Here is a 55408-nt window from a genome sequence, read left to right on the forward strand (position 1 = left end):
GCCTCGGACGGTACGTCCTGGTGGCCACCTTTGCGGCCGGTGGCCACGGTCTTGATGCGGTCAACCACGTCCTGGCCTTGTACCACCTGGCCGAATACGCAGTAACCCCAGCCTTGCATGGTTTCGCTGCGGAAATCCAGGAAGTCGTTATCGGACACGTTGATGAAGAACTGGGCGCTGGCCGAATGCGGGTCCGGGGTGCGGGCCATGGCAATGGTGTAGGTCTTGTTGGACAGGCCGTTGTTGGCTTCGTTTTCGATGGTGTCGCGGGTGTCTTTTTGCTGCATGTCGGCAGTGAAGCCGCCACCCTGGATCATGAAACCGTTGATGACGCGGTGAAAGATGGTGCCATCGTAGTGGCCGTCGATCACGTACTGCTCGAAGTTGGCCGCAGTTTTCGGGGCCTTGTCGGCAAACAGTTCCAGAACGATGTCGCCGTGGTTGGTAGTCAGCTTGATCATGTTGTTTATCCTTGCTATCAGGGTTTATAGGTGGCTTTGGTAATAACGACAGGCTCGATAGGCACATCCTGCATGCCACCTATCATGGCGGTGCGGGCTTTGGAAATGCGGTTTACCACATCCATGCCGGCCGTTACTTTGCCAAATACGGCATAACCCCAGCCCTGCGGGGTTTTGCTGCGGTAATCGAGAAAATCGTTGTTCACCAGGTTGATGAAAAACTGTGCCGTGGCAGAATTCGGGTCATTGGTACGCGCCATGGCAATGCTGCCGATCACGTTTTTCAGGCCATTGTCGGCTTCGTTGGCGATAGGGCTGCGGGTAGGCTTCTGGGCCAGCTCGCCGTCCTTGATGGCAAAACCGCCACCCTGGATCATGAAGCCGTCAATCACACGGTGAAACAGGGTGCCGTTGTAGTGGCCGGCTTTGACGTAGGCGACAAAGTTCTCTACTGATTTGGGCGCACGTGCGGCGTCCAGCTCGATGGTAATCAGGCCTTTATTGGTAGCCAGTTCGACGGTAGGGGCAGCCAGTGCCGACAGCGGCAGTAGCATCAACAGGGAGCACAGCAGTTTTTTCATGATGAACTAGAGTCCTAGAGTGCGGGCGGCTGGCAGTTTATCACGCCGGCCAGCATGCGGTAGATTGCGCAAGGTCAGGGCGGCTTTCTAAATTAAAAGTGTAAGCTGGCTCAAGATTTTTATTTGATGTCCGATAAGACGATGTAGCTACAAAATGATTTGGATACTCGGCGGAGCGAAATAATGAAGAATATCACCCGAATGATTCCCGGCTTGCTGGCCATGACCGTGCTGTCGGCCTGCGCCTCTGCGCCTGCGGCCAACACTGCGGGTGAGGGCTGGTCTGTGGTGGCGGTGGCCCCTGCAGCTGCCGACGCGCATGGCGCAGTGACGACCGCGCCGGCAGTGGGCGGTAGCCACGAGCAGCCAGGTATTTCGCGCCAGCCTGTCATGTCCCCGGGCGGGATAATGATGGGCGGGGCCTATGTCGGCCCTTTGGCAGACCCGCCGGTAGAGCATAAGCAAGAGGCATTCAATGCCTTGCGCATCCGCGTGGTGGGCTACGGTGCGCCGCCAAACAGCAAAGAGCTGTCGCCGGTGCAGCGCCGTCTGCTAGCCATGCGGGCTTCGCAGCTGGACGCCTATCGTGCCGTGGCCGAGCAGGTGCAGGGCTTTAAACTGTCCGGTAGCAGCTCGGTGGGTAATCTGGTAACGGTCAACGATACTTTCCGCGTATACGTGGATGCCTATCTGCGCGGCGTGCGTTTGCTGTCTACCGAGTTCAAAGCCGATGGCAGCAGCGAAACCATTGCCGAAGTGGTACTGGATGAAGGCTTCTTCAAAGCGTATCGTACCGCTTTGGTCAGCGCGGGCAATGTCGCCGCTGCGTCGCGGGTGATGCCTGCCGCAGACGGTAGCAAGCTGGGCTGCACCGATAGTGGCTGTGTATACGGCGGGGATTTCTACGTTTCGCACTAGGACATGATGCGACTATCCATTCTGTTACGCGCCGCCTGTTGGGCGGCGTTTGTTTTCGCGCTACCGGGCGCGCAGGCCGAGGTATACCAGGCAGAGGGCGTAGCTTCGCTGGAAGCTGGCCGTGTGGCTGCGCGCGAGGCGGCCATTGATGATGCCTTGCGCCAGATTGCCATTACCCACCGCGGCGGCATGCTGGCGTCCAGCCAGGTGGTGGCTGGCTTGCAAACGGCAGAAAGCATGATGCTGGGGCCTTTGAGCTTGCCGGGTAAAACGCGCGTCTTGTCCGAGACCCTGCGCGATGGCCTGTTGCTGGTGCGGATAGAGCACGATACCGATGCCGGTGACGGCGACGGCGAGCAGAAAGCCGATGCCTGCCAGCGTGCTGCCATGCCGCCTGGGCGCTTTCTGGCGCGCCGTATCGTTACCAGCTATTTCCAGCTGGAGCGGCCGGCTGATGCCAGCGATCTGGGCAGCATTGCCGTATGGTTTCCGGGCGAGCTGGTAAGGCTGTTCAACCTGCGCCGTGAAACGCAGGCGCTCTACGCCGGTACCATGTCGATCTTCCCTGGCGGGCGCATGCTGGAAGCGACGGCTGCCGCCGACACGGTGCGCGAAATCGGCCGCCGAGAGGGTGCGCAGTTTGTGCTGGCCGGGCGCATTATCGACACCGCCGTCACCCGCCGCGAGCCCCGTGTGGGTGTGTTCGGTGCTGGTACGCCAAGCGGGCAGGGTACGTATTACACCGGGCCACTGGCTGGTTTGCTGGGTATGTCGGTGCGCAATGTGCCGGTAGAGCGCCGTTTCGAGATCGAATACTGGCTGTACGACACCCTGAGTGGCGGGGTCTTGCTACGCGACAACCTGCGCCGCGTGGCGCGCGGGGATGTGCACGCGCAGTCTAGCCGCGTGTTTAACGTTGATGCCATGGTGGAGTCCGAGTACGGGCAGGCGATGGGTCAGGTGCTGGAAGAGGTCGCTGCCAAGGTGTCCGGTGCCGTGCAGTGCCTGCCATTTGCCACGCGCGTTGCCCGAGTAGAGGGCGACAAGGTGTATCTGTCAGCCGGTGCGCTGGATGGCCTGGCCGTGCGCGACCGCCTGGTGGTGTACAAACCGCGCCCGGCTACCGAGATCCGCCGTATCGATGGCGAGGTGCTGGGTGTGCCCGAACTGCAGCTGGGCGATGTGGAAATCGAGCAGGTACAGCCCCGCTTTGCGGTGGCCCGTTTGCGTAACGGAAAACTGAAAATAGACGTAGGTGATTGGGTAAGGTTCCCGGTTTTGCCTAAATAATTCTGAAATACGAAATGGTGTTGATAATGGTTCTCTTCACTGTTTATACTCGGCCCCCATGTTGATACACCTTGCCCTTGCCGGGCAATGAACAAGGAGCGGGTCATGAAGAAACAAGTAATGTTGGCTGCGGTACTGGCAGCGTTGAGTGGTGTGGCCATGGCAGAAGAAGTCACGCTGTACACCGCGCGTGCCGAGCAGCTGATCAAGCCGATTCTGGAAGCCTACGAGAAAGAAACCGGCGTGAAGGTGAATGTGGTCAGCGGCGGCGAAGGCCCACTGATGGAACGCCTGAAAGCGGAAGGCACCAACACCCCTGCTGACATCTTCATGACGGTAGATGCTGGCAACCTGTGGCAAGCCAGCAATATGGGCCTGTTCCAGCCTGTTAAATCAGCAGCGCTGGCGGCCAACATTCCGGCCAACCTGCGTGACCCGGCGGGTAACTGGTTCGGCCTGTCCGTACGTGCCCGTACCATTTTCTTCAACAAGAAAACCGTGAAGCCGGAGCAGCTGTCCAGCTACGAAGACCTGGCCGACGCCAAGTGGAAAGGCCGCCTGTGCCTGCGTACTTCCAAGAAAGTGTATAACCAGTCGCTGGTAGGCACCATGATCGCCGACAAGGGCGTGGCTGCTACTGAAAAAGTGGTAAAAGGCTGGGTAGACAACCTGGCTGCGCCGGTATTTGCGGATGATACCAAGATGCTGGAAGCGATCGATGCTGGCCAGTGTGACGTGGGCATCGCCAACACCTATTACTACGGCCGCCTGCTGAAGAAGAGCCCGAACCTGCAAGTTGGCATCTTCTGGGCTAACCAGAAACAGAACGGCGTGCACGTTAACGTGTCTGGCGCCGGTGTGACCAAGCACGCCAAGAACCCGAAAGGTGCCGTAAAGCTGCTGGAATGGCTGTCGTCCGAAAAAGCGCAGAAGCTGTACGCCGATATCGACATGGAGTTCTCGGCCAACCCGAAAGTGAAAGCCAATGCTACCGTGGCATCGTGGGGCAGCTTCAAGTCTGACCTGATCAACGTATCCGAAGCCGGCGCCAAGCAGGCTGAGGCGGTGAAACTGATGGACCGCATGGGCTACAAGTAAGCCTGAACCTGCCGGTAGATGGCAGGTAAGCGGGGGCGCTGCGGCGCCCCTGTTTTCTTGCGGTTCCCTTTTTCTGCTGCGCTGTCTTTTCTTCATGGCGCAGCTGCAACGATAATGCTTCCTTTTCTTGCCCTTTTATTGCCATGAGCCGCCTGCACACGCTTGTGATCCCTTGGCTACTGGCCTGCCTGATTGCCCTGTGCACCATCGTGCCGCTGGGCGTGGTGATGTTGTCTGCCCTGACGCCAGACCCGGCCATCTGGTCGCACCTGATCGAATTCACGCTGCCCGAGCTGTTCAAGAACACCGCCGTCATGCTGTTGGGTGTCAGTGCGGGTGTGCTGTTGCTGGGCGTCAGCCTGGCCTGGCTGGTGGCGGTGTACGATTTTCCCGGCCGCCGTATCTTCAACTGGGCGCTGATGCTGCCGCTGGCGATGCCAGCCTACGTGATGGCTTTTGCCCAGGTGGGGTTGCTGGAATTTACCGGCCCGGTGCAGACCTGGCTGCGGCCGCATTTCGACGATATGCGCTGGTTTCCCGAGATACGCAGTAGCTGGGGTCTGGTGCTGGTGATGTCGCTGGCGTTTTACCCTTATGTATACCTGCTTAGCCGCAATGCTTTTGCCACCATGGGCCGCCGTGCGCTGGAAGTGGGGCAGAGCCTGGGCTTGTCGCGCAGCCAGGGCTTCTGGCGCATTGCCCTGCCCATGGCGCGGCCGTGGGTTGCCGGCGGGCTGATTCTGGTGGTGATGGAAAGCCTGGCCGACTTTGGTACCGTGGCGGTGTTCAATTACGACACCTTTACCAGTGCCATCTACAAAGCCTGGTTTGCGCTGTTTTCGCTGGATACCGCCAAGCAGATCGCCTCGTTGCTGGTGATGCTGGTGTTTGTGGTGCTGGTGCTGGAGCAGCGCAGCCGTGGCCGCCGTGCTTACGCTCAGGCGGGGCGTGCCGCACCGCAGCCGCGCTTGCCGCTGGCGGGCTGGCGTGGCTGGGCGGCCACGTTGGCCGCAGGCAGCGTGCTGCTGCTGGCTTTTGTCATTCCGATGTTGCAGCTGCTGTACTGGGCTTCGCTGGATTTTGCCAACCAGTTCAGCAGCGATTTTCTGGGCTACGCCTGGCGCTCGGTCAGCCTGTCGCTGATCGCGGCTGTGCTGGTAACGGCTATCGCGCTGGTGCTGGCCTACCTGGTGCGCCGTCAGGGCAGCCGGGCCATGCGCAACCTGGCGCGGGTGGCCACCATGGGCTACGCCATCCCCGGTACCGTGCTGGCAGTGGGGGTGTTTGTGCCGGTGGCGTGGCTGGATAACCAGATCATTGCCGCTATGGGCTGGCAGGGCGAAGTGACGGCGGTGCTGAAAGGTACGCTACTGGCCATGCTGCTGGCTTTTGTCGCGCGCTTTCTGGCGGTGGCGTACTCGTCGGTAGACACCGCCATGAACCGCATTACCCGCAGCCACGACGAGGCCGCGCGCAATCTGGGCTATTCGGGCTGGGCGCTGCTGCGCAGGGTCTATCTGCCGCTGTTGTCTGGCGGCCTGTTTACTGGCGTACTGATGGTGTTTGTCGATGTGATGAAAGAGATGCCCATCACCCTGATGACCCGGCCCTTCGGCTGGGACACCTTGTCGGTACGTGTTTACAACATGACAGCCGAGGGCATGTGGGACCAGGCAGCGCTGCCGGCCATCGCCATCGTGCTGGTGGGGCTGATTCCCACCATCCTGCTGTCGCGCCAACGGGATGTTGCCTGATGAGTGCATTGCTAGAGTTACAGTCGGTGTCGCAACGCTACGGTGACAAGGCCGTGGTCAATGACATGAGCTTTACCCTGCAGCAGGGCGAGATCGCCTGCCTGCTGGGTAGCTCCGGTTGTGGCAAGACCACGGTGCTGCGCTGTATTGCCGGTTTCGAGCCTTTGGCCGGTGGCGAGATCCAGCTGGCGGGCCGCCGTATTGCCAGTGTGGCCAGCAGCGTGCCGGCGCATTTGCGCCAGATTGGCATGGTGTTTCAGGATTACGCGCTGTTTCCGCACCTGAATGTGCAGGAAAACGTGGGCTTTGGCCTGGGCAAGCTGAGCCGCAGCGAGCGCGAGGCCCGCGTGATGGCGGTGCTGGAGGTAGTAGGGTTGGCCGCGTACGCACAGGCCTTCCCGCACGAGCTGTCCGGTGGCCAGCAGCAGCGTGTGGCGCTGGCGCGGGCGCTGGCCCCCAAGCCCCAGCTGCTACTGCTGGACGAGCCGTTTTCCAATCTGGATGTCGACCTGCGCGAACGCTTGTCGCGCGAAGTGCGCGAGATCCTGAAATCGCAGGGCACCACCGCCATTCTGGTCACGCACGACCAGCACGAAGCGTTTGCCATGGCCGATAAGGTGGGGGTGATGCACCAGGGCCAGCTGCAGCAGTGGGCGCCGCCGTACGAGCTGTACCACGAGCCGGCCAGCCGTTACGTGGCCGACTTTATTGGCCAGGGTGCCTTTGTGCCGGGCAAGGTAACCGGCCCGCGCTGCGTGACGCTGGAGCTGGGCGAGTACTGCAGCGCCGTGCCGCGCCAGTTTGCCGAAGGCGACGAGGTAGACGTACTGCTGCGCCCGGACGACGTGGTGCACGACGATGCCAGCCCGGTAACGGCCAAGGTACTGGGAAAGGTATTTCGCGGCTCGGAGTTTCTGTACACGCTGCAGCTGGCCTCCGGGCAGCAGGTGCTGGCGCAGGTGCCCAGCCATCACAACCACGCCATCGGCGAGCCTATCGGTATCCGCCTGGAGCTGGACCACCTGATCGCATTCCGGCGCGAAGCGGCCTGATGCACCGTGCGGCCAATCTTGTCGTGTGAAAGGTTGGCCGCAGCATAAATAACAAGGCCCCGCGCAACTGCGCGGGGCCTTGTACTGTGTGGCAGAGCCTGGCTTGAATCAGCCCGATAGCCAGCTGTTAGGGTGTGCCTCCAGCCAGGTCTTGATGGACTTGGCGTCGTTCACGCGCGCCGCCGAGCCGTTGGCCGCCAGCAGCACCACGATCAGGCGCTGGCTGCCCATGGTGGTTTCCATCACCAGGCAGCGGCCGGCTTCTTCGATGTAGCCGGTTTTGGACAGGCCGATATCCCACTCGCCTTCACGTACCAGCGGGTTGCTGTTTTTGTAATGCAGTACACGGGTGGCGCTGGGGTGGGCCATGTATTCGTGGGTGGTAGAAAACTGGCGGATCAGCGGGTACTGGTAGGCCGCTTTTACCATGCGTACCAGGTCCATGGCGGTGGCGCTATTGCGCATGTCCAGGCCGGTAGCGTCGTGGAACACCGCATTGCGCATGCCGATGCTGCGTGCCTTCTGGTTCATTCTGGCAATGAAAGCCGCCTTGCCACCGGGGTAGGTGCGTGCCAGCGAGGCCGAGGCGCGGTTTTCCGACGACATCAGCGCCAGCAGCAGCATTTCGCGGCGGGTGAGGGTGGAGCCTACACTCAGGCGCGAGCTGGTGTTTTTCAGGCGGTCGACTTCGTCCTCGGTGATGGTGATGGGCTCATCCAGCGACAGGCCGGCATCCAGCAGCACCATGGCGGTCATCAGCTTGGTGATGGATGCAATCGGCTGGGTTTGCAGCGGGTTTTTTTCGTAAACCAGCTTGCCGGTTTGTGCGTCTACTACCGCTACCGACTGGGAATTCAGCCGCGGGCTACTGGTTAGTGCCTGTGTTTGCAGGTTTACAGGCTGGGCGGCATAGGCCACCATGCTGCTGGCTGCCAGGCAGCCCAGCAGGGCAAAAGTTCTGAGCATCATTCATGACTCCGATGCAATGTTCATGCGGCAGGTAAGACGCTGGCAGGGCTGTATCACACCCGGTGATGCGCAAATGCGCCGTGTCTTGGCACGGCCTGTCAGGCTTACCCTGTTATTGGTTTGTCGAGCACTTTTATTTTAAATTGATTCCTTTGCTTTGTCCGGCTTTACTTTTAGTGAAAACACATCAGTTATGCGTTAGATGCCGGCATGAAGCGTGACAAATGAGTGAAATTCCATGGTAGTCAGCTATCCAGGTAGTGCGTTCAAGCTCCATCAGCCCTTTGCCCCTGCGGGCGATCAGCCAGCGGCCATTGCCAGCCTGGTAGAAGGCCTGTCCGACGGGCTGAGCTACCAGACCTTGCTGGGGGTGACGGGGTCGGGCAAGACCTACACCATGGCCAATGTGATTGCGCAAACCGGGCGGCCGGCCATCATCATGGCGCACAACAAGACGCTGGCGGCGCAGCTGTACAGCGAGATGCGCGAGTTTTTCCCCGAAAATGCGGTGGAATACTTCGTGTCCTACTACGACTACTACCAGCCCGAAGCCTACGTGCCCAGCCGTGACTTGTTTATCGAAAAAGATTCCAGCATCAACGAGCACATCGAGCAGATGCGTTTGTCGGCGACCAAGAGCATTCTGGAGCGGCCGGATTGCGTGATCGTGGCCACCGTATCGGCTATTTACGGTATCGGTGACCCGTCCGACTACCATCAGATGATCCTGCACCTGAAAGAAGGCGAAACCACGCCGCAGAAGGATATCGTTAGCCGCCTGGTGGCCATGCAGTACGACCGTAACGATACCGACTTTGCGCGTGGCACCTTCCGCGTGCGCGGCGACGTGATTGACGTGTTCCCGGCGGAAAGCAACGACACCGCCGTGCGTATCAGCCTGTTTGACGACGAAGTGGAAACGCTCACGCTGTTCGACCCGCTGACCGGCACCACCAAACAACGGGTTGGCCGCTTTACCGTGTTTCCGTCCAGCCACTACGTGACACCACGCGACACCGTGCTGCGCGCCTGCGAGAAGATCAAGCTGGAGCTGGCCGACCGTGTGGCCTGGTACCTGAAAGAAGGCAAGCTGGTGGAGGCGCAGCGCATCGAGCAGCGCACGCGCTTTGACCTGGAAATGCTGTACGAAATGGGCTTCTGCAAGGGCATCGAAAACTACTCGCGCCACTTTTCCGGCCGCGAGCCCGGTGGTGCGCCACCGACGCTGATCGACTACCTGCCCAAGAACGCGCTGATGTTTATCGACGAAAGCCACGTGACCGTGCCGCAAGTGGGCGCCATGTACAAGGGCGACGCGGCGCGCAAGCAAAACCTGGTGGATTACGGCTTCCGCCTGCCGTCGGCGGTGGACAACCGCCCGCTGAAGTTTCACGAGTTCGAGCAGCTGATGCCGCAAACCATTTTTGTTTCGGCCACGCCGGCCGATTACGAAAAAGAGCACGCCGGCCAGGTGGTCGAGCAGGTGGTGCGGCCAACCGGCCTGGTTGACCCGGTGATTGAAATCCGCCCGGTAGCTACGCAAGTGGACGACCTGCTATCGGAAATCCACTTGCGCATCGAGCGCGGCGAGCGCGTGCTGGTGACCACGCTCACCAAGCGCATGGCCGAGCAGTTGGCCGACTACTACACCGAGCACGGCATCAAGGTGCGCTACCTGCATAGCGATATCGATACGGTAGAGCGGGTGGAGATCATCCGCGACTTGCGCTTGGGCATGTTCGACGTACTGATCGGCATCAACCTGCTGCGCGAAGGCCTGGATATCCCGGAAGTCAGCCTGGTGGCCATTCTGGATGCCGATAAAGAGGGCTTTCTGCGTAGCGAGCGCAGCCTCATCCAGACCATAGGCCGCGCCGCGCGTAACCTGCACGGTAAAGCACTGCTGTACGCCGACCGTATTACCAACAGCATGCAGCGCGCCATGGATGAAACCGAGCGTCGCCGTAACAAACAGATGGCCTTTAATGCCGAGCACGGCATCGTGCCGCAAGGGGTAAACAAGAAGATCAAGGACATCATTGACGGTGTGTACCAGAACGAGCCTACCGACAGGAAGGCGCTGGCCGAAAGTGCCCGCATCGCCATGCTGGATGAAAAGGCCCTGGCCAAAGAAATCAAGCGCCTGGAAAAAGACATGATGGAAGCGGCGCGCAATCTGGAGTTTGAAAAGGCGGCCAAGCTGCGCGACGAACTGAAGGCCTTCAAAGAAAAGGCATGGATGAATGGCTTGTAAGCAGCCTGCCTGCCAAGGTCGGCCGCAAAAGGAAAGACATGATGAAAAAGCGCATTCTGATGGTGTGCATGGGGAATATCTGCCGCTCGCCTACGGCGGAGGGAGTGATGCGCAGCATGCTGTTAAAACATGGCTTGCAAGACCAGCTTGAAGTAGACTCCGCCGGCACGCATGCCTATCACATAGGCGAGGCACCAGACTTACGCAGTACGCAAGCAGCTTTGGCGCGTGGCTACGACTTGCGCCAGCAGCGTGCCCGCCAGGTGTGTGCCGACGATTTCGAACGCTTTGACTACATGCTGGCGGCAGACCGCGCCAACCTGGCAAGCTTGCAGGCATTGCGCCAAAAAGGCGTGACACCGCAATTGTTGTTGTCGATATTGGGTACAGAGGCCGATGTGCCCGACCCTTACTACGGCGGGCCGCAAGGCTTTGAGCAGGTGCTGGATCTGATAGAGCAGGCATGCGAGGCGTGGTGTCTGGCGTTTTGCCGCCAGGCAGGGTCGGTGTAGAGTTTGTTTGCCGCAAAATGACTAAGGGAAAGTATGGCCCTCGATAAAAAAACAGCCGCTACCAAACCAATAGAAGTGGCCCCCAGCCATAGTGCCGACATGATTTTGCCGCGCCAGCCGGGTAAGCTCTCGCTGGGTAGGCAAACCGTCATCGTGATTGGTTCGTCTACTGGTGGTACCGAGGCGCTGCGGGTGCTGCTGACTGCTTTGCCGGCCAACATGCCGCCGATTGTCATTACTCAGCACATGCCGGAAATGTTCACCAAGTCGTTTGCCGTGCGGCTGGATGCCCTGTGCAAGCTGACAGTAAAAGAAGCCGAAGACGGCGAGCGCCTGCAGCCGGGCCATGTGTATATCGCCCCAGGGCACTCCCATTTGCTGGTCAAGCCGGCCAGTACCATAGGCTACGCCACCAGCCTGCACCACGGCGTGCCGGTGAATCGCCACAAGCCGTCGGTGGATGTGCTGTTCCGCTCTGCGGCCAACGTCATCGGCAAAAACTGTATTGGCGTGATTCTTACCGGTATGGGGCGTGATGGTGCGGCAGGCATGGCCGAGCTGAAAGAAGCTGGCGCGCACAATATCGCGCAGGATGAAGCTTCTTGCGTGGTGTTCGGCATGCCCAAGGAGGCCATTGCCTGTGGTGGTGTGCACGAAATTCTGCCCCTGTCGGCGATTGCTGGCCGTCTGGTGGCGCTGTGCGCGGGGCGTACGCACGCTGACTAAGTTTTACGGATGTAGAAACACATGAAACGATTGCCGGTACTGGTAGTAGAAGATGATGCAGACCTGCGCGAGGCGCTGGTGGATACGCTGGAGCTATCGGGCTTCAGCGTGGTAGAGGCCAGCGATGGCGAAACCGCACTGGAAGTGTTGCGCCGCGAGCCAGTAGGTTTGGTGGTGTCCGACGCGCAGATGCAGCCGATGGACGGCTACACGCTGTTCTCCCACGTAAAAGATCGCTACCCTGGCTTGCCCTTCGTATTGATGACCGCCTACGGCGTTATCGAGCGTGCCATCGAGCTACTGCGTGCGGGTGCCAGCCATTACCTGCTCAAGCCGTTCGAGCCGCAGCGCCTGATCGATGAGGTCGAGCGTTTCTTGCTGGATGCGCCCGAGGTGGCTGCCGAGTCCATGGTGGCCGAATCGCCAGCCATGAAGCAGATTGTGTCGGTAGCCAGCCGCGTGGCACCCAGCGACGCCAGTGTGCTGATTACCGGCCCCAGTGGCGCAGGCAAGGAAGTGCTGGCCCGTTTCATGCACCAGCATTCGCGCCGCAAGGACGGCCCGTTTGTCGCCGTAAACTGCGCAGCCATACCGGACAACCTGCTGGAATCCACCCTGTTTGGCCATGAGAAAGGCGCGTTTACCGGTGCGGCAACCGCGTTGCCGGGCAAGTTCGAGCAGGCGCAGGGGGGGACTATCCTGCTGGATGAGGTCACCGAAATGCCTTTGCCTCTGCAGGCCAAGCTGTTGCGCGTGCTGCAGGAGCGCGAAGTGGAGCGCGTTGGTGGCCTGAAAACCATCAAGTTGAATATCCGTGTGTTGGCTACCAGTAACCGTGATATCCAGGCCGAAGTGGCGGCAGGGCGATTCCGCGAAGATCTGTACTTCCGCCTGAATGTCTTCCCGCTGAATTTGCCGGGGTTGGCCGCGCGACCAGAGGATATCCTGCCTTTGGCACGAAAATTGCTGCGTAAGCACGGTGATGCAATGGATAAGCCAAGATTGGCGCTGGGTAGCGATGCCGAGCGAGAATTGACGGCCTATAGTTGGGAAGGTAACATCCGCGAGCTGGACAATGTAATGCAAAGAGCGGCAATTCTTGCCGTTGGTACGGAAGTTTCTGCCGCCGACCTGATGCTGAACGTTGGCCTGTTTGCCAAAACTGTTACCGCGCCAGAAGCAGTACAAGAGGCGCCGCAAGAAACCGATATGCGTTCGGTGGAAAAACGGCATATTCTGGAGGCGCTGGCAGCAACCGGTGGTGCAAAAAAGCTCGCGGCCGAAAGGCTGGGTATCAGCGAGCGCACCTTGCGGTACAAGCTGCAGCGCTACCGCGAAGAAGATGGAGAATCTGTCTAGGCAGGTTCTTTAACGGGTAGAGGTCAACATGTCTACGCAAGGCATCAATCAGTTGCTGGGTGAGCTTCGAGCCATGTCCGCGCTTGCCGCGGGCAAGCAGGCACCTGCGGCCGACGAAACACCGGAAGTTGATTTCTCTAATGTGTTGAAGTCCACGCTGGAGCAAGTCAACCAGGTGCAGCAAACATCTCAAGAGCTGCAAAAGCGTTTTGAGCTGGGTGAAGAGGGGGTCGACATCCAGGATGTGATGGTAACGATGCAGAAAGCCAGTCTGAGCTTCCAGACCATGGTGCAGGCCAGGAACAAGCTGGTTTCGGCTTATCAGGAAATCATGAATACGCAAGTGTAGCGCTGCGCTGCCCCGGTTTGGCTTGCAGCGGAAGATCAATAACGAAACAACCACTGTATGGCTGATCTGGTAGACAACGCTGCGCCTGCCTGGAAAGTGCGCCTGAATGAAGTGCTGGAGCGCTTCAAGGCCCTTCCCAACAATAAAAAAATTCTCTTCTTCACCGCTGTCGCAGCGGTGTTGTCTATTGCTATTGCCCTTTTCGCATTCAATCGCGAACCTGCTTACAAAGTACTGTTTACCGGCCTGGCCGACCGCGATGGTGGCCAGATCACGGCATCGCTGCAACAGATGAACGTGCCTTACCAGATCAGCGATGGCGGTGTGATTTCTGTACCCAGCGACAAGGTCTACGACGTACGCCTCAAGCTGGCAAGCCAAGGCTTGCCCAAGGCGGGTGGGGTGGGTTTTGAGCTGATGGACAAGCAGAAATTCGGCATCAGCCAGTTTGCCGAGCAGGTGAACTACCAACGTTCCATCGAGGGCGAACTGGCTCGAACTATTGAGTCCGTCGGTGTGGTGGAAACCGCCCGCGTACATCTGGCCATGCCCAAGCAAAGCGTGTTTGTACGTGAGCAGCAGTTGCCTACCGCCTCAGTGATGCTGAGCATGCGTGGCGGGCGCATTCTGGATGCCGGCCAGATTGCCGGTATCCTGCATCTGGTTTCCAGCTCGGTACCCAATTTGCCGGTGCGCAATGTGTCCATTGTCGACCAGGATGGCAACCTGTTGTCCAGTCTGCCTGACCTCAATAACGCCTCTGGTCTGGATCGACGCCAGCTGGATTACGTGCGTCAGATCGAAGCCGACTACGCCAAGCGCGTCGAGGCGATTCTGGAGCCCATCTTTGGCAAGGGTAATGCCCGGGCGCAGGTCACTGCCGCAGTAGACTTTGCCGAGGTGGAGCAGACTTCGGAAACCTACCGCCCCAATTCCACGCCCAACCCGTCTGCCACGCGCAGCCAGCAGATTGTCGAATCGCTGGGTAAGGACGCCAGCCTGCCTTCTGGCGTGCCGGGTGCCTTGACGAACCAGCCGCCGTCAGCGGCCTCCGCCCCGCTTACCTTGCCGCCAGGCGCAGCCCCGGGAACGGCGACACTCTCCGGCCTGCCCATGGGTACGGCATCGGGTACCACACATCGGGAAATTACTACCAACTACGAAGTCGACAAGACTATCCAGCACACCAAGATGCCGAAGGGGAATATCAAGCGTCTGACGGCTGCCGTGGTGGTGAACTACAAGATGGTGCCTGACGCCAATGGCGAAGCCAAGCCGACACCGCTGACAGATAAAGAGTCCGCCCAAATCCAGAGCTTGGTACAAGAGGCCATCGGCTATAATAAAGACCGGGGTGATTCGGTTAACGTGGTAAACGCCAGCTTTGCCGATGCCGTGCCGGTAAGTACGGCGAAGGATCGTGCACTGGATTACCTCAGTGCCAATGCGGGTGAGCTCATCAAGTATGGTTTGTTTGCTCTTGCCGTGTTGTATCTGCTGTTTGGTGTAGTGCGCCCCATTATGCGCGATGTGGCCAAGCCACCTGCGCCGGATACGCCCGAGGCCGCAGAAGAAGCCGCAGCTGCAGCAGGTGGTCGTCTGCTGGCTGTGGCGGGTGAAGAAGGTGAAGAGGGCGGCCAGGCTGGCGGCGAAGGGGGTGGTGCCGGTGGTGGCGATGGTGGCGATCCGAAAGAGCAGGCTCGTCGTCAGTACGAGGCGCATTTGCAAGCCGCGCGTGATCTGGTGAAAGCCGACCCGCGCATGGCCGCGCAGATCATTAAAGAATGGATAACGTCAGATGAGTGATGCCGGTATTCGTCGCAGCTCGGTGCTGCTGTTCAGTCTGGGTCAGGCTGAGGCTATCGAGGTATTCAAGTACCTGGGGCCGAAAGAAGTGCAAAAGCTCAGCCTGGCCATGGCCGGCTTGAGCAACCTTAGCCACGATGAAGTGGAAAAGGTCGTCGGCCAGTTCCGCGAAGAATGTGCAGCACGTGCGAACTTTGGCGCTACCGACGAGTACCTGCGCAATGTGCTGGTAGAGGCACTGGGCCCGGATAAAGCGGCCAACCTGCTGGACAAGATTTTGCAGGGCAACGATCACAGCGGTATCGAAAGCCTGAAGTGGATGGACCCATCCTCTGCGGCAGACCTGATCCGCAACGAGCACCCGCAGATTATTGCCACCATCATGGTGCACCTGGACCCCGACCTGTCCAGTGCCATTCTGGCCTATTTCCCGGAGCGCATGCGTAACGAGGTGCTGATTCGTACTGCTACCCTGGAGGGCGTACAGCCACAGGCGCTGCGCGAACTGAACGATGTGCTGACCCAATTGCTGTCCGGCTCCGACCGTGTCAAGAAGAGCGCTGCCGGTGGCGTGGGCATGACGGCCGAGATCCTGAACTTTTTGGGTTCCAACGTGGAAGCCTCTGCGCTATCGTATATCCGCGAGTATGACCCCGAGCTGGCGCAGCGCATCCAGGACAAGATGTTTGTATTCGACAACATCCTGGAAATCGACGATCGTTCCATCCAGACCATCCTGCGCGAAGTGCAGTCCGACTCTCTGGTGGTGGCGCTCAAAGGTACCAGCCAGGAGCTCAAGGACAAAATCTTCCGCAATATGTCGTCGCGTGCTGCCGAGATGCTGCGCGACGATCTGGAGTCCAAAGGCCCGGTCAAGTTGTCCGAAGTGGAAGCCGAGCAGAAAGAGATTCTCAAAATTGTGCGCAAGCTAGCCGACGAAGGCCAGATTGTGATTGCAAGCAAAGGTGGAGACGAAGGCCTTGTCGAGTAACAACATCATCCCGGCGGAGTCGCTGGGTCAGTGGCAGTCCTGGCGTTTCGGCGAGATCGGGGCGCAGCCCGCCCCGCAGCCGGAAGCCATTATTGCCGCGAATGAAGCCCCCGCAGAGGGGGTTTCTGCTTTGGAGATGCCGGCAGAAGAGGTCGTGGAAGCCGCAGAGACGGTGCAAGAAGAGGCCTTGCCTGCTCCGGCCTACCCGACAGCCGCCGAGTTGGAGGCTATCCACCAGGAGGCCTGGCAGGCCGGGTTTGAAGCAGGCAAAGAAGAAGGCATGCAGCAAGGCCAGGCCGAAGGTGCACAGCAGGCTTTGGCGGATGCTGCCCAGCAGTTCGAGAGCTACTGGGCACCGCTGGCCCAGCTGCAGCAAGCCATGGAAACCCAGCTGCAGCAGCTGGGCGTAGCCTTGTCTGCCGAGGTGCTGCAGTTGGCCGTTGGTTTTGCCGAGCAGATTGTTGCCAGCAAGATTGCGCTGGATCGCAATGCCGTGCTGCCTGTGCTGCAGGCGGCGCTGGATGAGTTGGGGCAGGGCCTGCTGCAGGCACGTGTGCGAGCGCATCCGGAAGACCTGGCCGTGATACAGGCTTTTGCACAAGAGCGTTTTGCCGGGGTGAGTTGGCAGTGGGTGGCAGATGAGGCGGTAGAGCGCGGTGGCTGCGTGGTGGATACCGGCAGCGTCAAGCTGGACCTGACGCTGCCGCCAAGGTTGGCCGCATTGCGTCAGGCATTGGGGTTGCCCGCGCATGATTGACTTGCTGCAAAGCCAGCGTAGCTACCTGGCGGCGTGCCAGCAGACCATCGCCAATACGCCGGCCTGGTTGCCAGAGGGGCAGCTTACCCGCGTTACCGGCCTGGTGATGGAGGCGGTTGGCCTGCGTTTGCCGGTGGGCAGTGCGTGTGAAGTACACATTGCCCAGGGCCACATGGTAGAAGCCGAGGTAGTCGGTTTTGCCGGTGACAAGCTGTTTTTGATGCCGGTGGCCAATATTCAGGGTTTGTTGCCGGGTACGCCGGTGCGACCATCGCGCAGCATCCAGCCTCCAGCCTACGGGCAGCAGCAGGTAAGGGCCGAGGTGAATGGTCCGCTGGGTCGCCAGGTGCCGGTGGGTTTGAGTCTGCTGGGGCGTGTGCTGGACTCGCTGGGCCGCCCGCTGGATGGCAAAGGGCAGATTTTTCCCGAGGCTTACTTCCCCTTGTACAGCCAGCCGTTGAATCCCTTGCAACGTACGCCGGTGCGCCACGTGTTGGACGTTGGTGTGAAGGCCATCAACGGCCTGCTGACGGTTGGCCGCGGCCAACGTCTGGGCCTGTTTGCCGGCTCGGGTGTGGGTAAGTCGGTGCTGCTGGGCATGATGGCCCGTTATACCCGTGCCGATGTCGTGGTGGTGGGCTTGATCGGCGAGCGGGGGCGCGAGGTGAAGGACTTCATCGAGCACATCCTGGGTGAAGAGGGTTTGGCGCGTTCGGTCGTGGTGGCGGCGCCGGCCGACATGCCGCCGCTGATGCGCTTGCACGGTGCCGCCTACGCTACGGCGCTGGCCGAGTACTACCGTGCACAGGGGCTGGATGTGCTGTTGTTGATGGATTCGGTTACCCGTTACGCCATGGCGCAGCGTGAAATTGCGCTGGCCATTGGCGAGCCGCCGGTCAGCAAAGGCTACCCGCCGTCGGTATTCGCCAAGCTGCCACAGCTGATCGAGCGTGCCGGTAATGGCGAAGCAGGGGGCGGCTCCATTACGGCCTTCTATACCGTGCTGTCCGAGGGTGACGACCAGCAAGACCCGATTGCAGACTCCGCACGTGCCATTCTGGATGGCCACTTTGTGCTATCGCGCGAGCTGGCCGAATCCGGCCACTATCCGGCTATCGATATCGAGCAATCCATCTCGCGCGTGATGGTGGATGTGGTGCCGCGCGAGCATATGGACAGCGCCCGCCGCTTCAAGCAGCTGTTCTCCCGCTACCAGCGCAGCCGTGACCTGATTAGCGTGGGCGCCTATGTGCCCGGCTCGGACCCGATGCTGGATGAAGCCATACGCTTGCATACCCGGCTCACCGGCTTTCTGACCCAGGCGCAGCACGAAAACGTGGATGCCGGCATGACCACGCTGTTGCTGAACGACGTGCTGGCTGGCTAAGGGCTGAGCTATGAGCAAATTTGCCTTGTTGGTACGCCTGGCAACCGACCGTATGGATGCGGCGGCGGAGCGCATGCGCAAGGCGCAATTGGCGCACGCCCAGGCTGAAAACACGCTGGAGCAGATCAAAGGCTATATCAGCGACTACCAGCAACGCATGCTGGCGCTGGGGCAGACCGGTACCAGCGTGGCGCAATGGGCAGACTACCGACTGTTTTTGCAAAAGCTGGACGATGCGCGTGAGCAGCAAAGCCGGGAGGTAGATCGTAGCATGCAGCGTTTTCTGATGGAAAAGCAGGCTTGGCTGCAGCAGCGTAAACAGCTGAAATCCTATGAGGTGCTGCAAGAGCGCGAAAAAGCCCGTCTTGCATTACGCCAGCGGCGGCAAGAACAAAAAGCGCTAGACGAATTTGCCGCCAGGCCCAAGCCGCAATAATGCTGGCTATAGCCCGGTGATGTAGTCCTTGTTTTTATTGGCATGCTTCCTGCTTTAAACGCCTCATTCCGTACATGGGGTGCCTGCCATGAGCTTCTCCTTGAAACCCGTATCACACAGTGCCGCTGCTGCGGTTGCCAGCCCGGCTGCGGCCATGCCCGCTGCGGCAGGCTCGGCGGCTGCGGCCGGCGATAGCCTGTTTGCCAGCTTGTTTGCCGGGCAGCTTGGGGAGGGCGGGCAGGGCATGCAGGCTGACTTGAGCAGTATGCTGGGTTTGCCAGCGGCAGCCCCGGCATCGCTGCTGCCGGCCACCCCTGCGGCACCGGCAGACGCGGCCGAGCAAACGTTGGCCGCACCGCCTGCTGCGACAGACGCTGCGATGATGATGCAGATGTCCGGCTTGTTGCAGCCGCCTGCGGCATTGCCCCCGCCGGTGCAGGAAAAGCAGGTTTTACCGGCGCTGGCCGATACCGCGCGGGAGCAACAGCAAGACCAGCCGGAACCGGCCGACCAGGCTTTGCTGGCCGCGCAGGCTGGCATGGCTGCGCTACCGGTAGCGGCGCAGCAAGTTGTGCCAGCCAGCCCGCTTGCTAGCCAGTCTGACCCGGCTGCCGCTGCGCCGGTGGCCGCCCAGGAAATTGTCCGTACCGCCATGCCATCGCTCGCGCCGGCTCTGCTCAAGCCCGACACCGTTGCGCCCCGGCGTGATGCGGCAAGCTTGCCCCCTGCAGCAGCATCAGAAGTGACCAAGTTGCTAGCGGAGAAGGGGGGGCAGGCAACTGTGCTGCCGCCAGCACAAACGGTAGCTGCACTGGCACAGCAAACTGGTCAGCAAAGTGGCTTTGCTGCCCGTGACGACTCGCCGCTGCAGACTGTCGCCGTACCGGCACAGGGTAAGGCCGATATTCTTCCTGCAGATGTCCGCCTGATGTTCCGCAAGGAAATGCAGCAGGCTGGCTTGGCTCAGCAGGCTGCCAGCACCTCGGCACTCGAGGCGGCAGATATGGTGGCCGGCCAGCGGCAAATCTTGCCGCCTGTGCTGACAAGCGCCGTGCCTGCCATGGCCACTCAAGAATGGCGTATTGACCCCCCCATGGCGCGCACGGCCGAGTGGCAAACTGCCTTTGGTGAAAAAGTGGGTAGTATGGTGAGCATGAAGCTGGATAGTGCTTCGATTCAGGTTTCGCCAGAAAACCTGGGGCCGCTGGATATTTCGATTCGCTTCGATGGCCAGGAACAAGCCACCATTTCTGTGGTAGCTGCCACGCCCGAGGCCAAGTCGATTGTAGAGAGCAGCCTGCCACAGCTGTCGCGCATGCTGGAACAAAGTGGTATCCAGCTGGGTAGCACCCAGGTGTCGACCCAGCAGCAAGCCCATCAACAAGCTCAGCAGCAGGCGCAGGAACAGGCCCGACAGCAAGAGGGCAGGCAAGGGCACCGGCAGGGTCATCAGGTCGGCCGTGAGCCGGTATTGCCCGAGGCCGAGCTGGCACGCACTGGCACCACTACACGCCAAAACGGCCTGAGTATTCACGCTTGATGCTTTAATCTGTGGAAACGCTGTTCAATTGGCCCGGAAATGAGGAAAATACGCTTTAACAATTTCCTCATGACGAGTTAAACCCAAATGGCTGAAAAAGAGAAAAAAGAAGACCCGAAAGCAGCAGCTGCAGGGGCACCGGCACCTGCCGGTGGCAATAAAAAGCTGATGATTATCGTGATTGTTCTTTTGGTTCTGGTGCTGGCTGCCGTTGGTGGTTTGGGTGCCTACTTGTTCCTGGGCCAGAAACATGCAGCCGAAGCGGCCGCAGCTGGCGGTGCGCATGGCGCAGCAGCGGCCGAGCAAGAAGCTCCCAAGAAAAAAGAGAAAAAAGAAGGCCCGCCGATTTTCGAGAAAGTTGAACCCTTCGTGGTCAACCTGTCTGGCGGCCCTACTGCGCCAATGTTGCAGCTGGAAATGCAGGCCGAGTTGCTGGACGAACACGCCAAGACCAACTTCAAGGCATACATGCCCAAGATTCGTAGCGCCGTGATTCTGCTGCTCTCCTCCAAAACCGAAGAAGACGTCGCCTCCGCCGAGGGTAAGGTGAAGCTGCGCGCGCAGATCAAACGCATCATGAACGAGTCCATGGATGCGGCCGAAGAAGAGCCGGTGGACAGCGTCCTGTTTACTTCTTTCATTATCCAGCAGCAGTAATACCGTATGGCTGATGAAATCCTGTCCCAGGAAGAGGTAGACGCGCTATTACGAGGCGTTACCGGGGAAGAGGACGACGAAAGTGGTGGTGCGGACAGTGGCGCGGTCCGGTCGTATGATATCGGCCGGCAAGAGCGTATTGTCCGTGGCCGCATGCCAACGCTCGAGATCATCAACGAGCGTTTTGCGCGTAACCTGCGCATCGGTTTCTTCAACTTTATCCGCCGTAATGCCGAGATTTCGGTCGGCCCGGTCCGGGTGCAGAAGTACAGCGAATTCATACGTAACCTGGTGGTGCCTACCAACCTGAACCTGGTTCACATCAAGCCGCTGCGCGGTACCGGCTTGCTGATTTTTGACCCGGATCTGGTGTTTCTGGTGGTAGATAACCTGTTTGGTAGTGACGGCCGCTTCCACGTGCGGGTAGAGGGGCGTGACTTTACGCCTACCGAGCAACGCATCATCCAGAAAATGCTGGAAGTGGTGTTTACCGAATACCAGAAAGCCTGGGAGCCGGTATACCCGATCGAGTTTTCCTATCTGCGTTCCGAGATGAACACCCAGTTCGCCAACATCGCCACGCCGACCGAGGTGGTGGTCGCGGTGACGTTCCATATCGAGCTGGGTGCGGGTGGCGGCGATTTTCACGTTTGCCTGCCATACTCGATGGTAGAGCCGCTGCGTGACATCCTGGCCAGTACCATGCAGGCTGACCGAACCGAGGTGGATAACCGCTGGGTCAACCTGATGCAGCGCCAGGTGCAGGCTGCCGAGGTCGAGCTGGTGGCTACACTGGCAACCGCCAAGATCAGCCTGGGCCAGATCCTGAACCTGAAAGAAGGGGATGTGGTCATGGTGGATATACCGGAAAAAATTGTCGCAGACGTGTCGGGTATCCCTGTGCTGGAGTGCAGCTATGGCACGGTTACCGGTAACTACGCACTGAAAGTAGATGCAATCCTGGCCGGCGCGCACGATCTGGCCGACCTGCCAAATGGAGAGAACGAAGATGGCTGAAGAACAAGCCTTTGACCCGGATTCTATTGCTGGTGCTGTAGACGATAGCAGTGACGCAGGTGTCATGGACGACTGGGCGGCCGCTATGGCCGAGCAGGAAGTGGCGGAAAGTGCAGCTGCTGCCGAGGTAAAGACCGCCAGCTCGCTGTTCCAGGATTTCTCCGGCGCCACCGGTGCGCAGTCGGTACCGCAGAATCTGGACATGATTCTGGATATTCCGGTACAGCTTACGGTCGAGCTGGGGCGTACCAAGATTGCGATCCGCAACCTGCTGCAACTGGCGCAAGGCTCGGTGGTGGAGCTGGACGGCCTGGCCGGTGAGCCCATGGACGTGCTGGTAAACGGTTGCCTGATTGCACAGGGCGAGGTGGTGGTGGTGAACGACCGCTTCGGTATCCGCCTCACCGATATCATTACGCCTGCCGAGCGTATTCGCCGCCTGCAAAAATGAAACTGAAATCTACGCTGTGCGTTTTGCTAGCCAGCCCGGCCTGGGCGGCCCCTCCGGTAGAGGGGCCTTCGCCTTTCTGGAGCATGGTGCAGATGGTGTTTGGCCTGCTGCTGGTGCTGGGGCTAATTTTTGCTGCGGCCTGGCTGTTCCGCCGCTTTACCATGGGCAGCATGCTGGGGCGCTTTCAGCCCGCTCGCGTGGTGAGCGGGGTCATGGTGGGCCCGCATGAACGCGTGGTGATTGTCGAGCTGGGGGGCGAGTGGCTGGTATTGGGCGTTACTTCCCGCAGTGTCAACCTGCTGAAAACCATGGATAAACCGCCGCAGGCCGATGCGGCCAACGTGGCGGCTGTTACGCCGCCATTTGCACAATGGTTGGCCGCAGCCATAGAAAAAAGCCGTAAGCGCCAAGGGGGCGAGGGCGAATGAAAAGAAAGTTCTGGCTGGCGATGCTGCTGTCGCTGGTATTGCCGGTAAGCGCGTGGGCAGCAGGCCTGCCCATGATGAACAGCACCCCAGCGCCGGGCGGTGGGCAAAACTATTCGCTCAGCCTGCAGATGCTGTTGTTCATGACGGGCTTGGGCTTTATCCCCGCCATGACGCTGATGATGACGGCGTTCACGCGCATCGTGATCGTGCTGTCGCTGCTGCGCCAGGCTCTGGGTACCATGCAGTCGCCACCGAACCAGGTACTGATCGGCCTGGCATTGTTCCTGACCATCTTCGTGATGACCCCCACGCTGGACCAGGTTTATAACAAAGCCTGGGTGCCGCTGTCGGAAGACCGCATCAGCTTCCAGCAGGCAGCCGAAGAGGCCGCCACCCCGATGAAGGCGTTCATGCTGTCGCAGACGCGCGAGAAAGATTTGCAGTTCTTTATCGAGATATCGCAGTCACCCGCGCCGGCCAGCAAGGCTGATGTGTCACTGAAAACCCTGGTGCCGGCTTTTGTGGTCAGCGAGCTGAAAACGGCTTTCCAGATCGGCTTTATGGTCTTTATCCCGTTTCTGATTATCGACCTGGTGGTGGCCAGCATCCTGATGGCCATGGGTATGATGATGGTGTCGCCGGTCATTATTTCCCTGCCGTTCAAGATGATGCTGTTCGTGCTGGTAGACGGCTGGGCACTGGTAATGGGCTCGCTGGTACAGAGCTTTGCCGCCAAGTAGGAGCTGACATGACCCCTGAAACCGTCATTAACCTGGTGCAAAACGCGCTGTTTGTGCTGATTCTGGTATCGGCGCCGCCGCTTGCGGTGTCGCTGCTGGTGGGTTTGCTGGTCAGCATCCTGCAAGCGGCTACCCAGATCAACGAAATGACGCTGACTTTCATCCCCAAGCTACTGGCCATGTTTCTGGTGCTGGTGCTGGCCGGGCCGTGGATGATGACTACCCTGCTGGACTACATGACACGCCTGTTCCAGAGCATTCCCAGCGTTATCGGCTAAGGCATGATCAGTTTCAGCGATGCCCAGATCAATGCGCTGCTGGCGTATTTCCTGTGGCCATTTGCCCGCATTGTGGGCCTGATGCTGGCCGACCCGCTGCTATCGTCCAAAAGCATACCGCGCCGCTACAAGGCCGGTTTTGCCATGTTTCTCACCATCTTGCTGGCGCCGGTGCTGCCGCCCATGCCCGAGGTGTCGGTGGTGTCGGCCCAGGGTACGCTGATCGTGATCCAGCAGCTACTGATTGGCGTTAGCATCGGGCTGGTGATGCGTATCGTGCTGACCGGTGTGGAAATGGCCGGTTTTCTGATGGGTAGCCAGATGGGGCTGGGCTTTGCCATGTTTTTTGACCCGCAGCATTCTGCCCAGGTGCCGGCAGTATCCCGCGTGCTCAGCGTGTTTGCTACCCTGATATTCCTGACTTTTGACGGCCATCAGGTCTTGATTGCCACCCTGGCGGAAAGCTTCCGTCTGATGCCGGTGGGCGCGCCATTTCCGGCGACTTCGCTGTATAGCCTGGCGGTATGGGGGGGCAAGCTGTTCGAGTGGGGGCTGTGGCTGTCACTGCCTGTGGTCGGCACGCTCTTGGTGGTGAACCTGGCCATCGGGGTGATGACGCGCGCGGCGCCGCAGTTCAACGTGTTCTCTTTTGGCTTTCCCGTGACACTGTTTATCGGCTTTGTGGCGCTATACCTGTCGCTGCCACTGATGGAGCCGGCTTTGTCGCAGCTTTACCGCGAGTCATTCGACTTTATTGCAGCGTTGCTGAAGGCGCGCTAGCTTTTTGCTAGAATCCCGCACTGAAAATTTTTGCGGCTTGCCGGTGGCAGGCTGCCAACACACTGAAACCGAGGCTTTTATGGCTGGCCACAGTAAATGGGCGAATATCAAGCACAAGAAGGAACGCGCTGACGCCAAGCGCGGCAAAATCTTTACCCGTCTGATCAAGGAAATCACCGTTGCCGCCAAAATGGGCGGTGCCGATATTGATTCCAACCCGCGCCTGCGTCTGGCGGTGGACAAGGCCTGGGATGCCAACATGCCCAAGGACAACATCCAGCGCGCCATCGACCGTGGTGCCGGCACGCTGGAAGGCGTGGATTACCTGGAATGCCGTTACGAAGGGTACGGTATCGGCGGCGCTGCCGTGATGGTGGACTGCCTGACCGACAACAAAACCCGTACCGTGGCCGACGTGCGCCATGCTTTCTCCAAGTACGGCGGCAATATGGGTACGGATGGCTGCGTGGCTTTCCAGTTTACCCACTGCGGTTACCTGGTGTTTGCACCGGGTACTGACGAAGACGCGTTGATGGAAAAAGCACTGGAGGTCGGTGCCGACGACGTAGTCAGCAACGACGACGGCTCGCTGGAGGTAATTACCCCGCCGTACGAGTTCACCCGTATCAAGGGCGAGCTGGAAGCCGCAGGCTTCAAGTCCGAAATGGGCGAAGTGACCATGCGCCCGCAAAACGAAAGCGTGCTGGCCGGTGACGACGCTGTGCGTATGCAGAAGCTGCTGGACGCGCTGGAAGACCTGGACGACGTGCAAGAGGTGTATACCTCCGCCGTACTGGAAGATTGATGCCGTTAGTGCGTCTGGCCAAGGCCTGCTTCATAGCAGGCTTTTTCTTTTTGCTTGCCCACGCCGGCTTGGCCGCTGCCGAGCCGCTGCGCATGTATTGCAGCGAGCACACCGTACCCAAGCACTTTGCCGAGCATGGCCGCCCCGCTGGTTATGGCGTGGCCTTGGGCCTGGCGATCCTGAAACAGGCAGGCATTGAGGCCGAAGCGCATTGCATGCCGTGGGCGCGCGCCATCCAGGAGGTGGCAGCTGGCAAGGGCATCATGGCACCGGTGTTTTCCAAAACACCGGAACGCGAGCAGCAGCTGCTGTTCTCGCAGAAAGTCATGGATGACCCGGTGGTACTGGTACAGGCTGCGGCACGGCCGTTTGCCTTTCGCCACCCCACTGATCTGGCCGGGCGCAGGGTGGGGACCACCCGTGCTTCGCGCTTTACCGATGCGTTTAACGCAGCCATGCCATCCATGCAAATCAACGAGGATGGTGGCCCACAGCAGCGTTTGCAGATGCTGGTTGTCGGCCGTCTGGACGTCGCGGTGATCGCCGGCGGGGTGCACGCAGTACGCTATAACGCGCGCCAGGCGGGTATTGCTATCGAACAGCTGCGTATTGTCAGCTTGCCCGTCATGCTGGACCCGAACTTTTTTGCCGTATCGCGGCATTTTCCTGACGCTGGTGGCTTGGTAGCACGCCTGAATACCACCATCGCCAGAATGCGCCAGGATCGCAGCCTTAACCGCTTGCTGGCCGAGTTCCAGGCGCAGTACTAGGCCTGGCAAGGTTGGCCGCAGGCAGCGTGCTGCCGCGTAGCGGCCAACCCGGCTCAGAACACCGACTGGCCGCTACGGGTGGTGAAGCGGTCCAGCGCCTCCAGCCCGGCCAGCGAGTTGCCGCGCGTGTCCAGCCCCGGGCTCCACACTGCAATGCTCATCTTGCCCGGCAGGATGGCCAGAATGCCGCCGCCGACGCCGCTCTTGCAGGGCAAGCCGACGCGGTAGGCAAACTCGCCGGCGGCATCGTAGGTGCCACAGGTCAGCATAATGGCGTTCACCTGCTTGGCCTGGCTGCGGCTGAGCCGCTGTTGGCCGCTGACCGGCGAGGCGCCGTGGTTGGCCAGAAACAGGCCGGCGCGCGCCAGCTCGCGTACCGACATGCGCAGGCTGCAGGCGCGGAAGTAGTGCGCCAGCACCTGGTCTACCGGGTTGCGGATATTGCCGCAGCTCTTCATGAAATGTGCCAGCGCCGCATTGCGGTGGCCGTGTTCGGCTTCCGACGACGCAATCACGTAGTCGAAATCCAGCGCCTCTTCGCCGCTTTCCTCTCGCAGGAAGGAACGCAGCGCCGCGCTGCTGTCACCCTGCTGGCCGATGGCGATATCGGTTACCACCAGAGCCCCCGCGTTGATGAAGGGGTTGCGCGGAATGCCGTGCTCGTACTCCAGCTGCACCAGCGAGTTGAACGGGTTGCCGGAAGGCTCTTTACCTACGCGTTGCCATAGCGATTCGCCGCTCTGTGCCAGCGTGTGCGCCAGCATGAAGGCCTTGGAAATGCTCTGGATGGAAAAGCGCTTGTCGGCGAGGCCGGTATGGAAGTGCTGGCCGTCCAGGGTAGAAACCGCCATGGCAAACTGCGTGGCGCTTTCTCCGGCCAGCGCCGGGATGTAGTCCGCCGGCTTGCCGGCCGACAGATAAGGGGCGATATCGCGGGCGATATCGTCGATCAGTTGCTGAATGTCCATTTTTATCACGGGTGTTGTGGTGGAGAAGGTGGCGCGGGTGGTCTTTGCCACCCTGCTGCCAGGGCCTGCCGCCAGGGTTGGCCGCAGGCTGCCGCGGGTGTAACCGCGTGCATTCAGGGCTGCTTGGAACCCCACTCCGCCAGAAAAGTTGCGCGGAATTGCATAATCCAGGCTAGGCGCTGTTCGCCCAGCGCGCGGCCAGCCTCGGTCTGCATGGTTGCCGGCAGTGTGGCCAGCTTCACGGTAATGTGGTCCAGCGCATAGCGGCGGTCATCCAGCGGGCGCTGCTGTGCCTGCGGGTCGTCCGAGTGCGCCAGCTGGCTGTCCATCTTGCCGGCGGTGTAAAACAGCCGCGCCAGGCCGACAGCCCCCAGTGCATCCAGCCGGTCGGCATCCTGCACGATTTGCGCCTCCAGCGTTTGCGGCGTGATGGCCGCAGAAAAGCTGTGCGCCTCGATGGCGTGGCTGACTGCGGCCAACTTGTCGGCGGGAAAGCCGGCAGCGGCCAACGCCTGGCTGGCCAGTGCGGCAGCCTGGCGCGAAGCTAGGTGGCGTTCCGGGTGGTTCTTGGGCAGGTTCACCAGGTCGTGCAGGTAGCAGGCCGCCATCACCACCAGCGCATCGGCTTGGGGGTAGCTGTGCAGCAGCTGGCTGGCGCTTTGCCATACGCGCTGCAAGTGGGCCAGGTCGTGGGCGCCATCGTTGTCGGCATGGCGTGTGGCCAGGTCGCGGCAGACGGCCTGCCAGTGGGGTAGAGCGTGCGTCATGGTGTGGCTTTCCGGTAAAGGCCGCCCATTTAAAAAGCCGGCGGGCAGCCTGTCAATGCGCGGCCTGGTGAAAAAACAAAAGCGCCCCGCAGGGCGCTTTTCTCGGCATGAAGCAGGTTATTTCTTGCCTTTGATGCTTTCTTCCAGCTCCTGGAAGGTGGGGCGTTCGGTGGAGTACAGCACCTTGCGGCCAAATTCCACTGCAGTTTGCGGGGCGTAACCCTGCATGCTGGCCAGCAGCACGGTCTTGATGCACTGGAACTCTTTGGAGCTTTCGTCCAGCTTTTGCTCCAGCAGGGTACCCAGCGGCGCCACGATACCGTAGGCCAGCAAAATACCCAGGAAGGTACCCACCAGTGCCGAGCCGATCATGCCGCCCAGTACCGCAGGTGGCTGGCCTACCGAGCCCATGGTGTTCACCACACCCAGCACCGCGGCCACAATACCGAAGGCCGGCAGGGCGTCACCCAGGCGGGTAATCGCCGCGGCGGGGGAGTGGCCTTCGTGGTGATGGGTTTCGATTTCGATGTCCATCAGGTTTTCGATTTCCATGGCGTTCAGGTTGCCGGACACCATGATACGCAGGTAGTCGGTAATGAAGTCCATCACGTGGTGGTCGTGGGCAATGGCTTCGTACTTGGAGAACACCGCGCTGCTATGCGGGTCTTCGATGTCTTTTTCCACCGACATCAGGCCTTCCTTGCGGATCTTGACCAGAATCTCGAACAGCATGCCCAGCAAGTCCATATAGCGGGCCTTGGTATAAGGCGAGCCTTTGAACAGCGTAGGCAGGGCGCCTTTTACCGCCTTGAGTGTTTTGCCCTGGTTGGACACCACAAAGGCACCAATGGCACCGCCCAGAATGGCCATCAGTTCGGTAGGCAGTGCATGGACAATCACCATGATGTCACCGCCGTGAATGATGTAGGCGCCAAAAATGCAAATCAGCGCAATTGCGTAACCGATACCAACGTTCATGAGCCTGCGTTCCCCTAAGTGTGCAAGGCGTGGATGTGAGTGAATTTAAGGACAGATACGGCCGGATTACCAGCCGCAGTGCAACATGTCAGTAGTCTACTTTCCCGCGCATGGCCTTGATGCTACCGCGATTGCATTTACCTGCCAACCGGCGCTGCTGGCTGCCCCAGGTGGGTTTGGTGGCTTTGCGCGCTTTTATCGTGATGTTGGCCGCATCGAGCATGGCCTGCAGGCGCTGCAGTGCATCATGGCGGTTTTGCTCCTGGGTGCGGTACTGCTGCGCCTTGATGATGATTACGCCGTCTTTGCTGATGCGCTGGTCGCTGCTGGCCAGCAGTTTGTCTTTCAGGCTGTCCGGCAGGCGCGAAGCACGAATGTCAAAGCGCAAATGGATGGCGGACGACACCTTGTTCACGTTTTGCCCACCCGCCCCCTGGGCGCGTATGGCGGTAAAGGTCACGTCATCCGGGTGGAGCTGGGCCAAGTCATTCTTCCTGCGGCAAAAGTCAGGCGGCAGTGTAGTGCCTGCCGTGCCTGGCGGCTAGCGTGACGTGCGCTGTTGTCGGCGCTCGGCAAAGGGCAGCTGTCTGTCGCTGCTGCGTTCGCGTTTTTTCAGGTACATGGCGTTATCCGCTTGCTCGATCAGGGCTTCCAGCTGGCTATGGGCGCTGATCGGGCAATAACCGATGCTGGCACTGACCGAGACGATAGCGCCGGATGGCAGGGCGATAGGGCGGCTTAGCGCATAGTCCAGCTCGTCAATGGTGTGGCGGATCGCCTGACTGCTGTCCCGGCACAGTGCCACGATGAACTCGTCGCCACCAAAACGGCAGCATACGTCTTGCTGCTGCAGGGTGGTCAGCAGCCGTTCTGCCGTGATTTGCAGCACCATATCGCCCGCTTTGTGGCCGTGCTGATCGTTGATGGGTTTGAAGCGGTCCAGGTCGATTTCCAGCAAGGCCTTGTCGCCAGGCCCGGCCGCCTGTTCCAGCAGCTGGCTGATATGGCGTATTCCCGCCCGCCGGTTGAACAAGCCGGTCAGCAGGTCCCGGTCTGCCATATGCTGCATTTCGCGGTGGCTGCTGGCGAGCTGGCGCATGGCTTGCTCGGCACGCTGCCGTGACTTTTTCAGCAAGTAGAGGTTGTTATCGTGGCGTTTTGCCTGCTTGCACATGATGCGGCCTACGGCCAGGCACAGTAGTAGGCTGATGGTGACGTTTTCTGTCACGGTAGCCACGGCCAAGGCGGGCAGCTTGAACAGCTGCAGTGAGGCAATCGCAATGAGCCAGTTACCGACCGAGGCCACACAGAGCAGGGAAAAGCGCGAAGTGGTGGCAATCAGCATCAGGTCGACGATGGCAAAGCCCTGGGTCATGGATAAATAGCTGATACCGATACGATCGAGCTCGTAGCCGAACCACACCACGGTGGCGGGGTAGAGCAGGCCGCCACCGACATGGAATACATTGCCCCACCTCCTGGCGTTGCGGCCATGCATCAGCATGAGTGCACCAAAAGCCCAGCAGATGCCGGCGACACGTGGCACCAGAATGCTCTGCCAGTGCGCCGGATGCTGTACGTACTCTACGCACAGCATCAGCGTAAAGATGCTACCTACCAGTAGTGCGGCAGTGCGCCTGGCGGGCAGGGCGTGCTGATCTTGCCGCGCGTGGTAGTACGCCGTGCGGTAGGGTTTGTCCGGCCGTGCCATGCTAGCGGCTGAATATTTTCCCGGGGTTCAGCAGTTGTGCCGGGTCTAGCGCCAGCTTGATGGCGCGCATCATGGCGATGCCATGGGTGCCGGCTTCTGCTGCCAGGTATGGCTGTTTGCCAATGCCGATGCCGTGCTCGCCGGTGCAGGTGCCTTCCATGCCCTGTGCGCGCTGTATCAGGCGGTGATTGACGGCCTTGGCCTGTGTCATGGCAGCCTCGTCGCCGGGCTGTACCAGCAGCATCAGGTGAAAGTTGCCGTCGCCAACGTGGCCGAATAGCGGCGCTTGCATGCCCTCGTGCCGCAGGTCGGCGTAGGTGGCTTCAATGCACTCGCTCAGGCGTGATATCGGTACGCATACGTCGGTGGCCACGCAGCGGCTGCCAGGTTGCAGCTGCAAGCCGGCAAAGTAGGCGTTATGGCGCGCCTGCCACAGCTTGTTGCGCTCTTCGTCGCGCGTGGCCCAGGCAAAGCCGCCGCCGCCGTTGGCCGCGGCCAGCTCGCCCACCATGGCGGCTTGTTCTGCCACGCTGGCGGCGGTGCCGTGGAACTCCAGAAACAGCGTAGGGCGCTCGGGATAGTCGGTGCGGCTATGGCGGTTCACCGCCTGCATGGTCAGCGCGTCCAGCATCTCGGCGCGGGCTAGCGGTATGCCGCACTGTATGCTCTGGATCACGGTATCCACGGCACCGGTGACGCTGTCGAAATTGACCACCGCGGCCGACATGGCCTCCGGCATGCCGTACAGGCGCACGGTGACTTCGGTAATGATCGCCAGCGTGCCTTCCGAACCCACCAGCAGGCGGGTCAGGTCATAGCCGGCAGACGACTTGCGTGCCCGCGTGCCGGTGTGGACTACCTCGCCGCTGGCCAGCACGGCTGTGAGCGCCAGTACGTTTTCGCGCATGGTGCCGTAGCGCACGGCGTTGGTGCCGCTGGCCCGCGTCGCGGTCATGCCGCCCAGCGTGGCATCGGCACCGGGGTCTATCGGAAAGAACAGCCCGCTGTGGCGTAACTCACGGTTCAACTGCATGCGTGTCACGCCGGCTTCTACCGTGGCGGTGAGGTCGGCTTCGTGAATGGCCACTATGCGGTTCATCTGCGACAAGTCGATGCAGATGCCACCGTGCACGGCCAGGGTGTGGCCTTCTACCGAGCTGCCGGCACCGTAGGGGACCATGGGCACACCGTACTGGCTGCACAGACAGGCAATGGCGCTGACTTCAGCGGTGCTGTGTGGCCACACCACGGCATCGGGCAGGGCATCCGGATGGCAGGATTCGTCGTGGCCGTGGTGGGCGCGCATGGCCTCGCTGGTGGACAGGCGCTCGCCCAGCAGGGCGTGCAGCGCTGCCAGTAATGGCTCGCATGGGGAGGCGGTGGTCATGGGTGTCTCGCGAAGGGCGGATGCGGAATTATCACCCACAATGAATAATGTGACAGTATTTATATATAACGCTTACGTAACAACGCGCGTATCTGTTGTGAAACCCGCAAGCCGCCCCACCGCGAGACGGCTTGCGTAGCAATAACGGGGCTATTGCAGCAGCCAGCGCCCTTCGCCTTGCAGCTGTAACTGATGGCTATGGTGTACCAGCAGGGTGCTGCGGTGACCGACGCTGACCAGTACCGTGTCCGGCAGCTGGCTGCGTACCAGCCGGTACAGTGCGTCTTCCAGGCCTTCATCCATGGCCGAGGTGGCCTCATCCAGGAATGCCACTTTCGGTGCGGCCAACAGCAGGCGGCCAAACGCCAGGCGTTGTTGCTCGCCCAGCGACAAGATGCGGCTCCAGTCTGCCTCTTCGTCCAGCCGGCTGGCCAGGTGGCCCAGCTGTACCGCTTGCAAGGTGCGCTGGATACGGTCGGCGTCGGCAACGGCGGCCTGCGGGTAGCTCAGTGCATCGCGCAGGCTGCCTAGCGGCAGGTAAGGCTTTTGCGACAGGAACAGCACGCTGTCCAGCGGGTAGCCGATATTGCCCTGGCAATACGGCCACAGGCCGGCAATGGCGCGTAGCAAGGTGGTTTTACCACTGCCGGACGGGCCGCGTATCAGCAGCGCATTACCCGCTGCCAGGCTAAGGCTCAGGCCGCTTAGCAAGGGGCGGCCATCCGGTGTAGTGACGTCCAGCTGGCCAAGCTGCAGGCCGCTGCTTTGCGGCTGCGTGTGGGCGCAGGGCAGGGCATCGCTGGCTTCGGCGGCATCCAGAAAGCCGGTAAGACGATCCAGCACGGCCTTGTACTGGGCAAAGTCGTCATAAGCACGGCGGAAGAAAGACAGATTGTCTTGCAGCTGCCCGAAAGCCTGCGCGGTTTGCACCATGTCGCCCAGCGAGATCTGCTTGGAGAAGAATCGCGGCGCCTGGATGATGAACGGGAATACGGCGGCGGTCTGGCTGACAACAAAGTTGAAACCGGTGAATTTCAGGTTACGGAACAGGATGGCCCAGCTGTTATCGATAAGTCGGCCGAAGCGCTGGCGTAGCTGCGCGCCTTCGACAAGGTGGCCGCGATAAAAGGCAATGCTCTCGCTGTACTCGCGTAGCCGCACCAGTGCGTAGCGATAATCGGCACCCAGTTTTTCGTTAAGGAAGTTCAGGCGGATCAGCGGGCGGCCAATGCCAAAGGCAAACACCGTAGCGACGATCACGTACAGGTATACGGCAAACACCATGCCGCGCGGAATCTCCAGCCCGAATACCGCCAGTACACCGGACAGGCCCCACAGTATCAGGGTGAACTCGAAGGTGGACACCAGGGCGTCGATGACACCCATTGACAGCGACAGGCTGCTGCTGACAAAACTGGCGATGTCCTGCTGGATGCGCTGGTCCGGGTTATCTACCGGGTCGGCCAGGTGCTGGGTGCGGTAGAAAGTCTGCCCCTGCAGCCAGCGCGACAACATGCGCTCGTTCAGCCATTCGCGCCAGCGGATGACGAAAGCCTGCTGGATGTACACCTCGAACAGGCTGCGGCCAACGTGTACGCTGGCCAGCACGGCAAAAATCAGCATAGACGCCCAGAATAGCTTGGCATCCAGCTTTTGCAGCGAGGCGTACATTTCGTTGTACCAGTTGGAAAACAGCACATTCACCCGTACCCCCGCCAGCGTCACCAGTAGCACCAGCAGGATGGTGAGCAATGGCCGCCAGCCATTGTTAACCGGGCGGAAAAAGTCCCCTGCCAGGCGCAGAAACTGGCGCCCCCAGCGGCTAAAGCGGGTAGTGAGCCAGATGGCAATGCTGCTGACCAGCACCGTAATCAGCATGGCCTTGCCCAGCCAGATGCCGCTGGCCAATAGTTCGTTTCCCCAGTTCATTTTCTATGGCTCCTGTTGTAATTCTGCTTATGAAACAAGGCACTACGCCGTGCATGAAAGCTGCCTGCTAGGGGCTTGACGGCTTTGCTACAATAACGGTTCGTTACTTAACCGATACAGGCCAAGTTGTCATGCTCAAGCTCTACAACACACTGACCCGCCAGAAAGAAGAATTCAAACCGCTCGTACCCGGCCAGGTAAAGATGTACGTGTGTGGCATGACTGTCTATGACCTGTGCCATATCGGCCACGCCCGTATGCTCACCGCCTTCGACGTGATCTACCGCTGGTTTGCCGCCAGTAACTACGACGTGACCTATGTGCGCAATATTACCGATATTGACGACAAGATCATCAAGCGTTCTGCCGAGCGTGGCATTAGTGCCGAGGCGCTGGTGGAAGAAACCATCGCCGACATGCACGCCGATACCGAAGCGCTGGGCCTGCTGCGGCCAACCTTCGAGCCGCGTGCCACGCAGCACATTGGCGGCATGCAGGACATCATCAGCAAGCTGATCCACCGTGGCAAGGCCTACCCGGCGCCCAATGGCGACGTGTACTACGCCGTGCGCGAGTTCGACGGCTACGGCAAGCTGTCCGGCAAGACGCTGGAAAGCCTGCGCGCCGGCGAGCGCATCGACGTAGACCCGAACAAGCGCGACCCGTTCGACTTTGTGCTGTGGAAAGCCGCCAAACCGGGCGAGCCACAGTGGCAAAGCCCGTGGGGCGCCGGCCGCCCCGGCTGGCACATCGAGTGCTCGGCCATGAGCTGCCACCACCTGGGTGAGCATTTCGATATTCACGGCGGCGGCGAAGACCTGCAGTTCCCGCACCACGAGAACGAGATCGCGCAGAGCGAAGGCGCACACGGTCACCAGTACGTGAACTACTGGATGCACAACGGCTTTATCAATGTGGATGGCACCAAGATGTCCAAGAGCCTGGGCAACTTCTTCACCATCCGCGACGTGCTGGGCCATTTTGACGGCGAAGTGATCCGCTTCTTTATCGTGCGCAGCCACTACCGCAGTCCGGTGAACTTTACCGACGGCATCCTGAACGACGCCAAGCAGGGTCTGACCCGCTTGTACACCGCACTGCGTGGCCTGGACCTGCCAGCCAGCACCGGCATCGACTGGGCCAACCCGTACGCGGCGCGCTTCAAGGCCGCGATGGACGACGACTTCGGCACCTCCGAAGCCGTATCGGTACTGTTCGAGCTGGCTGGCGAGGTGAACAAGAGCAAAGACCTGGCGCTGGCGCGCCTGCTGAAAGACCTGGGCGGCGTGCTGGGCCTGTTGCAGCGCGACCCGGAAGCTTTCCTGCAAGGCGATAGCGCCGAGGGCGGTCTGAGCGCCGAACAAGTCGAGGCGCTGATCCAGGCGCGCAAGGACGCACGCGCCGCCAAAAATTGGGCCGAGTCCGACCGCATTCGCGACGAACTGACCGCCGCCGGCATCGTGCTGGAAGACAGTGCCGGCGCCACAACCTGGCGCCGTGCCTGAGTCGAAACCGCGCTGCCCATAGCAGGAAAGGTTGGCCGCGGCCAGCTTTTCCTTGCCAATGGCCGTTTTAGTCTGGATAATCACGCGTTTTGAAGAAGTACAGGCAAAACCCCTGTACCCGAGTTAAAAGGAAAAGCCATGCAAGCCGATATTCAGCCGAACTACAAAGAAGTAGCCGTTACCTGCTCCTGCGGTAACCAGTTCACCACCAAGTCCACCATGGCTAAAGACGCCTTCCACATTGAAGTGTGCTCCCAGTGCCACCCGTTCTACACCGGTAAACAGAAGATCGTTGATACCGCTGGTCGCGTTGATCGCTTCAACCAGAAGTTCGGCAGCTTCTTCAAGCGCTAATTACCGCTTGCAAGATGGACATAAAGGCAGCTTCGGCTGCCTTTTTTCATGCCTGTGCGCCGCTACCCGCCTTGCCTTGGCTGAAATGTCAGCTACCGGGGGCGGGCATATCGTCTACACTATGCCGGTTTACTTTTTCGAGCCTGTTAGATGATGCCCGTCAATATCGTGTACCTGTCGCACGGCAGCCGCAAATATCACGACCAGACCCGTTTTTCGGTACTGACCCTGCTGCATCTGCTGCTGCAACAACAGCGCGATGATATCCGTATCGTGGTGTACACCGACGATGCCCGCGAAGTACCGCAGCACCCGTTGATTCAGGCTATCGTCCTGCAGCGCGCCGAGTTGGCCGCATTCCGTGGCCCGTTTGATTACGTGCATCGCATCAAGCTGAATGTGCTGCGCCGTGCCAGCGCCGAGCTGGACGGCCCGCTACTGTATGTAGACTGCGACACCCGTTGGCTGCATCTGCCGGACAACATCTTCAGCCGCCTGCGCGGCGACGGCGGCCAGGCCCCGCTGTGTTGCATGCACGTGCCAGAGGGCGCGTTTTCGCCAGCGTTCTTCCCGGATTATCACCGTTATGTGCAGCAAAAGCAGGCGCAGCTGCAGCAGCTGGGCATTGCCGATACCTCGCGGCTGCTGATGTGGAACGCCGGTGCCATTGGCGTGCCGGCAGGCAGTACCGTTTTCTTTGATGACGTGATTCGTGTCAGCGATTATCTGTTTACCCGTGTGGTGCCGCGCAATTGGGTAGAGCAGTTTGCCCTGTCGCTGGTGGCTTGCAGCCGCTACGAGATGGTGGCGCTGGACGCCGCCTTGCATCATTACTGGAACTACAGCTACGAAGCACCGCTGTATCTGGCCAGCTTCTTTGCCGCGCAGCCGCCTGGTTTGTCGGTACCACAGCTGGCGGCGGCGTGCGCCCGGCACGACTGGCGCGAAGACGAGCTCAAACGCCTGCAGGCCGCGCCCGAGCACAAGCGCCAGCGCCGCCGTAACAAGCTGCGTAACTCGCTGCAAAAGCGCCGTATCGACCTGAAAATTGCCATCGCCCGCCTGGGTTTGCGCCTGCGTGGCCAGCTAGGCTAGCCCGGCAAGCCGTTTGCCCGCCCGCGCCACGCTGCTTGCCGCGTGGCGTTTGTTTTGCCTGCTAGGTGCAGGCGGCGATTATCACTACAATGTCGGCTTACTCTCTCTTGGTCATTTCCGCGCATGCTGACTTATTCCGCGCAAAGCCAGGTTGCCGCCCGGCCTACCGAAAAACCCTGGGTACTGTTGCTGCTGTGTTTTGTCTGGCTGTGGCCAGGCATTTTGGGGCATACCCCCTGGAAGCCGGACGAGCCTTACGTCACTGCCGTGGTGCAGGGCTTTGTTGCCGGTGGCCACTGGCTGCTGCCCGCCATCGACGGCCAACCTTATCTGGAAAACTCGCCGCTGTACTATTGGCTTGCTGCGGGTCTGGCGCGTTTGCTGTCACCGTGGTTGCTGCCGTTGCACGATGCGGCACGGCTGGCCACGCCACTATTCATGGCGGTGGCGCTGGCGTTTGCCGGTGGCATCGGGCGCGAGCTGATCGGCCGCCGCCACGGCCGCAGTGTGGTGATGATCCTGATCGGTTGCCTGGGGTTGATCGTTACCGGGCATGAAATGAACCCGATCGTGGCGGGCTTCGCCGGCTTTTCGGCGGCGCTGTACGCCATGGTACTCAGCCGCCGCGCCCCGGCGCTGGCTGGCGCGCTGCTGGGCGCGGCCAGCGTGGTGGTATTCCTGTCGACCAACCTGCTGCAGCTGATACTGGTGTGGAGTGTGGCGCTGCTGCTGCCTGCCTTTGCCAGCTGGCGTAACAAGCGCTATGCCATCACCCTGGTTATGGCGCTGTTGTTTGCCTTGCCTTTGCTGATGGTGTGGCCGTGGGCACTCTATAAAAACTACCCGCTGGTATTCCAGCAGTGGTGGCAGGCTTACGCGCTGGGGCCGCTGCATGGTTTTGGCGGTATCGGCCTGTTTCATGAGCTGGGCTACTACCCCAAGCTGGTGCTGTGGTACGCCTGGCCTGCCTGGCCGCTTGCGGCGTGGGCGCTATGGAAAAACCGCCGTTACGAGCTGCCGATGCTGCAGCTGCCTTTGCTGAGCTTTGCGGTCTTGCTGTTGCTGCTGACCTTCTCCAACAACAGTCACACGGAAGAGGCCATGCCGCTGCTATTGCCGCTGGCGGTGCTGGCTGCGGTCGAGCTCGATAGCCTGCGCCGTGGTGCAGCAGCTTTCCTGAACTGGTTTGGCCTGATGGCGTTTGGCTTTTTTGCCTTGCTGGTGTGGCTGGGCTGGGCGGCCATGAACTTTGGCTGGCCGGCCAGGTTGGCCGCACGCGCCGAGTATTTCAGCCCTTACTACACGCCGCAGGTTTCGCTGCTGGCCGTGCTGCTGGCGCTGCTGGCGACGGCGGTGTGGGTGTGGGCTGTCACGCGGCGCCATTTGCGCGGCCGCCAGGCCATTACCAACTGGGCAGCCGGCTTGTCGCTGTTGTGGGGCTTGCTGCTAACGCTGTGGCTGCCGTTTCTGGACGCGGCCAAAAGCTACCAGCCGGTGGTGACAGGCATGATGAAAGCCATGCCGGCAGGGGATAAATGCGTGGCGATAGACGAGCGCCAGATGATGGCGCGGGTCAGCTGGCAATATTATGCGCAGCTGCGTCTGAAGCCGGTGGCGGCAGGGCAAGCCCTGCCGTGCACGCTGCAGCTGGTGGTAGGGGACAAAGACCAGGCACCCCGCTACGATGGCTGGCAGCTGCGCTGGCAGGGTAGCCGCCCGCGCGACAAGCACGAGGTGTACTACCTGCTGCAGCGCGTGCCGGCAGCGCATTAAGTTTGCGCTAGGGCGCTGTCAGTAAAAGCCAAGGCCACCGCATGCGGTGGCCTTGGCTTTGTGGCGGTTGCGGTCAAGCTGGGTTGGCCGCAGGCTACGTGCTAGCTTTGCAGCTCGGGTAGCTTGGCGAACAGTTGCAGCGCGTCTGGGTTGGCTAGCGCGCTCAGGTTGTTGACCGGTTCGTCGTGAATCACGTTTTTCACCGCCAGCTCGACGATCTTGCCGCTGATGGTTTTGGGGATGTCGGCGACGGCAATGATCTTGGCCGGTACGTGGCGCGGGCTGGCACCATTCTTGATTTTGTCCTTGATCATGGCGGTCAGCTCGCTATCCAGTACCTGCCCGTCGCGCAGCTTCACAAACAGCACGACGCGCTCGTCGTCCTGCCAACGCTGGCCTACCACGATGCTTTCCAGTACTTGCGGGAAGGTTTCTACCTGGCGGTAAATTTCCGCAGTGCCGATGCGTACGCCGCCAGGGTTCAGTACCGCGTCGGAGCGGCCGTAGATCACCATGCCGCCATGTGCGGTAAGTTCGGCGTAGTCGCCGTGACACCACACATCGGCAAAGCGGTCAAAGTAGGCCTTGCGGTACTTTTCGCCGCTGTCATCGCCCCAGAAGCCTACCGGCATGGACGGGAACGGCTTGGTGCATACCAGCTCGCCTTTTTCACCCTGTACCGGCTGGCCGTGGTCGTTACGGATTTCCACCGCCATGCCCAAGCCGCGGCATTGCAGCTCGCCACGGTAAACCGGCAAGGCGGCGCAGCCTAGCGCAAAGCACGACACGATATCGGTGCCGCCCGAGATGGACGCCAGATTCATATCCGCCTTGATGGCCTGATAAGCCCAGTCGAAGCTTTCTGCTACCAGCGGCGAGCCGGTAGAGAACACGGCGCGCAGGCTGGACAGGTCGTAATGCTGGCGTGGCTGCAGGTCGATTTTCTTCAGGCCGTCGATGTACTTGGCCGAAGTGCCAAAATGGCTGCAACGGTAAGCCTGCGCGTACTCCCACAGGATATGGCCGCCCTTGGCAAACGGCGAGCCGTCGTACAGCATCAGCGTGGCACCACTACCCAGGCCGGACACCAGCCAGTTCCACATCATCCAGCCGCAGGTGGTGAAGTAGAACAGGCGGTCGCCCGCGTGGATGTCGGCGTGCAGCTGGTGTTCTTTCAGGTGCTGCAGCAAGGTGCCGCCGTGGCCATGCACGATGCACTTGGGCTTGCCGGTGGTACCGCTGGAGTACAGGATGAACAAGGGGTGGTTGAAGGGCACACGCGCAAAAGTCAGCTCGCGTGCCACAAAGCCCTGCAGGAAACCATCCAGCGTGCTGGCCTGCGGCAGGTTGGCCGCAAAAGCGTCGGCCTCGCCCAGATAGGGCACCACCACGATTTTTTCTACCGATGGCAAGCCGGCGGCGATGACGCGCATCTTGTCCAGGATCTGCACCTGCTTGCCGTTGTACCAGTAGCCATCGGGGCAGAACAGGATGCGTGGCGCGGTCTGGCCAAAGCGGTCTATGGCACCGTCGGTGCCGAAGTCCGGCGAGCAGCTGGTCCACACCGCGCCCAGGCTGGTGGCGGCCAGCATGGCGGCCAGCGTTTCCGGCATATTGGGCATATAGCCGGCAATGCGGTCACCACGCTGGATGCCGTGTTCCTTCATGGCTTGCTGCAGCCGGGATACCAGGTCGTTCAGCTCCCACCAGCTCAGCTCGCGTTTGACCTTGTCTTCGCCCCAGAACGTTACCGCCAGCGCGTCGTCTTTGCGGCGCAGCATGTTCTCGGCGTAGTTCAGCGCGGCTTCGGGAAAAAAGCGTGCCTCGCGCATGCCGCCCGGCTGCTGCAGCGCGATACCGCCTTTGCTGCCCAGTACGCCGCTGTAATCCCACACCTGGTTCCAGAAGCGGTCTGGCCGGTCTACGCTGGCCTGCCACAGGCTGTGGTAGTCGGCATACTCGGTGCCGTCCAGCGTGGACATCAGTTTGCCAAAAGCAGCCAGGTGGGTGGCGGCTGCGCGGCCAGCAGCGGGCTGCCAGATCGGGGTATCCGGGGCGTGCATGGGTGGGTCTCCTCTACGTCGTGTTATTCCGGCGGTATCGTTATATGTAGTGTACGACGACGGCTTATGCCGCAACAGGCTTAGTCTTCCTTATAGCTGCCGTCGTGCATCCAGCGGGCGTGCTGCGGGGCTTTGCGCGTGGTGGCCCATTCGTTGAGCATGTCCCACTTGGCTTCGTCCAGCAGCTGCATCATGCGCGGCGTGCCGCTATTGCAGGCCAGCTCCAGGCGGTGGCCGTTGGGGTCGAAGAAATAGATGCTCTGGAAAATAGTGTGGTTGGTGGGGCCGATCACCTTGATACCGGCCGCCTCCAGCCGTGCTTTGGTGGCCAGCAGGGTGTCCATGTCGGCTACTTCCAGCGCCAGGTGCTGCACCCAGGCCGGGGTATTCGGGTCACGGCCCATTTCCGGGCTGTTGGGCAGCTCGAAGAAGGCCAGGATATTGCCCTGGCCTGCGTCCAGGAACACGTGCATGTAGGGGTCCGGCTGCTTGGTGGACGGTACTTCGTTTTCGGCAATGGCCAGCACGAACTTCATGTCGAGGTGTTTTACATACCACTCGACGGTTTCTTTGGCGTCTTTGCAGCGGTAGGCCACGTGGTGGATTTTCTGGATCAGCATGGTGTTGTCTCCGTGTGCGGGGCAGCGATGGCTGCATGGCCTGAACCATACTGCAATGTTAAATATTGCTCAACAAGTTTGATATTAACAAACTCGATCCGGGCGGCAGCAATGCTACACTGTGGCGATACTGACTTGCTTTTATCGTTATGGACGCAGAAAAAGACGCCCGCCGCGGCATTCAATCGATCGAGGTGGGCGGCACCCTGTTGCAAGCGCTGGTGCGCGCCGGTACACCGATGATGCTGAAAGACCTGGCGCGCGATGCCGGCATGCCGCCGGCCAAAGCGCACCCTTACCTGGTGAGCTTCGGCAAGCTGGGCCTGGTGGAACAAGACGCCGTAACCGGCCAGTACCGGCTGGGCAGCTTTGCACTGCAAATGGGCCTGACCGCCCTGCACGAGCTGGATGCGGTCAAGATCGCCAGCGACGCCGCCACCCGGCTGGCGCTGGACATCAACCAGAACGTGGCGCTGGCGGTGTGGGGCAACCACGGGCCTACCGTGGTGCGCATCGTGGAGTGCAACCGCATCGTGCACATCAATATGCGCACCGGCAGCGTGATGTCGGTGCTGGATTCGGCTACCGGCCGCGTGTTTGCCGCCTGGCTGCCGGCCGAGCTGACACGCGCCGTAATAGAAAGCGAGCTGGCGCACAAGCCGCCAGGGCAGCAGCCCGAGCTGGCGGCTACCCTGGCCGAGGTACGCGAGCACGGCATGGCGCGTGCGGTAGGCTACCCGCTGCCGGGTATCAATGCGCTGTCGGCACCGGTGTTTGACAGTAGCGGCCAACTGGCGCTGGTGATGACCACGCTGGGCCCCGCTGCCGCTTTCGACGCGGCTTGGGATGGCCCGTTGGCGCAGGCGTTGGCGGCCTGCGCCGCCGCTACCTCGCGCAGCCTGGGCTACCACGGCTAGGCCGCCAGCCCCCGGCCACGCGCCTTGGCGTAGCGCGAGCCAGGCTCGCGACCCAGCGCATCGGCGATAAACCATGCGGCATCGGCTACGCGGTTAATGTCTACCCCGGTGTGATAACCCAGGCCGTGCAGCAGATAGAGTACGTCTTCGGTGGCCACATTGCCCGATGCGCCCTTGGCGTACGGGCAGCCACCCAGGCCGGACACCGAGCTGTCGAAGGTGCGCACGCCGGCTTGCAGCGCGGTGTGGATGTTGGCGATGGCCATGCCGTAGGTATCGTGGAAGTGGCCGGCCAGCTTGGCTACCGGTACCTGTTCGCTTACCGCGTCCAGCATGGCGGTTACTTTATCCGGCGTGCCCACGCCGATAGTGTCGCCCAGCGAAATCTCGTAACAGCCCATGTCGTACAGCGCGCTGGCCACCTCGGCCACCTTGCGCGGTGCGATGGCGCCTTCGTAGGGGCAGCCCACCACGCACGACACGTAGCCGCGTACGCGCACGTTGGCCGCCACCGCGCGCTGCATCACCGATTCGAAGCGCTGCAGGCTCTCCGAGATGCTGGCGTTGATATTTTTCTGGCTAAAGGCCTCGCTGGCAGCACCAAACACGGCAATCTCGCGCACGCCGGCAGCCAGCGCCGCGTCCAGGCCCTTGTCGTTGGGCACCAGCACCGGGTAGTTCACCGTGCCGTCCAGCGGCAGCGCTTGCAGCACCTCGGCGCTATCGGCCATCTGCGGCACCCACTTCGGCGACACAAACGCGCCGGCTTCGATGTTCAGCAGGCCGCTGGCGGCCAGGCTTTGAATCAGCTCGACCTTTACCGCTAGCGGCACGGTCTGTTTTTCGTTTTGCAGCCCGTCACGCGGGCCGACTTCCACAATCTTCACGTGTGTCATGCCGATTTTCCTCCATGCACCCATTGCTGACGGGCGCAGATATTTCAATAGCGGCTGCGGTAGCCGAAGCGAGCCAGCCACAAGCCGGCCGCGATCCAGCCCGCGCGCACAAGCAGCCGCGCCAAGCCGGGCGGGGCGACCCAGCACATCAGATGGATAAAGCTGCCGAGTGCACCTAGTCGCCTCGGCCACGCCGGGTCGGGTGGCAGCAGCTGCAACCACCCCCACAGCCCGGCGTTTGGCGGTCTGGCATCCCAGGCCTGCCAGAGTGCAAACAGGTGGTAAGCCGCCAAAGCCAGGCCGGCCAAGGTAACTAGCCAGCCAAAGGTATATCGGGTCATAGGGTTGGCAAGGCGATGATGATGCTCACCATGTTAACCCAACAGCATTAGTCCGCCTCGAAATCCACCAGCTCGTCGCCGTCGCCAACCTGCTCGCCGGCGGCAAAGTAGAACGCCTTCACCACGCCGTCGGCCGGGGCGGTGATGGTGTGTTCCATCTTCATTGCCTCCAGGATCAGCAGCGGCTCGCCCTTGGCGATGCGGGCGCCAGCGCTCGCCACCAGTGCCACCACGCGGCCCGGCATCGGTGCCTTGAGGTGGGTTTCGCCGTGCACGCCGCCTTCGGTAAAGGCGTACGGGTCCACGTAGTCCAGCGCCACGCGTTCGCCGTCGGCAAACAGCACGCGCTGGCGGCCGTGGCGTACCACGGTGGCGGCCAGTTGCTTGCCGTCCAGCGTCACGCGCAGGGTATGGCCGTGCAGGCTGGCTTGGGCGTGCAGCGTGCTGCCGGCGGCGGCGATGCGGTAGCCGTCGGCACTGTGTTGCAGCGTCACGCTGTGGCGGGTATCACCCTGCTCGAAGCGGATGCCGCGGGTGTGGCTGCCGTTCAGGCGCCAGCCGGCTAGCGTGGCAAAAGCCTCATCGCCACCTGCCTGGCTGGCCAGTACTTCGGCCAGCGCCAGCAGGGCGAGCTGTGTCGCGCTTGGCGCGGCCGGGGCGGGCAGCAGGCTGTCGTGGTGGCGTGCTATCAGGCCGGTGTCCACATTGCCGCTGGCAAAGTCCACGTTGGCCGCAATACGGCGCAGGAAGCGGATATTGGTGGTGACGCCCACAACCTGGTAGGCGGCCAGCGCGGCGTCCAGCTGCTGTAGCGCGGCTTCGCGGCTTTCGCCCCACACGATCAGCTTGGCGATCATCGGGTCGTAGAACGGGCTGATGCTGTCGCCCTGCAGCACGCCGGTATCCACGCGCACGTTGCAGCTTTCCTGCGGCGGCACCAGGTGCACCAGCGTGCCGGTGGCCGGCAGGAAGCCCTTGTCAGGGTCTTCGGCGTAGATGCGCGCCTCGATACTGTGGCCGCGAATCTGCAGCTGGTTTTGTGCCAGCGGCAAAGCTTGGCCGCAGGCCACTTTCAGCTGCCACGCTACCAGGTCCTGGCCGGTGATCATCTCGGTGACCGGGTGTTCTACCTGCAGGCGGGTGTTCATTTCCATGAAGTAGAACTGGCCGCTGTTGACGTCCATGATGAACTCGACGGTGCCGGCGCCCACGTAGCCGACGGCGCGGGCAGCGGCCACGGCGGCCTCGCCCATGGCGCGGCGGGTATCGGCCGGCAGGTGCGGGGCCGGCGCTTCTTCCAGCACTTTCTGGTGGCGGCGCTGTACCGAGCAGTCGCGTTCGAACAGATAAACGCAGCCGCCCAGGCTATCGGCAAACACCTGGATTTCCACGTGGCGCGGGCGGGTCAGGTATTTTTCTACCAGCACCTTGTCGTCGCCGAAGCTGGCACGCGCCTCGCGCTGGCAGCTAGCCAGCGCGGCCTCGAAGTCCGCACTTTTTTCCACGATGCGCATGCCTTTGCCGCCACCGCCGGCGCTGGCTTTAATCAGTACCGGGTAGCCCATGGCGTCGGCTTGCGCCTGCAGGAAGGCGGGTGCCTGTTCGTCGCCGTGGTAGCCGGGTACCAGCGGTACGCCGGCTTTTTCCATCAGCGCCTTGGCGGCCGACTTGCTGCCCATGGCGGCAATGGCGCTGGCCGGCGGGCCGATGAAGGCGATGCCGGCCGCTTCGCAGGCGGCGGCGAAGTCTTCGTTTTCGGACAAAAAGCCGTAGCCGGGGTGCACGGCCTGGGCGCCGCTTTGGCGGGCGATATCTAGGATCAGCTCGGCTTTCAGGTACGACTCGGCGGCCGGGGCCGGGCCCAAGCGCCAGGCTTCGTCGGCCAGCTTGACAAAGCGGGCGCCTGCATCGGCGTCGGAGTACACCGCCACGGTGCGGATACCCATGGCGCGGGCGGTCTTGATGACGCGGCAGGCAATCTCGCCGCGGTTGGCAATGAGGATCTTGCTGAACATGGTGCGGTTTACCTCGGGGGCGGCCGGCGAAGGGTTGGCCGCAACGCGGCTGGCGCAAGGGGTAGGGTAGGCGTGCATGGTGTGTCCTGTCTGGCCACGAAGCCCACGCAAGTCACGGCTGGCGGGTGCCACGCGCGCCTGTCAGGCCGCGCAGCCTGCGCTGCGCTGGCGCGCTTGTCCGTGTCTTGCGTGTGCTTCCGTGGCGAAAAGTCATTGCCAGCTAGGCGGACGCTTCTCGAAAAAGGCGGCCAGGCCTTCGCGGGCTTCGTCGGTAATACGGATGGCAGCAATGCGGTGCGCGGTGTCCGACAGCAGCTCGTCATCCAGCGGCGAGCTGTCGTGCAGGCAACCCAGCAGCTCTTTGGCGGCGGCCAGTGCGTGCGGTGCGCCTTTACCCAGCTCGGCGGCGATCTCGGCGATGCGGCTATCCAGCGCGTCCTCGGCTACCACTTCGTGCACCAGGCCGATGCGCAGCGCGGTGGCGGCGTCGATGCGCTCGGCGCTCAGGAAGTAACGGCGTGCCTGGCGCCAGCCGATGGCGTCGGCCACGTAGGGGCCGATGGTGGCCGGGATCAGGCCCAGCCGCACTTCGGTGAGCGCAAAGCGGGCGGCGTCGGTGGCTACTGCGATGTCGCACACGGCGGTGAGGCCGGTGCCGCCGGCCAGCGCGGCGCCGTGAATGCGGGCGATCACCGGCTTCTTGCTGCGGTAGATGCCCTTCAGCATGGCGGCCAACTTGTTGGCGTCTTCCAGGTTTTGCGCTTCGGTGTAGCCGGCTGCGCGGCGCATCCAGTCCAGGTCGGCGCCAGCGGAGAAGCTTTTGCCGTGGCCGGCCAGTACGATCACGCGCACGGTGTCGTCACGGTTCAGCTCGCGGAAAGCGGTGCTGAGGTCGGCGATGAGGTGTTCGTTCATCGCGTTGTGCAGCTCGGGGCGGTTCATCCAGACGGTGGCCACCTGGCCGCTGCGGGTGATTTCCAAAGTGCTGTAATTCATTTGAAAACCCTTTCATTTTTTGCCTGTAGAAGACACAGAAAAACCTGGTTCTTTGCCACGAAACCCACAAAAGCACACGAAAAAATCAAAGCAAACTGTCGCTCGGGTTTGGTTGATGATTCCCTTGGGGCTATTGGCCCTTTGCCTTTATTTCGTGTTGTTTCGTGTTTTTCGTGGCAGACAGGTTTGTGCCTGCCCGTGGCTAAATAAAAATCACATGCGGAACACGCCGAAACGTGTGCTTTCTACCGGTGCCGACAGGCTGGCTTCCAGCGCCAGGCTCAGCACTTCGCGCGTTTGCGCCGGGTCGATTACGCCGTCGTCCCACAGTCGCGCGCTGGCGTAGTAGGGGTGGCCCTGCGCTTCGTACTGTTCGCGTACCGGTGCTTTCAGCGCTTCTTCCTGCTCGGCGGTAAAGGCGTCGCCCAGCTGCTCTTTCTTCACCTGGGCCAGCACGCCCGCGGCTTGTTCGCCGCCCATTACCGAAATACGGCTGTTTGGCCACATCCACAAAAAGCGCGGGCTGTAGGCGCGCCCGCACATGCCGTAGTTGCCGGCGCCGAAGCTGCCGCCAATCAGCACGGTGAACTTGGGCACGCTGGCGCAGGCCACGGCGGTAACCAGCTTGGCGCCATCCTTGGCGATACCGCCGTTTTCGTACTTTTTGCCCACCATGAAGCCGGTGATGTTCTGCAAAAAGATCAGCGGGATGCCGCGCTGGCAGCACAGCTCGACAAAGTGGGCGCCCTTCAGTGCCGACTCGGAAAACAGGATGCCGTTGTTGGCGATGATGCCGACGCGGTAGCCGTTGAGGCGGGCAAAACCGGTGACCAGTGTGGTGCCGTAGTTCTGCTTGAATTCGTCGAAGTCGGAGTCGTCCACCAGGCGGGCGATGATCTCGCGCACGTCGAACGGCTTTTTGCTGTCGGCGGGGATCACGCCGTATAGCTCCTCGGCCGGGTAGCGCGGTGGCAGCGGCGCGGCGCGGTCCAGCCGGCCCTGCTTTTGCCAGTTCAGGTCGGCCACGATGCGGCGGGCAATGGCCAGCGCGTGGGCGTCGCTTTGCGCCAGGTGGTCGGCCACACCGCTGATGCGGGTATGCACGTCGCCACCGCCCAGCTCTTCGGCAGACACCACTTCACCGGTGGCCGCTTTTACCAGCGGCGGGCCGCCCAGGAAGATGGTGCCTTGTTCCTTGACGATAACGGTTTCGTCGCTCATCGCCGGCACGTAGGCGCCGCCGGCGGTGCAGCTGCCCATCACCACCGCAATCTGTGGAATGCCGGCCGCCGACAGGTTGGCCTGGTTGTAGAAGATGCGGCCGAAGTGTTCGCGGTCGGGGAATACTTCGTCTTGCAGCGGCAGGAAGGCGCCGCCGGAATCCACCAGATAAACGCAGGGCAGGCGGTTTTCACGGGCGATTTCCTGCGCGCGCAGGTGCTTTTTGACCGTCATCGGGTAGTAGGTGCCGCCTTTGACGGTAGCGTCGTTGGCCACGATCAGGCAGTCGATGCCGCTGATGCGGCCAACTCCGGTGATCACGCCGGCGCCCGGTGCATCGTCGTTATACATGCCGAAGGCGGCCAGTTGCGACAGCTCCAGAAACGGCGAGCCGGCGTCCAGCAGCAGGTCGATGCGTTCGCGCGGCAGCAGCTTGCCTTTGGCTACGTGCTTGTCGCGTGCCTTGTCGCCGCCGCCTAGTGCGGCGCGGGCCACTTTGGCTTTCAGGTCGGCAACGATGCTGCGCATTTTGTCGGCGTTGGCCTGGAAGTCGGCTGCGCGCGGGGACAGTTTGGATTCGATGATGGGCATGGTTGGACAACCCCTTTTTGCCACGAAACCCACTAAGAGACACGAAAGCAAACCGAGCGATGAGCTTTGGTCAGGGCGTGTCTTGTTCGTGTTCTCTTGCGGGTTTCGTAGCCTATATGTTTTTCAGGTTTTAGCGGGTTTCGGCCATCAGCTCGCGGCCGATCAGCCAGCGGCGGATCTCGCTGGTGCCGGCGCCGATTTCGTACAGCTTGGCGTCGCGCAGCAGGCGGCCGGTGGGGTATTCGTTGATGTAGCCGTTACCGCCCAGGCACTGGATGGCGTCCAGCGCCATCTGGGTAGCACCCTCGGCGGCGTACAGGATGGCACCGGCGGCGTCCTTGCGAGTCTGGCGGCCCGACTCGCCACGGTCCAGTGCCTGGCCCACGGCGTAGACGTAGGCGCGGCTGGCAGACAGCTTCACGTACATATCGGCCAGTTTGCCCTGCATCAGTTGGAAGTCGCCGATGGCCTGGCCAAACTGCTTGCGATCGTTCAGGTAGGGCACCACCACGTCCATGCAGCCTTGCATGATGCCCAAGGGGCCGGCGGCCAGTACGGCGCGTTCGAAGTCCAGGCCGCTCATCAGCACTTTCACGCCATTGCCTTCGCCGCCCAGTACGTTGGCCGCAGGCACGAAGCAGTCGTCAAAGAAAATGGGGTAGGTGTTGGAGCCGCGCATGCCCAGCTTGTCCAGCTTGCTGCCGTGGCTGAAGCCGGCAAAGCCCTTTTCCACGATAAAGGCGGTGATGCCTTTCGGGCCGGCGTTGATGTCGGTTTTGGCGTACACCACCAGGGTGTCGGCGTCGCCACCGTTGGTGATCCACATCTTGCTGCCGTTGAGCATGTAGCCGCCGTCTACCTTGTCGGCGCGAAGCTTCATGCTGACTACGTCGGAGCCGGCATTGGGTTCGGACATGGCCAGTGCGCCGATGTGGTCGCCGCTGATCAGCTTGGGCAGGTATTTCTGGCGCTGTTCGTCGTTACCGTTCTTGAAGATCTGGTTCACACACAGGTTGGAATGCGCGCCGTAGGAAAGCGCCACCGAGGCGCTGGCGCGGCTGATTTCTTCCATGGCGATCATGTGCGCCAGGTAGCCCATATTGGCGCCGCCGTATTGCTCGGACACGGTGATACCCAGCAGGCCCAGGTCGCCGAACTTCTTCCACAGGTCGGCCGGAAACAGGTTGTCGCGGTCGATATCGGCGGCGCGCGGGGCGATCTCGCTGGCGGCGAATTCGCGCACCGCTTCGCGCAGCATGTCGTAGGTTTCGCCAAAGTCAAAGCGCAGGCTGCTGTACATGTTTTCTCCTCCGTGCCCGGGCGGGCGGCTGTCTCTGTGTGCCCCTCGTGCCGTGTGTCGGGGGGGCCCTTGTATTGATAGGCGGTTTTTCCGCCGTGCATGGTTTTATGTTGACTTACGCTTACGTTAACGTCAATACAAAATGACAGAACCATCCCGCAGGATGGTAAAAAATGGCTCAGCTTGTGGCTTCTTTGCCGGTAACGGTATCGATCACCTGGCGGCAATGGCCTTCAAGGGTGACGATTTCGGCCAGCACCGCGTCGATGTCGCGGCGTTGTTCTTCCAGCTGTTTCTTGCGCTCCGATAGCAGCTGCAGCAGCTTCAGCGACTGGCTGGCTTCGTCGCGTGCCAGTTCGTACAGGTCGAGGATCTCGCGGATCTCTGATAGCGCCAGGCCAATGCGCTTGCCGCGCAGGATCAGCTTGAGCCGGGCGCGGTCGCGGTGGGTAAACAGCCGCTGGCGTCCTTCGCGCTGCGGTTCGATCAAACCCTGTTCTTCGTAAAAGCGGATGGTGCGCAACGTGATGTCGAAATCGCGTGCCAGGTCGGAAATGGTAAAGAGGCGGTCGTCGCTCATGATGGTTCCTGTTGTTCTGCCGCGATTGTAGCGTTTTTTGCTCACCTTGCCCGTGGCGTGCTTGAGTTTACGTTAACGTAATAGTAAGTTGCATGCACAAAGACAACAGCATTCACCGGAGACTTCGCCATGACCCGCTTGCCCAGCTACGTGCACGGTACCAGTGCCACCCCGCTCATCGGCCAAACTATCGGCCAGTATTTCGACGACGCCTGCCAGTGCTACGCCGCGCGCGACGCGTTGATCGTGCGTCAGCAGAATGTCCGCTGGACCTACGCCGAGTTTGGCGAGCAAGTCACACGGCTGGCTTGCGGCCTGCGCCGGCTGGGCTTGCAGCCGGGCGAGCGGGTAGGGATCTGGTCGCAGAACAATGTGGAATGGGTGCTGATGCAGTTTGCTACCGCCAAGGCGGGGCTGGTGCTGGTCAACATCAACCCGGCCTACCGCCGCAGCGAGCTGGAATACGCGCTGAACAAGGTGGGCTGCCGTGCGCTGGTGTTGTCGCCCAGCTTCAAGAGTAGCGATTACCTGGCCATGGTGGCAGACCTGGCGCCGGAGCTGGTCGCCAGTGCGCCAGGCCAGCTGCACGCCGCGCGCTTGCCCGAGCTGCGCTGGGTGGTGCGCATGGGCGACGAGGCCACGCCGGGCATGCTGAACTTTGCCAGCCTGCTGGCAGATGCCAGTGCAGAAGAGCGCGCAGGGTTGGCCGCCACCGCCGCTACGCTGCAGTTTGACGACGCCATCAACATCCAGTTTACCTCCGGCACCACCGGTAGCCCCAAGGGCGCCACGCTGACGCACCACAACATCCTCAATAACGGCTTTTTTGTGGGCGAGGCCATGCGCCTGGGCCCGGACGACCGGCTGTGCATTCCGGTGCCGCTGTACCACTGCTTCGGCATGGTGCTGGGCGTGCTGGCCTGCGTTACCCACGGCGCGGCGATGGTGTTCCCGAGCGAAGCGTTTGAACCGCTGGCGGTGCTGGAGGCGGTGCAGGCAGAGCGCTGTACCGCGCTGCACGGCGTGCCCACCATGTTTATTGCCGTGCTGGACCACCCGCGTTTTGCCGAGTTCGACCTGGCCACGCTGCGCACCGGCATCATGGCTGGTAGCCCGTGCCCGATCGAGGTGATGAAGCGCGTCGTGGCGCACATGCACATGGCCGAGGTCACCATCGCCTACGGCATGACCGAAACCAGCCCGGTAAGCTTCCAGAGCCACACCGACACGCCGGTGGAGAAAAAAGTGGCCACCGTTGGCCGCATCCACCCGCACGTGGAAGTGAAGATCGTGGATGCCAACGGCCGCATCGTGCCGCGCGGCGACACTGGCGAGCTGCTGACGCGCGGTTACTCGGTGATGCTGGGCTACTGGGGCGACCCCGCCAAAACCCGCGAGGCCATCGACGACGCCGGCTGGATGCACACCGGCGACCTGGCGGTAATGGACGACGACGGTTACTGCAATATCGTTGGCCGCGTGAAAGACATGGTGATTCGCGGCGGTGAAAACATCTACCCGCGCGAGATCGAGGAATTCCTCTACCGCCACCCCAAGGTGCAGGACGTGCAGGTGATCGGCGTGCCGGATGCCAAATACGGCGAGGAGCTGTGCGCCTGGATACGCCTGCGCGAAGGCGAAAGCTGCAGCGCCGACGATATCCGTGCCTTCTGCGACGGGCAGATTGCCTATTACAAGATTCCGCGCTACATCGAGTTTGTCGACAGCTTTCCGATGACCATCACTGGCAAGATCCAGAAATTCGTGATGCGCCAGCAGATGAAAGAAAAACTGGGGCTAGACGAGACAAAAACCGCCTGATGGACTGCGGCCAACCCTGCCGCAAGGCGGGGTTTTTTGTGCTGTCACAATTCTGTGGCGGCGTGGATACGCTACAATGCGCGCCATACTTTTGGAGATTGCATCATGACCGTATTCAACGAAGCCGACCTGACCCGTCTGGAAACCCTGCTGACCCCGCTGTCGCAAGCCGGCACCACCATGCGCCCGGACGAAGTGCAGGGTTTCTTTACCGCGCTGGCCTGTGGCCCGGACCGCCTGGGTGTGGACGAGTGGCTGGATGATGTATTGGGTGATGCGCCAGCATTTGAAAGCGCGGAGACCGAAGCCGAAATCCGCGCGCTGCTGCAGAAATTCTACGATAGCGTGGCCGCTGCGCTGGCCGAAGGCGAGCTGCCGGAACTGGTGCTGTATAGCGCCGACGACAGCGACGAGCCGGATTTCCGCCCATGGTGCAATGCTTATATGTACGCGCTGGACGTGGTGCCGACTGACTGGTTTGAAGCGGCCGACGACGAAGGCTTCGAAGAGCTGCTGATGCCGGTGATGGCACTGGGTGGCATGTTCGAGGCCGAAGAAGGCGAAGCCCCGCTGATGCAGTTTAGCGCCAGCGAGCTGGAAAGCTTCAAGGGCGAGCTGGACGACGCCGTGGTGGCGGTGCACAACTACTGGCGCGCCAAGGAAGCGGCGCCGGTTACCGTGCGTAACGATGGCAAGGTTGGCCGCAACGACCCGTGCACCTGCGGCAGCGGCAAGAAATACAAAGCCTGCTGCGGCCGCAACTAAGCGCCGCAACCGTACCTGAAAGCCCCGCGTAATGCGGGGCTTTTTGTTTGTGGCGTGGGCTAGACTGCAGTATCACCTGCTGTGGAGCTTGGCCATGAAACTGGGGCTGGATGAAGTATTGACCCTGCTGGCTGCCATCGAGCAGGACTACCCATGGCTCACGGAAGAGCTGCCGTTTGACGAGAATGCCCTGCGCCGGCTGGTGGTGGCCGACTTGCTGGAGCGGGATGCCATGCTGCATCAGCAAGGCGTGACTGCCGAGGACCGCCAATTGGTGTACCTGGTGTCTACCGCACGCCTGGTGCTGGATAATCTGCTGCTGTATTTGCGCTTGATGCGGCATGAAACGCTACCGGACGAGCAGCTGGGTGAGGTGCGCCAGCTGATGCAGCGCCTGGAGCGGGGTGAGGGGCGGGAGTAGCTTGGCCAGAAACAACAAACCCCGCCTGTTGCCAGTGCGGGGTTGTGTAGTCAGCGGCTTAATCAATGAGCCAGGCTGATGTAGGCGTCGCCTTGATAGCTGGCGCTGGCAATGCCCAGCGCGGAGCGGAAAGTTACCAGAAAACGGCGGCCGATCTGGCGGATGGCAACAACTTCAAAAGCAACAGTACTGTTATCAAGCTCTTGGGTGACACAGTCACCCGGTTTCAATTCATTAATTTTCATTGGATTCCTATACGACACAGCCGGAACCCGGTTGTGTCTTTTTCAATAGCGGCGTTTGGCAGGCGGCAAGCCTTCCATCTTCGCCGTTGGATGGCGGAAGTTAATGCGGCCTTTAGTCAGATCATAAGGCGACATTTCTACAGTAACGCGATCACCCACCAGCACACGAATACGGTGCATTTTCATTTTGCCGGAGCCATAGGCAAGGATTTCCACATTGTTATCGAGCCGAACGCGATAGCGCGATTCTGGCAGCATCTCGATAACAACACCTTGCAGTTCGATCATGTCTTCTTTAGACACAGTGTCTCCTTCCGGATGAGGGGTGAGCCCGGTCAAATCACGCAAAGCACAAAGTCTTGCGCCGCCGGGCGGCGGTTTGCATCGTTTAAACCTAAGCGGGAAATTGCTGTGCGGAGTGGTAACAGCAGTTAAAGCAAGGCAGGTTTGGTGATGTGCGCCAAACCAGAAAATGAGGCAAAAAGCAGTGTAAGGGTAAATGCATGATTTGTCTAGAAAAACTTTTATTGCCGTTCATGAAGCCGTGTTGGCCGCTGTGCAACCCGCCCAGTACACCGTTTTGTCAAACGGGTAGCTCCGGGCGCGTCAGGTCAAAGCGCTGGCGGGTCGTGCAGTAGCTGTCTCCCCCCATTTTCCCTATTACATCAAGCTGTTCCGCCGAGAGTTGGCCGTTTTGCAGCAGCCCATCGTCTACGGCAATGCCCAGTACATCCAGTAGGACGAGAGTGCCGCTTTGCGCCTCGGGGCTGATATGCAGCTGCTGACGCAGGCGGCACGCCAGCTGTAGCGGAGCGCCGGCCACCCCCGGGGTGGCCAGCCAGGGTAGGGACTTGCTTTCCAGACCCGCCGCGGCAAGCTCGCTGATCTCGTACGGGTAGGGCGCGCAGCTTTGGTTCATGGCATCGGCCTGGGCGTGGGTGACGATATTGACGACACATTCGCCATTGGCTTGCAGATTGCGCAGGGTATCTTTGATCTGGCCGTCCCGCGGGTTGACCTGGGTAAACAGCAAGACCGGCGGCTTGATGCTGGCCACGGTAAAAAATGAAAACGGTGCCAGGTTGATGATGCCTGCCGGGCTGCGTGTGCTGATCCAGGCAATCGGGCGCGGACTTACAGCGTGTGTGAGTAGCTGATAGACAGTTCGTGTGTCCAGTGTGGCGGTATCAAACAGCATGGTAGTGTGTCCGTGGCTGGGTAGGCCATGATTCTAGCAGCCGATGCCCTGGCTTCCGGCCTTGCTTTGGCCGCGCTGACCGTGAATAACAATAAATAAACCCTTCTTGAGCCTGGCATGAGTGACCCCCTGACGATTGTACAAGCCAATATCACTGTCTGCTGGGTAGCAGCCAGTGGTTGGGCCGTGGCCGGCATGGTGCTGAAAATGGCACCTACCGTGGCGCGCCGCTTTTTCCTGTGCGATTTTCTGATGGGCCTTAGCCTGCTATTGACGCTGCAGCGTGACGGCATGGCACCGGTGTGGCTGGTTTACCCGTTTGCCGATGTATTGGGGCTGCTGGCGCTGTGTAGCCTGCGTTTGGGCATCCGCTATTTTGTGCGGCGCGATGGTAGCGGTGTGGCAGAAAGCCTGGGCGTGGTTTTGCTGGGCGGGGCTTTGTTACTTAGCCAGCCGTACGGGCGCATGCCGGGTTTTCATGCGGTGGTGTATTCCTTGACTGCGGCGTGGCTGTTGTTGCGCGCCACGCAGGATGCCCTGTCGCATGAGGAACAGCACTTTACCCCAGGCGCGCGGGCGCTGGTGGTCAGCCCGCTGGCGGCGGTGGGGGGCTTGTTTGTACTACGCGCACTGATGGTGTTGGGGGGCAATGTGGCCACCGCGTCTGTCGCGTCAACCGAGCCTTTCAACGTGGTGTTCCTGCTGGTGGGCCTGGTGCTGAATCTGGCTGTAAACATTGCCATGGCCGGCGTGGTGACCATGCGCCTGGTGGGCAAGCTGGAACA

At 61.1% G+C, this 55408-nt stretch carries 56 protein-coding genes (2 of these 56 running past the window's edge); 34 read left to right on the top strand and 22 right to left on the bottom strand.

Annotation, left to right across the window (positions count from 1 at the left end; all coding sequences use genetic code 11):
* Nucleotides 1-461: the 5' portion of a peptidylprolyl isomerase gene (locus LCH97_RS00700; RefSeq protein WP_017508808.1), read on the bottom strand. Its footprint begins 37 nt before the window's first position; the window shows 461 of its 498 coding nt (coding positions 1-461); it begins with the start codon at nucleotides 459-461; the stop codon falls past the left edge of the window.
* 17 nt (nucleotides 462-478) lie between these two features.
* Complete coding sequence (locus tag LCH97_RS00705) at nucleotides 479-1042, bottom strand: peptidylprolyl isomerase (protein ID WP_227302917.1); 564 nt, start codon at nucleotides 1040-1042, stop codon at nucleotides 479-481.
* Nucleotides 1043-1225: 183 nt separating this feature from the next.
* Between LCH97_RS00705 and LCH97_RS00710 the strand changes: the two genes are divergently transcribed.
* The 5 genes from LCH97_RS00710 (at nucleotide 1226) to LCH97_RS00730 (ending at nucleotide 7154) form a co-directional block, all read left to right on the top strand.
* Nucleotides 1226-1960: an LPP20 family lipoprotein gene (locus tag LCH97_RS00710; RefSeq protein WP_227302918.1), complete on the top strand. Its 735-nt coding sequence runs from the start codon at nucleotides 1226-1228 to the stop codon at nucleotides 1958-1960.
* A 3-nt stretch (nucleotides 1961-1963) separates the two neighbouring features.
* Nucleotides 1964-3250: a flagellar assembly protein FlgT gene (locus LCH97_RS00715; RefSeq protein WP_227302919.1), complete on the top strand. Its 1287-nt coding sequence runs from the start codon at nucleotides 1964-1966 to the stop codon at nucleotides 3248-3250.
* Between the two features lie 105 nt (nucleotides 3251-3355).
* Nucleotides 3356-4348 (top strand): extracellular solute-binding protein, encoded by a 993-nt coding sequence (locus LCH97_RS00720; RefSeq protein ID WP_227302920.1) that lies wholly within the window; start codon nucleotides 3356-3358, stop codon nucleotides 4346-4348.
* A 143-nt stretch (nucleotides 4349-4491) separates the two neighbouring features.
* On the top strand, nucleotides 4492-6102 hold the full coding sequence (locus tag LCH97_RS00725) for an iron ABC transporter permease (RefSeq protein WP_227302921.1): 1611 nt from the start codon (nucleotides 4492-4494) through the stop codon (nucleotides 6100-6102).
* Nucleotides 6102-7154 (top strand): ABC transporter ATP-binding protein, encoded by a 1053-nt coding sequence (locus tag LCH97_RS00730; protein WP_227302922.1) that lies wholly within the window; start codon nucleotides 6102-6104, stop codon nucleotides 7152-7154. The genes LCH97_RS00725 and LCH97_RS00730 overlap by 1 nt, the downstream gene beginning before the upstream one ends.
* 108 nt (nucleotides 7155-7262) lie before the next feature.
* Here LCH97_RS00730 and pbpG read toward each other — a convergent pair whose 3' ends face one another.
* Nucleotides 7263-8123 carry a D-alanyl-D-alanine endopeptidase gene (pbpG, locus tag LCH97_RS00735; RefSeq protein WP_227302923.1) on the bottom strand — a complete coding sequence of 287 codons (861 nt, stop codon included), beginning with the start codon at nucleotides 8121-8123 and terminating at the stop codon, nucleotides 7263-7265.
* 238 nt (nucleotides 8124-8361) lie between these two features.
* On the opposite strand from pbpG, the gene uvrB reads away from it, so the two are divergent.
* From uvrB to LCH97_RS00835, 20 genes are all read left to right on the top strand, one after another.
* Nucleotides 8362-10377 (top strand): excinuclease ABC subunit UvrB, encoded by a 2016-nt coding sequence (gene uvrB / locus LCH97_RS00740; protein ID WP_227302924.1) that lies wholly within the window; start codon nucleotides 8362-8364, stop codon nucleotides 10375-10377.
* Nucleotides 10359-10889 carry a low molecular weight protein-tyrosine-phosphatase gene (locus LCH97_RS00745; RefSeq protein ID WP_227302925.1) on the top strand — a complete coding sequence of 177 codons (531 nt, stop codon included), beginning with the start codon at nucleotides 10359-10361 and terminating at the stop codon, nucleotides 10887-10889. The genes uvrB and LCH97_RS00745 overlap by 19 nt, the downstream gene beginning before the upstream one ends.
* Before the next feature lie 33 nt (nucleotides 10890-10922).
* Nucleotides 10923-11615, top strand: coding sequence for a chemotaxis protein CheB (locus tag LCH97_RS00750; RefSeq protein WP_227302926.1), 693 nt, complete (start codon nucleotides 10923-10925; stop codon nucleotides 11613-11615).
* A gap of 21 nt (nucleotides 11616-11636) precedes the next feature.
* On the top strand, nucleotides 11637-12974 hold the full coding sequence (locus LCH97_RS00755; protein ID WP_227302927.1) for a sigma-54 dependent transcriptional regulator: 1338 nt from the start codon (nucleotides 11637-11639) through the stop codon (nucleotides 12972-12974).
* Nucleotides 12975-13002: 28 nt separating this feature from the next.
* The gene (fliE, locus tag LCH97_RS00760) at nucleotides 13003-13323 is read left to right on the top strand and encodes a flagellar hook-basal body complex protein FliE (RefSeq protein WP_227302928.1); all 321 of its coding nucleotides are present in this window, start codon (nucleotides 13003-13005) and stop codon (nucleotides 13321-13323) included.
* Between the two features lie 57 nt (nucleotides 13324-13380).
* A complete protein-coding gene (fliF, locus tag LCH97_RS00765; protein WP_227302929.1) occupies nucleotides 13381-15129 on the top strand; it encodes a flagellar basal-body MS-ring/collar protein FliF in 1749 nt (582 codons plus the stop codon).
* Complete coding sequence (fliG, locus tag LCH97_RS00770; protein WP_017508822.1) at nucleotides 15122-16120, top strand: flagellar motor switch protein FliG; 999 nt, start codon at nucleotides 15122-15124, stop codon at nucleotides 16118-16120. Before fliF ends, fliG begins: the two co-directional genes overlap by 8 nt.
* Complete coding sequence (locus LCH97_RS00775) at nucleotides 16110-16877, top strand: FliH/SctL family protein (protein ID WP_227302930.1); 768 nt, start codon at nucleotides 16110-16112, stop codon at nucleotides 16875-16877. Before fliG ends, LCH97_RS00775 begins: the two co-directional genes overlap by 11 nt.
* Nucleotides 16870-18264: a flagellar protein export ATPase FliI gene (gene fliI, locus LCH97_RS00780; protein WP_227302931.1), complete on the top strand. Its 1395-nt coding sequence runs from the start codon at nucleotides 16870-16872 to the stop codon at nucleotides 18262-18264. The genes LCH97_RS00775 and fliI overlap by 8 nt, the downstream gene beginning before the upstream one ends.
* 10 nt (nucleotides 18265-18274) lie before the next feature.
* The gene (gene fliJ / locus LCH97_RS00785) at nucleotides 18275-18700 is read left to right on the top strand and encodes a flagellar export protein FliJ (RefSeq protein ID WP_227302932.1); all 426 of its coding nucleotides are present in this window, start codon (nucleotides 18275-18277) and stop codon (nucleotides 18698-18700) included.
* Between the two features lie 88 nt (nucleotides 18701-18788).
* Nucleotides 18789-20240: a flagellar hook-length control protein FliK gene (locus tag LCH97_RS00790; RefSeq protein ID WP_227302933.1), complete on the top strand. Its 1452-nt coding sequence runs from the start codon at nucleotides 18789-18791 to the stop codon at nucleotides 20238-20240.
* Nucleotides 20241-20327: 87 nt separating this feature from the next.
* Entirely contained in the window at nucleotides 20328-20897 is a 570-nt protein-coding gene (gene fliL / locus LCH97_RS00795; RefSeq protein ID WP_227302934.1) for a flagellar basal body-associated protein FliL, read from the top strand.
* A 6-nt stretch (nucleotides 20898-20903) separates the two neighbouring features.
* Entirely contained in the window at nucleotides 20904-21914 is a 1011-nt protein-coding gene (fliM, locus tag LCH97_RS00800) for a flagellar motor switch protein FliM (RefSeq protein ID WP_147685645.1), read from the top strand.
* Nucleotides 21907-22365: a flagellar motor switch protein FliN gene (fliN, locus tag LCH97_RS00805; RefSeq protein WP_017508829.1), complete on the top strand. Its 459-nt coding sequence runs from the start codon at nucleotides 21907-21909 to the stop codon at nucleotides 22363-22365. Before fliM ends, fliN begins: the two co-directional genes overlap by 8 nt.
* The gene (gene fliO / locus LCH97_RS00810) at nucleotides 22362-22793 is read left to right on the top strand and encodes a flagellar biosynthetic protein FliO (protein WP_227302935.1); all 432 of its coding nucleotides are present in this window, start codon (nucleotides 22362-22364) and stop codon (nucleotides 22791-22793) included. Before fliN ends, fliO begins: the two co-directional genes overlap by 4 nt.
* Nucleotides 22790-23533, top strand: a complete 744-nt coding sequence (gene fliP, locus LCH97_RS00815; protein ID WP_227302936.1) for a flagellar type III secretion system pore protein FliP — start codon at nucleotides 22790-22792, stop codon at nucleotides 23531-23533. Before fliO ends, fliP begins: the two co-directional genes overlap by 4 nt.
* A gap of 8 nt (nucleotides 23534-23541) precedes the next feature.
* Nucleotides 23542-23811, top strand: a complete 270-nt coding sequence (fliQ, locus tag LCH97_RS00820; RefSeq protein ID WP_017508832.1) for a flagellar biosynthesis protein FliQ — start codon at nucleotides 23542-23544, stop codon at nucleotides 23809-23811.
* Between the two features lie 3 nt (nucleotides 23812-23814).
* Nucleotides 23815-24591: a flagellar biosynthetic protein FliR gene (gene fliR / locus LCH97_RS00825; protein WP_227302937.1), complete on the top strand. Its 777-nt coding sequence runs from the start codon at nucleotides 23815-23817 to the stop codon at nucleotides 24589-24591.
* Nucleotides 24592-24670: 79 nt separating this feature from the next.
* Nucleotides 24671-25396, top strand: a complete 726-nt coding sequence (locus LCH97_RS00830) for a YebC/PmpR family DNA-binding transcriptional regulator (RefSeq protein ID WP_017508834.1) — start codon at nucleotides 24671-24673, stop codon at nucleotides 25394-25396.
* On the top strand, nucleotides 25396-26166 hold the full coding sequence (locus LCH97_RS00835) for an ABC transporter substrate-binding protein (RefSeq protein ID WP_227302938.1): 771 nt from the start codon (nucleotides 25396-25398) through the stop codon (nucleotides 26164-26166). The genes LCH97_RS00830 and LCH97_RS00835 overlap by 1 nt, the downstream gene beginning before the upstream one ends.
* 53 nt (nucleotides 26167-26219) lie before the next feature.
* Here the strand turns inward: LCH97_RS00835 and LCH97_RS00840 are convergent, their stop codons facing one another.
* The 7 genes from LCH97_RS00840 to LCH97_RS00870 form a co-directional block, all read right to left on the bottom strand.
* Nucleotides 26220-27134 carry a glutaminase gene (locus tag LCH97_RS00840; protein ID WP_227302939.1) on the bottom strand — a complete coding sequence of 305 codons (915 nt, stop codon included), beginning with the start codon at nucleotides 27132-27134 and terminating at the stop codon, nucleotides 26220-26222.
* Nucleotides 27135-27247: 113 nt separating this feature from the next.
* Nucleotides 27248-27901: an HD domain-containing protein gene (locus LCH97_RS00845; RefSeq protein WP_227302940.1), complete on the bottom strand. Its 654-nt coding sequence runs from the start codon at nucleotides 27899-27901 to the stop codon at nucleotides 27248-27250.
* Nucleotides 27902-28018: 117 nt separating this feature from the next.
* Complete coding sequence (gene motA, locus LCH97_RS00850; RefSeq protein ID WP_227302941.1) at nucleotides 28019-28879, bottom strand: flagellar motor stator protein MotA; 861 nt, start codon at nucleotides 28877-28879, stop codon at nucleotides 28019-28021.
* A gap of 88 nt (nucleotides 28880-28967) precedes the next feature.
* Entirely contained in the window at nucleotides 28968-29363 is a 396-nt protein-coding gene (gene arfB / locus LCH97_RS00855) for an alternative ribosome rescue aminoacyl-tRNA hydrolase ArfB (protein WP_227302942.1), read from the bottom strand.
* 57 nt (nucleotides 29364-29420) lie between these two features.
* The gene (locus tag LCH97_RS00860) at nucleotides 29421-30590 is read right to left on the bottom strand and encodes a GGDEF domain-containing protein (protein WP_227302943.1); all 1170 of its coding nucleotides are present in this window, start codon (nucleotides 30588-30590) and stop codon (nucleotides 29421-29423) included.
* A 1-nt stretch (nucleotide 30591) separates the two neighbouring features.
* On the bottom strand, nucleotides 30592-31977 hold the full coding sequence (locus tag LCH97_RS00865; protein WP_227302944.1) for an FAD-binding oxidoreductase: 1386 nt from the start codon (nucleotides 31975-31977) through the stop codon (nucleotides 30592-30594).
* Between the two features lie 150 nt (nucleotides 31978-32127).
* The gene (locus LCH97_RS00870; RefSeq protein ID WP_227302945.1) at nucleotides 32128-33906 is read right to left on the bottom strand and encodes an ABC transporter ATP-binding protein/permease; all 1779 of its coding nucleotides are present in this window, start codon (nucleotides 33904-33906) and stop codon (nucleotides 32128-32130) included.
* A 131-nt stretch (nucleotides 33907-34037) separates the two neighbouring features.
* On the opposite strand from LCH97_RS00870, the gene cysS reads away from it, so the two are divergent.
* The 4 genes from cysS to LCH97_RS00890 all read left to right on the top strand — a co-directional run bounded on the left by cysS (nucleotide 34038) and on the right by LCH97_RS00890 (nucleotide 38633).
* Nucleotides 34038-35411 (top strand): cysteine--tRNA ligase, encoded by a 1374-nt coding sequence (gene cysS, locus LCH97_RS00875; RefSeq protein ID WP_227302946.1) that lies wholly within the window; start codon nucleotides 34038-34040, stop codon nucleotides 35409-35411.
* A 138-nt stretch (nucleotides 35412-35549) separates the two neighbouring features.
* A complete protein-coding gene (gene rpmE, locus LCH97_RS00880) occupies nucleotides 35550-35765 on the top strand; it encodes a 50S ribosomal protein L31 (protein ID WP_017508844.1) in 216 nt (71 codons plus the stop codon).
* Nucleotides 35766-35915: 150 nt separating this feature from the next.
* Nucleotides 35916-36860, top strand: a complete 945-nt coding sequence (locus tag LCH97_RS00885; protein WP_227302947.1) for a hypothetical protein — start codon at nucleotides 35916-35918, stop codon at nucleotides 36858-36860.
* 123 nt (nucleotides 36861-36983) lie between these two features.
* Nucleotides 36984-38633 carry a glycosyltransferase family 39 protein gene (locus LCH97_RS00890; protein ID WP_227302948.1) on the top strand — a complete coding sequence of 550 codons (1650 nt, stop codon included), beginning with the start codon at nucleotides 36984-36986 and terminating at the stop codon, nucleotides 38631-38633.
* Nucleotides 38634-38734: 101 nt separating this feature from the next.
* Here the strand turns inward: LCH97_RS00890 and LCH97_RS00895 are convergent, their stop codons facing one another.
* Both LCH97_RS00895 and LCH97_RS00900 read right to left on the bottom strand, forming a co-directional pair.
* Nucleotides 38735-40696, bottom strand: a complete 1962-nt coding sequence (locus LCH97_RS00895; RefSeq protein ID WP_227302949.1) for an acetoacetate--CoA ligase — start codon at nucleotides 40694-40696, stop codon at nucleotides 38735-38737.
* A gap of 80 nt (nucleotides 40697-40776) precedes the next feature.
* A complete protein-coding gene (locus LCH97_RS00900) occupies nucleotides 40777-41316 on the bottom strand; it encodes a VOC family protein (protein WP_227302950.1) in 540 nt (179 codons plus the stop codon).
* A 149-nt stretch (nucleotides 41317-41465) separates the two neighbouring features.
* Between LCH97_RS00900 and LCH97_RS00905 the strand changes: the two genes are divergently transcribed.
* Entirely contained in the window at nucleotides 41466-42233 is a 768-nt protein-coding gene (locus LCH97_RS00905; protein WP_227302951.1) for an IclR family transcriptional regulator, read from the top strand.
* Here the strand turns inward: LCH97_RS00905 and LCH97_RS00910 are convergent.
* From LCH97_RS00910 to LCH97_RS00940, 7 genes are all read right to left on the bottom strand, one after another.
* On the bottom strand, nucleotides 42230-43129 hold the full coding sequence (locus tag LCH97_RS00910) for a hydroxymethylglutaryl-CoA lyase (protein WP_227302952.1): 900 nt from the start codon (nucleotides 43127-43129) through the stop codon (nucleotides 42230-42232). The genes LCH97_RS00905 and LCH97_RS00910 overlap by 4 nt on opposite strands.
* A gap of 44 nt (nucleotides 43130-43173) precedes the next feature.
* Nucleotides 43174-43470 carry a hypothetical protein gene (locus tag LCH97_RS00915; RefSeq protein WP_227302953.1) on the bottom strand — a complete coding sequence of 99 codons (297 nt, stop codon included), beginning with the start codon at nucleotides 43468-43470 and terminating at the stop codon, nucleotides 43174-43176.
* 47 nt (nucleotides 43471-43517) lie between these two features.
* Nucleotides 43518-45563 (bottom strand): acetyl/propionyl/methylcrotonyl-CoA carboxylase subunit alpha, encoded by a 2046-nt coding sequence (locus LCH97_RS00920; RefSeq protein ID WP_304956722.1) that lies wholly within the window; start codon nucleotides 45561-45563, stop codon nucleotides 43518-43520.
* 132 nt (nucleotides 45564-45695) lie between these two features.
* Complete coding sequence (locus LCH97_RS00925; RefSeq protein WP_227302954.1) at nucleotides 45696-46481, bottom strand: enoyl-CoA hydratase/isomerase family protein; 786 nt, start codon at nucleotides 46479-46481, stop codon at nucleotides 45696-45698.
* 213 nt (nucleotides 46482-46694) lie between these two features.
* Entirely contained in the window at nucleotides 46695-48293 is a 1599-nt protein-coding gene (locus LCH97_RS00930; protein ID WP_227302955.1) for a carboxyl transferase domain-containing protein, read from the bottom strand.
* Nucleotides 48294-48423: 130 nt separating this feature from the next.
* Nucleotides 48424-49593: an isovaleryl-CoA dehydrogenase gene (locus tag LCH97_RS00935; RefSeq protein WP_227302956.1), complete on the bottom strand. Its 1170-nt coding sequence runs from the start codon at nucleotides 49591-49593 to the stop codon at nucleotides 48424-48426.
* 178 nt (nucleotides 49594-49771) lie between these two features.
* Complete coding sequence (locus tag LCH97_RS00940) at nucleotides 49772-50173, bottom strand: MerR family DNA-binding transcriptional regulator (RefSeq protein WP_017508854.1); 402 nt, start codon at nucleotides 50171-50173, stop codon at nucleotides 49772-49774.
* Nucleotides 50174-50302: 129 nt separating this feature from the next.
* Between LCH97_RS00940 and LCH97_RS00945 the strand changes: the two genes are divergently transcribed.
* From LCH97_RS00945 to LCH97_RS00955, 3 genes are all read left to right on the top strand, one after another.
* Nucleotides 50303-51994, top strand: coding sequence for an AMP-binding protein (locus tag LCH97_RS00945; RefSeq protein WP_227302957.1), 1692 nt, complete (start codon nucleotides 50303-50305; stop codon nucleotides 51992-51994).
* 105 nt (nucleotides 51995-52099) lie between these two features.
* A complete protein-coding gene (locus tag LCH97_RS00950; protein ID WP_227302958.1) occupies nucleotides 52100-52759 on the top strand; it encodes a YecA family protein in 660 nt (219 codons plus the stop codon).
* A 94-nt stretch (nucleotides 52760-52853) separates the two neighbouring features.
* A complete protein-coding gene (locus LCH97_RS00955) occupies nucleotides 52854-53180 on the top strand; it encodes a hypothetical protein (protein ID WP_227302959.1) in 327 nt (108 codons plus the stop codon).
* Between the two features lie 62 nt (nucleotides 53181-53242).
* Here LCH97_RS00955 and LCH97_RS00960 read toward each other — a convergent pair whose 3' ends face one another.
* The 3 genes from LCH97_RS00960 to LCH97_RS00970 form a co-directional block, all read right to left on the bottom strand.
* Nucleotides 53243-53425, bottom strand: coding sequence for a hypothetical protein (locus LCH97_RS00960; protein ID WP_147685740.1), 183 nt, complete (start codon nucleotides 53423-53425; stop codon nucleotides 53243-53245).
* Between the two features lie 42 nt (nucleotides 53426-53467).
* Nucleotides 53468-53728 carry a translation initiation factor IF-1 gene (gene infA / locus LCH97_RS00965; RefSeq protein ID WP_038297484.1) on the bottom strand — a complete coding sequence of 87 codons (261 nt, stop codon included), beginning with the start codon at nucleotides 53726-53728 and terminating at the stop codon, nucleotides 53468-53470.
* 280 nt (nucleotides 53729-54008) lie between these two features.
* Entirely contained in the window at nucleotides 54009-54623 is a 615-nt protein-coding gene (locus LCH97_RS00970; protein ID WP_227302960.1) for a flavin reductase family protein, read from the bottom strand.
* Between the two features lie 117 nt (nucleotides 54624-54740).
* Between LCH97_RS00970 and LCH97_RS00975 the strand changes: the two genes are divergently transcribed.
* On the top strand, nucleotides 54741-55408 hold the 5' portion of the coding sequence (locus LCH97_RS00975; protein WP_227302961.1) for a GGDEF domain-containing protein. 490 nt of this gene lie beyond the right edge of the window; only the first 668 of its 1158 coding nucleotides appear in the window; the start codon lies at nucleotides 54741-54743; the stop codon falls past the right edge of the window.

The sequence above is a fragment of the Vogesella sp. XCS3 genome (assembly GCF_020616155.1).
In the GTDB taxonomy this organism is placed as follows: Bacteria; Pseudomonadota; Gammaproteobacteria; order Burkholderiales; family Chromobacteriaceae; genus Vogesella.

Excerpts from the sequence above, each read along its gene's own strand:
- LCH97_RS00705 (WP_227302917.1), bottom strand. The coding sequence starts at position 1,042 with ATGAAAAAACTGCTGTGCTCCCTGTTGATGCTACTGCCGCTGTCGGCA.
- LCH97_RS00710 (WP_227302918.1), top strand. The coding sequence starts at position 1,226 with ATGAAGAATATCACCCGAATGATTCCCGGCTTGCTGGCCATGACCGTG.
- LCH97_RS00715 (WP_227302919.1), top strand. The coding sequence starts at position 1,964 with ATGATGCGACTATCCATTCTGTTACGCGCCGCCTGTTGGGCGGCGTTT.
- LCH97_RS00720 (WP_227302920.1), top strand. The coding sequence starts at position 3,356 with ATGAAGAAACAAGTAATGTTGGCTGCGGTACTGGCAGCGTTGAGTGGT.
- LCH97_RS00725 (WP_227302921.1), top strand. The coding sequence starts at position 4,492 with ATGAGCCGCCTGCACACGCTTGTGATCCCTTGGCTACTGGCCTGCCTG.
- LCH97_RS00730 (WP_227302922.1), top strand. The coding sequence starts at position 6,102 with ATGAGTGCATTGCTAGAGTTACAGTCGGTGTCGCAACGCTACGGTGAC.
- pbpG (WP_227302923.1), bottom strand. The coding sequence starts at position 8,123 with ATGATGCTCAGAACTTTTGCCCTGCTGGGCTGCCTGGCAGCCAGCAGC.
- uvrB (WP_227302924.1), top strand. The coding sequence starts at position 8,362 with ATGGTAGTCAGCTATCCAGGTAGTGCGTTCAAGCTCCATCAGCCCTTT.
- LCH97_RS00745 (WP_227302925.1), top strand. The coding sequence starts at position 10,359 with ATGGATGAATGGCTTGTAAGCAGCCTGCCTGCCAAGGTCGGCCGCAAA.
- LCH97_RS00750 (WP_227302926.1), top strand. The coding sequence starts at position 10,923 with ATGGCCCTCGATAAAAAAACAGCCGCTACCAAACCAATAGAAGTGGCC.
- LCH97_RS00755 (WP_227302927.1), top strand. The coding sequence starts at position 11,637 with ATGAAACGATTGCCGGTACTGGTAGTAGAAGATGATGCAGACCTGCGC.
- fliE (WP_227302928.1), top strand. The coding sequence starts at position 13,003 with ATGTCTACGCAAGGCATCAATCAGTTGCTGGGTGAGCTTCGAGCCATG.
- fliF (WP_227302929.1), top strand. The coding sequence starts at position 13,381 with ATGGCTGATCTGGTAGACAACGCTGCGCCTGCCTGGAAAGTGCGCCTG.
- fliG (WP_017508822.1), top strand. The coding sequence starts at position 15,122 with ATGAGTGATGCCGGTATTCGTCGCAGCTCGGTGCTGCTGTTCAGTCTG.
- fliI (WP_227302931.1), top strand. The coding sequence starts at position 16,870 with ATGATTGACTTGCTGCAAAGCCAGCGTAGCTACCTGGCGGCGTGCCAG.
- fliJ (WP_227302932.1), top strand. The coding sequence starts at position 18,275 with ATGAGCAAATTTGCCTTGTTGGTACGCCTGGCAACCGACCGTATGGAT.
- LCH97_RS00790 (WP_227302933.1), top strand. The coding sequence starts at position 18,789 with ATGAGCTTCTCCTTGAAACCCGTATCACACAGTGCCGCTGCTGCGGTT.
- fliL (WP_227302934.1), top strand. The coding sequence starts at position 20,328 with ATGGCTGAAAAAGAGAAAAAAGAAGACCCGAAAGCAGCAGCTGCAGGG.
- fliM (WP_147685645.1), top strand. The coding sequence starts at position 20,904 with ATGGCTGATGAAATCCTGTCCCAGGAAGAGGTAGACGCGCTATTACGA.
- fliN (WP_017508829.1), top strand. The coding sequence starts at position 21,907 with ATGGCTGAAGAACAAGCCTTTGACCCGGATTCTATTGCTGGTGCTGTA.
- fliO (WP_227302935.1), top strand. The coding sequence starts at position 22,362 with ATGAAACTGAAATCTACGCTGTGCGTTTTGCTAGCCAGCCCGGCCTGG.
- fliP (WP_227302936.1), top strand. The coding sequence starts at position 22,790 with ATGAAAAGAAAGTTCTGGCTGGCGATGCTGCTGTCGCTGGTATTGCCG.
- fliQ (WP_017508832.1), top strand. The coding sequence starts at position 23,542 with ATGACCCCTGAAACCGTCATTAACCTGGTGCAAAACGCGCTGTTTGTG.
- fliR (WP_227302937.1), top strand. The coding sequence starts at position 23,815 with ATGATCAGTTTCAGCGATGCCCAGATCAATGCGCTGCTGGCGTATTTC.
- LCH97_RS00830 (WP_017508834.1), top strand. The coding sequence starts at position 24,671 with ATGGCTGGCCACAGTAAATGGGCGAATATCAAGCACAAGAAGGAACGC.
- LCH97_RS00835 (WP_227302938.1), top strand. The coding sequence starts at position 25,396 with ATGCCGTTAGTGCGTCTGGCCAAGGCCTGCTTCATAGCAGGCTTTTTC.
- LCH97_RS00840 (WP_227302939.1), bottom strand. The coding sequence starts at position 27,134 with ATGGACATTCAGCAACTGATCGACGATATCGCCCGCGATATCGCCCCT.
- LCH97_RS00845 (WP_227302940.1), bottom strand. The coding sequence starts at position 27,901 with ATGACGCACGCTCTACCCCACTGGCAGGCCGTCTGCCGCGACCTGGCC.
- motA (WP_227302941.1), bottom strand. The coding sequence starts at position 28,879 with ATGAACGTTGGTATCGGTTACGCAATTGCGCTGATTTGCATTTTTGGC.
- LCH97_RS00860 (WP_227302943.1), bottom strand. The coding sequence starts at position 30,590 with ATGGCACGGCCGGACAAACCCTACCGCACGGCGTACTACCACGCGCGG.
- LCH97_RS00865 (WP_227302944.1), bottom strand. The coding sequence starts at position 31,977 with ATGACCACCGCCTCCCCATGCGAGCCATTACTGGCAGCGCTGCACGCC.
- LCH97_RS00870 (WP_227302945.1), bottom strand. The coding sequence starts at position 33,906 with ATGAACTGGGGAAACGAACTATTGGCCAGCGGCATCTGGCTGGGCAAG.
- cysS (WP_227302946.1), top strand. The coding sequence starts at position 34,038 with ATGCTCAAGCTCTACAACACACTGACCCGCCAGAAAGAAGAATTCAAA.
- rpmE (WP_017508844.1), top strand. The coding sequence starts at position 35,550 with ATGCAAGCCGATATTCAGCCGAACTACAAAGAAGTAGCCGTTACCTGC.
- LCH97_RS00885 (WP_227302947.1), top strand. The coding sequence starts at position 35,916 with ATGATGCCCGTCAATATCGTGTACCTGTCGCACGGCAGCCGCAAATAT.
- LCH97_RS00890 (WP_227302948.1), top strand. The coding sequence starts at position 36,984 with ATGCTGACTTATTCCGCGCAAAGCCAGGTTGCCGCCCGGCCTACCGAA.
- LCH97_RS00895 (WP_227302949.1), bottom strand. The coding sequence starts at position 40,696 with ATGCACGCCCCGGATACCCCGATCTGGCAGCCCGCTGCTGGCCGCGCA.
- LCH97_RS00900 (WP_227302950.1), bottom strand. The coding sequence starts at position 41,316 with ATGCTGATCCAGAAAATCCACCACGTGGCCTACCGCTGCAAAGACGCC.
- LCH97_RS00905 (WP_227302951.1), top strand. The coding sequence starts at position 41,466 with ATGGACGCAGAAAAAGACGCCCGCCGCGGCATTCAATCGATCGAGGTG.
- LCH97_RS00910 (WP_227302952.1), bottom strand. The coding sequence starts at position 43,129 with ATGACACACGTGAAGATTGTGGAAGTCGGCCCGCGTGACGGGCTGCAA.
- LCH97_RS00915 (WP_227302953.1), bottom strand. The coding sequence starts at position 43,470 with ATGACCCGATATACCTTTGGCTGGCTAGTTACCTTGGCCGGCCTGGCT.
- LCH97_RS00920 (WP_304956722.1), bottom strand. The coding sequence starts at position 45,563 with ATGCACGCCTACCCTACCCCTTGCGCCAGCCGCGTTGCGGCCAACCCT.
- LCH97_RS00925 (WP_227302954.1), bottom strand. The coding sequence starts at position 46,481 with ATGAATTACAGCACTTTGGAAATCACCCGCAGCGGCCAGGTGGCCACC.
- LCH97_RS00930 (WP_227302955.1), bottom strand. The coding sequence starts at position 48,293 with ATGCCCATCATCGAATCCAAACTGTCCCCGCGCGCAGCCGACTTCCAG.
- LCH97_RS00935 (WP_227302956.1), bottom strand. The coding sequence starts at position 49,593 with ATGTACAGCAGCCTGCGCTTTGACTTTGGCGAAACCTACGACATGCTG.
- LCH97_RS00940 (WP_017508854.1), bottom strand. The coding sequence starts at position 50,173 with ATGAGCGACGACCGCCTCTTTACCATTTCCGACCTGGCACGCGATTTC.
- LCH97_RS00945 (WP_227302957.1), top strand. The coding sequence starts at position 50,303 with ATGACCCGCTTGCCCAGCTACGTGCACGGTACCAGTGCCACCCCGCTC.
- LCH97_RS00950 (WP_227302958.1), top strand. The coding sequence starts at position 52,100 with ATGACCGTATTCAACGAAGCCGACCTGACCCGTCTGGAAACCCTGCTG.
- LCH97_RS00955 (WP_227302959.1), top strand. The coding sequence starts at position 52,854 with ATGAAACTGGGGCTGGATGAAGTATTGACCCTGCTGGCTGCCATCGAG.
- LCH97_RS00960 (WP_147685740.1), bottom strand. The coding sequence starts at position 53,425 with ATGAAAATTAATGAATTGAAACCGGGTGACTGTGTCACCCAAGAGCTT.
- LCH97_RS00970 (WP_227302960.1), bottom strand. The coding sequence starts at position 54,623 with ATGCTGTTTGATACCGCCACACTGGACACACGAACTGTCTATCAGCTA.